At 64.1% G+C, this 55386-nt stretch carries 60 protein-coding genes and 1 other RNA gene (1 of these 61 only partly in view); 26 read left to right on the top strand and 35 right to left on the bottom strand.

What is annotated here, in order from left to right; all coding sequences use genetic code 11:
- Positions 1–214, bottom strand: the 5' portion of a protein-coding gene (locus tag Q0C17_RS12185; RefSeq protein WP_291206567.1) for a metalloregulator ArsR/SmtB family transcription factor. The gene continues 101 nt to the left of window position 1, outside the view; 214 of the gene's 315 nt are visible here — the first part of the coding sequence; the start codon lies at positions 212–214; its stop codon lies off the left edge, out of view.
- Between the two features lie 76 nt (positions 215–290).
- Between Q0C17_RS12185 and Q0C17_RS12180 the strand changes: the two genes are divergently transcribed.
- The 3 genes from Q0C17_RS12180 to Q0C17_RS12170 all read left to right on the top strand — a co-directional run bounded on the left by Q0C17_RS12180 (position 291) and on the right by Q0C17_RS12170 (position 2848).
- Complete coding sequence (locus tag Q0C17_RS12180; RefSeq protein ID WP_291206565.1) at positions 291–1157, top strand: MBL fold metallo-hydrolase; 867 nt, start codon at positions 291–293, stop codon at positions 1155–1157.
- A 66-nt stretch (positions 1158–1223) separates the two neighbouring features.
- Positions 1224–2126, top strand: a complete 903-nt coding sequence (locus tag Q0C17_RS12175; RefSeq protein ID WP_291206562.1) for a DMT family transporter — start codon at positions 1224–1226, stop codon at positions 2124–2126.
- Positions 2126–2848: an N-acetylmuramoyl-L-alanine amidase gene (locus Q0C17_RS12170; RefSeq protein ID WP_291206559.1), complete on the top strand. Its 723-nt coding sequence runs from the start codon at positions 2126–2128 to the stop codon at positions 2846–2848. Before Q0C17_RS12175 ends, Q0C17_RS12170 begins: the two co-directional genes overlap by 1 nt.
- Here Q0C17_RS12170 and Q0C17_RS12165 read toward each other — a convergent pair.
- Positions 2818–3681 carry a YhjD/YihY/BrkB family envelope integrity protein gene (locus Q0C17_RS12165; RefSeq protein WP_291206556.1) on the bottom strand — a complete coding sequence of 288 codons (864 nt, stop codon included), beginning with the start codon at positions 3679–3681 and terminating at the stop codon, positions 2818–2820. The genes Q0C17_RS12170 and Q0C17_RS12165 overlap by 31 nt on opposite strands.
- 393 nt (positions 3682–4074) lie before the next feature.
- Here Q0C17_RS12165 and rnpB point away from each other — a divergent pair.
- An RNA gene (gene rnpB, locus Q0C17_RS12160) (RNase P RNA component class A) lies at positions 4075–4449 on the top strand.
- A 127-nt stretch (positions 4450–4576) separates the two neighbouring features.
- On the opposite strand, the gene Q0C17_RS12155 is transcribed toward rnpB, so the two are convergent.
- The 11 genes from Q0C17_RS12155 to hflK all read right to left on the bottom strand — a co-directional run bounded on the left by Q0C17_RS12155 (position 4577) and on the right by hflK (position 13820).
- Positions 4577–5611, bottom strand: coding sequence for a beta-eliminating lyase-related protein (locus Q0C17_RS12155; protein ID WP_291206553.1), 1035 nt, complete (start codon positions 5609–5611; stop codon positions 4577–4579).
- Positions 5612–5621: 10 nt separating this feature from the next.
- Positions 5622–6374, bottom strand: coding sequence for an SDR family oxidoreductase (locus Q0C17_RS12150; RefSeq protein ID WP_291206550.1), 753 nt, complete (start codon positions 6372–6374; stop codon positions 5622–5624).
- Positions 6371–7360 (bottom strand): calcium/sodium antiporter, encoded by a 990-nt coding sequence (locus tag Q0C17_RS12145; RefSeq protein ID WP_291206547.1) that lies wholly within the window; start codon positions 7358–7360, stop codon positions 6371–6373. Before Q0C17_RS12145 ends, Q0C17_RS12150 begins: the two co-directional genes overlap by 4 nt.
- 249 nt (positions 7361–7609) lie before the next feature.
- The gene (locus Q0C17_RS12140; protein WP_291206544.1) at positions 7610–8011 is read right to left on the bottom strand and encodes an OsmC family protein; all 402 of its coding nucleotides are present in this window, start codon (positions 8009–8011) and stop codon (positions 7610–7612) included.
- 2 nt (positions 8012–8013) lie between these two features.
- A complete protein-coding gene (locus Q0C17_RS12135; RefSeq protein ID WP_291206542.1) occupies positions 8014–8439 on the bottom strand; it encodes an arsenate reductase ArsC in 426 nt (141 codons plus the stop codon).
- Positions 8436–9473 carry an ACR3 family arsenite efflux transporter gene (gene arsB / locus Q0C17_RS12130; protein ID WP_291206539.1) on the bottom strand — a complete coding sequence of 346 codons (1038 nt, stop codon included), beginning with the start codon at positions 9471–9473 and terminating at the stop codon, positions 8436–8438. The genes Q0C17_RS12135 and arsB overlap by 4 nt, the downstream gene beginning before the upstream one ends.
- Positions 9470–9847, bottom strand: a complete 378-nt coding sequence (locus tag Q0C17_RS12125; RefSeq protein ID WP_291206537.1) for a helix-turn-helix domain-containing protein — start codon at positions 9845–9847, stop codon at positions 9470–9472. The genes arsB and Q0C17_RS12125 overlap by 4 nt, the downstream gene beginning before the upstream one ends.
- A 64-nt stretch (positions 9848–9911) precedes the next feature.
- Complete coding sequence (locus Q0C17_RS12120) at positions 9912–11363, bottom strand: Do family serine endopeptidase (RefSeq protein ID WP_291206534.1); 1452 nt, start codon at positions 11361–11363, stop codon at positions 9912–9914.
- An 88-nt stretch (positions 11364–11451) separates the two neighbouring features.
- Complete coding sequence (locus tag Q0C17_RS12115) at positions 11452–11652, bottom strand: DUF2065 domain-containing protein (protein ID WP_291206531.1); 201 nt, start codon at positions 11650–11652, stop codon at positions 11452–11454.
- A 93-nt stretch (positions 11653–11745) separates the two neighbouring features.
- A complete protein-coding gene (locus Q0C17_RS12110; protein ID WP_291206528.1) occupies positions 11746–12642 on the bottom strand; it encodes a protease modulator HflC in 897 nt (298 codons plus the stop codon).
- The gene (hflK, locus tag Q0C17_RS12105) at positions 12642–13820 is read right to left on the bottom strand and encodes an FtsH protease activity modulator HflK (RefSeq protein ID WP_291206525.1); all 1179 of its coding nucleotides are present in this window, start codon (positions 13818–13820) and stop codon (positions 12642–12644) included. The genes Q0C17_RS12110 and hflK overlap by 1 nt, the downstream gene beginning before the upstream one ends.
- Positions 13821–13998: 178 nt before the next feature.
- On the opposite strand from hflK, the gene Q0C17_RS12100 reads away from it, so the two are divergent.
- The 3 genes from Q0C17_RS12100 to Q0C17_RS12090 all read left to right on the top strand — a co-directional run bounded on the left by Q0C17_RS12100 (position 13999) and on the right by Q0C17_RS12090 (position 16337).
- Positions 13999–15213, top strand: coding sequence for an Mrp/NBP35 family ATP-binding protein (locus Q0C17_RS12100; RefSeq protein ID WP_291206522.1), 1215 nt, complete (start codon positions 13999–14001; stop codon positions 15211–15213).
- Between the two features lie 133 nt (positions 15214–15346).
- A complete protein-coding gene (locus Q0C17_RS12095; RefSeq protein ID WP_291206519.1) occupies positions 15347–15556 on the top strand; it encodes a hypothetical protein in 210 nt (69 codons plus the stop codon).
- A gap of 67 nt (positions 15557–15623) precedes the next feature.
- Entirely contained in the window at positions 15624–16337 is a 714-nt protein-coding gene (locus Q0C17_RS12090; RefSeq protein WP_291206517.1) for a hypothetical protein, read from the top strand.
- Between the two features lie 76 nt (positions 16338–16413).
- Here Q0C17_RS12090 and Q0C17_RS12085 read toward each other — a convergent pair whose 3' ends face one another.
- Both Q0C17_RS12085 and Q0C17_RS12080 read right to left on the bottom strand, forming a co-directional pair.
- Positions 16414–17334: an SMP-30/gluconolactonase/LRE family protein gene (locus Q0C17_RS12085; RefSeq protein WP_291206514.1), complete on the bottom strand. Its 921-nt coding sequence runs from the start codon at positions 17332–17334 to the stop codon at positions 16414–16416.
- 81 nt (positions 17335–17415) lie between these two features.
- Complete coding sequence (locus Q0C17_RS12080) at positions 17416–17946, bottom strand: dihydrofolate reductase (protein ID WP_291206511.1); 531 nt, start codon at positions 17944–17946, stop codon at positions 17416–17418.
- A gap of 161 nt (positions 17947–18107) precedes the next feature.
- On the opposite strand from Q0C17_RS12080, the gene Q0C17_RS12075 reads away from it, so the two are divergent.
- The gene (locus Q0C17_RS12075) at positions 18108–18779 is read left to right on the top strand and encodes a VUT family protein (RefSeq protein ID WP_291206508.1); all 672 of its coding nucleotides are present in this window, start codon (positions 18108–18110) and stop codon (positions 18777–18779) included.
- Positions 18780–18924: 145 nt separating this feature from the next.
- Here Q0C17_RS12075 and aqpZ read toward each other — a convergent pair whose 3' ends face one another.
- Positions 18925–19605 (bottom strand): aquaporin Z, encoded by a 681-nt coding sequence (gene aqpZ, locus Q0C17_RS12070; protein WP_291206505.1) that lies wholly within the window; start codon positions 19603–19605, stop codon positions 18925–18927.
- A gap of 172 nt (positions 19606–19777) precedes the next feature.
- Here aqpZ and Q0C17_RS12065 point away from each other — a divergent pair, with 172 nt between their 5' ends.
- The gene (locus Q0C17_RS12065) at positions 19778–20341 is read left to right on the top strand and encodes a hypothetical protein (protein WP_291206502.1); all 564 of its coding nucleotides are present in this window, start codon (positions 19778–19780) and stop codon (positions 20339–20341) included.
- Between the two features lie 9 nt (positions 20342–20350).
- On the opposite strand, the gene Q0C17_RS12060 is transcribed toward Q0C17_RS12065, so the two are convergent.
- Positions 20351–21145, bottom strand: a complete 795-nt coding sequence (locus Q0C17_RS12060; protein WP_291206499.1) for a thymidylate synthase — start codon at positions 21143–21145, stop codon at positions 20351–20353.
- A 163-nt stretch (positions 21146–21308) separates the two neighbouring features.
- Between Q0C17_RS12060 and Q0C17_RS12055 the strand changes: the two genes are divergently transcribed.
- The 4 genes from Q0C17_RS12055 to Q0C17_RS12040 all read left to right on the top strand — a co-directional run bounded on the left by Q0C17_RS12055 (position 21309) and on the right by Q0C17_RS12040 (position 26227).
- Positions 21309–23123 (top strand): ubiquitin-activating E1 FCCH domain-containing protein, encoded by a 1815-nt coding sequence (locus Q0C17_RS12055; protein ID WP_291206496.1) that lies wholly within the window; start codon positions 21309–21311, stop codon positions 23121–23123.
- A 33-nt stretch (positions 23124–23156) separates the two neighbouring features.
- The gene (locus Q0C17_RS12050; protein WP_291206494.1) at positions 23157–24692 is read left to right on the top strand and encodes a pilus assembly protein TadG-related protein; all 1536 of its coding nucleotides are present in this window, start codon (positions 23157–23159) and stop codon (positions 24690–24692) included.
- A gap of 48 nt (positions 24693–24740) precedes the next feature.
- The gene (locus tag Q0C17_RS12045) at positions 24741–25379 is read left to right on the top strand and encodes a CDP-alcohol phosphatidyltransferase family protein (protein ID WP_291206492.1); all 639 of its coding nucleotides are present in this window, start codon (positions 24741–24743) and stop codon (positions 25377–25379) included.
- 89 nt (positions 25380–25468) lie between these two features.
- Positions 25469–26227 (top strand): L,D-transpeptidase family protein, encoded by a 759-nt coding sequence (locus Q0C17_RS12040; protein ID WP_291206490.1) that lies wholly within the window; start codon positions 25469–25471, stop codon positions 26225–26227.
- On the opposite strand, the gene Q0C17_RS12035 is transcribed toward Q0C17_RS12040, so the two are convergent.
- Entirely contained in the window at positions 26206–26676 is a 471-nt protein-coding gene (locus tag Q0C17_RS12035; RefSeq protein WP_291206488.1) for an NUDIX domain-containing protein, read from the bottom strand. The two genes, Q0C17_RS12040 and Q0C17_RS12035, sit on opposite strands and share 22 nt — an antisense overlap.
- A gap of 5 nt (positions 26677–26681) precedes the next feature.
- Positions 26682–27590, bottom strand: a complete 909-nt coding sequence (serB, locus tag Q0C17_RS12030; RefSeq protein ID WP_291206486.1) for a phosphoserine phosphatase SerB — start codon at positions 27588–27590, stop codon at positions 26682–26684.
- 75 nt (positions 27591–27665) lie between these two features.
- On the opposite strand from serB, the gene miaA reads away from it, so the two are divergent.
- The 7 genes from miaA (at position 27666) to Q0C17_RS11995 (ending at position 34162) form a co-directional block, all read left to right on the top strand.
- On the top strand, positions 27666–28616 hold the full coding sequence (gene miaA / locus Q0C17_RS12025) for a tRNA (adenosine(37)-N6)-dimethylallyltransferase MiaA (protein WP_291206484.1): 951 nt from the start codon (positions 27666–27668) through the stop codon (positions 28614–28616).
- A 249-nt stretch (positions 28617–28865) separates the two neighbouring features.
- Positions 28866–30602 (top strand): acetolactate synthase 3 large subunit, encoded by a 1737-nt coding sequence (locus Q0C17_RS12020; RefSeq protein WP_366914821.1) that lies wholly within the window; start codon positions 28866–28868, stop codon positions 30600–30602.
- Between the two features lie 38 nt (positions 30603–30640).
- A complete protein-coding gene (locus Q0C17_RS12015; RefSeq protein WP_291206472.1) occupies positions 30641–31330 on the top strand; it encodes a hypothetical protein in 690 nt (229 codons plus the stop codon).
- The gene (ilvN, locus tag Q0C17_RS12010; protein WP_291206469.1) at positions 31327–31896 is read left to right on the top strand and encodes an acetolactate synthase small subunit; all 570 of its coding nucleotides are present in this window, start codon (positions 31327–31329) and stop codon (positions 31894–31896) included. The genes Q0C17_RS12015 and ilvN overlap by 4 nt, the downstream gene beginning before the upstream one ends.
- Positions 31893–32528, top strand: coding sequence for a hypothetical protein (locus tag Q0C17_RS12005; RefSeq protein WP_291206466.1), 636 nt, complete (start codon positions 31893–31895; stop codon positions 32526–32528). The genes ilvN and Q0C17_RS12005 overlap by 4 nt, the downstream gene beginning before the upstream one ends.
- Before the next feature lie 54 nt (positions 32529–32582).
- Positions 32583–33602 (top strand): ketol-acid reductoisomerase, encoded by a 1020-nt coding sequence (gene ilvC / locus Q0C17_RS12000; RefSeq protein WP_291206463.1) that lies wholly within the window; start codon positions 32583–32585, stop codon positions 33600–33602.
- A gap of 2 nt (positions 33603–33604) precedes the next feature.
- Positions 33605–34162: a GNAT family N-acetyltransferase gene (locus Q0C17_RS11995; protein WP_291206460.1), complete on the top strand. Its 558-nt coding sequence runs from the start codon at positions 33605–33607 to the stop codon at positions 34160–34162.
- 42 nt (positions 34163–34204) lie between these two features.
- On the opposite strand, the gene Q0C17_RS11990 is transcribed toward Q0C17_RS11995, so the two are convergent.
- Complete coding sequence (locus Q0C17_RS11990; RefSeq protein WP_291206457.1) at positions 34205–34885, bottom strand: GH25 family lysozyme; 681 nt, start codon at positions 34883–34885, stop codon at positions 34205–34207.
- A gap of 74 nt (positions 34886–34959) precedes the next feature.
- On the opposite strand from Q0C17_RS11990, the gene Q0C17_RS11985 reads away from it, so the two are divergent.
- A complete protein-coding gene (locus Q0C17_RS11985) occupies positions 34960–35451 on the top strand; it encodes a polymer-forming cytoskeletal protein (protein ID WP_291206454.1) in 492 nt (163 codons plus the stop codon).
- On the opposite strand, the gene Q0C17_RS11980 is transcribed toward Q0C17_RS11985, so the two are convergent.
- Positions 35452–36048 carry a hypothetical protein gene (locus Q0C17_RS11980; RefSeq protein ID WP_291206451.1) on the bottom strand — a complete coding sequence of 199 codons (597 nt, stop codon included), beginning with the start codon at positions 36046–36048 and terminating at the stop codon, positions 35452–35454.
- Between the two features lie 141 nt (positions 36049–36189).
- On the opposite strand from Q0C17_RS11980, the gene Q0C17_RS11975 reads away from it, so the two are divergent.
- The 3 genes from Q0C17_RS11975 to Q0C17_RS11965 all read left to right on the top strand — a co-directional run bounded on the left by Q0C17_RS11975 (position 36190) and on the right by Q0C17_RS11965 (position 39674).
- Complete coding sequence (locus Q0C17_RS11975; protein ID WP_291206448.1) at positions 36190–37161, top strand: oxidoreductase; 972 nt, start codon at positions 36190–36192, stop codon at positions 37159–37161.
- Positions 37162–37219: 58 nt separating this feature from the next.
- Positions 37220–37963, top strand: coding sequence for a VTT domain-containing protein (locus tag Q0C17_RS11970; RefSeq protein ID WP_291206445.1), 744 nt, complete (start codon positions 37220–37222; stop codon positions 37961–37963).
- Positions 37964–38117: 154 nt separating this feature from the next.
- Positions 38118–39674, top strand: coding sequence for a 2-isopropylmalate synthase (locus tag Q0C17_RS11965; protein WP_291206442.1), 1557 nt, complete (start codon positions 38118–38120; stop codon positions 39672–39674).
- Between the two features lie 75 nt (positions 39675–39749).
- Here Q0C17_RS11965 and Q0C17_RS11960 read toward each other — a convergent pair whose 3' ends face one another.
- From Q0C17_RS11960 to infC, 12 genes are all read right to left on the bottom strand, one after another.
- Complete coding sequence (locus tag Q0C17_RS11960; protein WP_291206439.1) at positions 39750–40037, bottom strand: HPr family phosphocarrier protein; 288 nt, start codon at positions 40035–40037, stop codon at positions 39750–39752.
- Positions 40037–40471, bottom strand: coding sequence for a PTS fructose transporter subunit IIA (locus tag Q0C17_RS11955; protein ID WP_291206436.1), 435 nt, complete (start codon positions 40469–40471; stop codon positions 40037–40039). Before Q0C17_RS11955 ends, Q0C17_RS11960 begins: the two co-directional genes overlap by 1 nt.
- A gap of 73 nt (positions 40472–40544) precedes the next feature.
- A complete protein-coding gene (dapB, locus tag Q0C17_RS11950; protein WP_291206433.1) occupies positions 40545–41375 on the bottom strand; it encodes a 4-hydroxy-tetrahydrodipicolinate reductase in 831 nt (276 codons plus the stop codon).
- Positions 41359–42138: an ion transporter gene (locus Q0C17_RS11945; RefSeq protein WP_291206430.1), complete on the bottom strand. Its 780-nt coding sequence runs from the start codon at positions 42136–42138 to the stop codon at positions 41359–41361. The genes dapB and Q0C17_RS11945 overlap by 17 nt, the downstream gene beginning before the upstream one ends.
- Positions 42139–42166: 28 nt before the next feature.
- Positions 42167–44560: a phenylalanine--tRNA ligase subunit beta gene (gene pheT, locus Q0C17_RS11940; RefSeq protein ID WP_291206428.1), complete on the bottom strand. Its 2394-nt coding sequence runs from the start codon at positions 44558–44560 to the stop codon at positions 42167–42169.
- Positions 44557–45036: an ASCH domain-containing protein gene (locus tag Q0C17_RS11935; protein ID WP_291206425.1), complete on the bottom strand. Its 480-nt coding sequence runs from the start codon at positions 45034–45036 to the stop codon at positions 44557–44559. Before Q0C17_RS11935 ends, pheT begins: the two co-directional genes overlap by 4 nt.
- A complete protein-coding gene (gene pheS / locus Q0C17_RS11930; protein ID WP_291206422.1) occupies positions 45033–46109 on the bottom strand; it encodes a phenylalanine--tRNA ligase subunit alpha in 1077 nt (358 codons plus the stop codon). The genes Q0C17_RS11935 and pheS overlap by 4 nt, the downstream gene beginning before the upstream one ends.
- Before the next feature lie 76 nt (positions 46110–46185).
- Complete coding sequence (locus Q0C17_RS11925) at positions 46186–47241, bottom strand: SMI1/KNR4 family protein (RefSeq protein ID WP_291206419.1); 1056 nt, start codon at positions 47239–47241, stop codon at positions 46186–46188.
- A gap of 79 nt (positions 47242–47320) precedes the next feature.
- Positions 47321–47482, bottom strand: a complete 162-nt coding sequence (locus Q0C17_RS11920; RefSeq protein WP_291070686.1) for a hypothetical protein — start codon at positions 47480–47482, stop codon at positions 47321–47323.
- A 12-nt stretch (positions 47483–47494) separates the two neighbouring features.
- Positions 47495–47857: a 50S ribosomal protein L20 gene (gene rplT / locus Q0C17_RS11915; protein ID WP_291206417.1), complete on the bottom strand. Its 363-nt coding sequence runs from the start codon at positions 47855–47857 to the stop codon at positions 47495–47497.
- A gap of 45 nt (positions 47858–47902) precedes the next feature.
- Positions 47903–48103, bottom strand: coding sequence for a 50S ribosomal protein L35 (gene rpmI, locus Q0C17_RS11910; RefSeq protein WP_291206414.1), 201 nt, complete (start codon positions 48101–48103; stop codon positions 47903–47905).
- A 1107-nt stretch (positions 48104–49210) separates the two neighbouring features.
- Positions 49211–49753, bottom strand: coding sequence for a translation initiation factor IF-3 (gene infC, locus Q0C17_RS11905; protein WP_366914820.1), 543 nt, complete (start codon positions 49751–49753; stop codon positions 49211–49213).
- A 187-nt stretch (positions 49754–49940) separates the two neighbouring features.
- Between infC and Q0C17_RS11900 the strand changes: the two genes are divergently transcribed.
- Positions 49941–52442 carry a zinc-dependent metalloprotease gene (locus Q0C17_RS11900; protein ID WP_291206411.1) on the top strand — a complete coding sequence of 834 codons (2502 nt, stop codon included), beginning with the start codon at positions 49941–49943 and terminating at the stop codon, positions 52440–52442.
- Here Q0C17_RS11900 and Q0C17_RS11895 read toward each other — a convergent pair.
- A complete protein-coding gene (locus Q0C17_RS11895) occupies positions 52439–53476 on the bottom strand; it encodes a glycosyltransferase family 9 protein (protein ID WP_291206408.1) in 1038 nt (345 codons plus the stop codon). The two genes, Q0C17_RS11900 and Q0C17_RS11895, sit on opposite strands and share 4 nt — an antisense overlap.
- Before the next feature lie 14 nt (positions 53477–53490).
- Entirely contained in the window at positions 53491–54651 is a 1161-nt protein-coding gene (locus Q0C17_RS11890) for a glycosyltransferase family 4 protein (protein ID WP_291206405.1), read from the bottom strand.
- Between the two features lie 56 nt (positions 54652–54707).
- On the opposite strand from Q0C17_RS11890, the gene Q0C17_RS11885 reads away from it, so the two are divergent.
- The coding region (locus Q0C17_RS11885) for an alpha/beta hydrolase (RefSeq protein WP_291206402.1) at positions 54708–55386 on the top strand (679 nt) is incomplete at its 3' end.

Here is a 55386-nt window from a genome sequence, read left to right as displayed (position 1 = left end):
CGACGAGGCCGTCTTCCCGCAGCACGGCAAGGTGCTGCGACAGGGCCGATTGCGACAACGTGGTTCCGGCCAGCAGGTCACCGGCTGACAGTTCCCCGTTGCCGAGGCGGCAGAGGATCATCAGGCGGTGCTCGCTGGACATGGTCCGAAGCAGCCTGGCAGCATCTCCGGCACGATCGCGGAACAAGGCGGGATCAAGGTTCATCTGTTTCATGGCTTCAATATATTAGGTATTGCTAATTTAGCAAGCCATTATATATAACAGCCACAACATTGAAAGGAGACGCCCCTTGGCGAACCTCAAGGCTTTCTTCGACGTTGCCACAAATACGGTAACGTATCTGGTCTGGGACCCAGCCACTCGGGCCGCGGCGATCATCGATCCGGTGCTGGATTTTGAGCCCAATACCGGCCGCCTCAGCACTGCCTCGGCAGACGCCGTTACGGATGCGGCGGTAGAGGAGGGTCTGAGGATCGACTGGATCCTCGACACGCATGCGCATGCAGACCACCTTTCCGGCGCCGATTACCTGCGCCGCAAAACCGGCGCGAAACTCGGCATCGGGGCTCACATCACCCAGGTGCAGAAAGCCTTCCTGCCCTTGTTCGGCGCAAGCGCCGACTCCCCGGACGGGCATGTGTTCGACGTGTTGTTGAACGACGGCGACACACTCCCGCTCGGCGATCTCGAGATTGGCGTCCTGCATACGCCCGGCCATACGCCGGCCTGCGTGACTTACCTGATCGATGGCATGGCCTTCGTCGGCGACACGCTGTTCATGCCGGACTATGGCACCGCTCGCGCCGATTTTCCGGGCGGGGACGCTGCGACGCTCTACAGGTCCATCCGCAAGATCCTGACCCTGCCGCCGGAGACGCGGATTTTTGTCGGTCATGATTACCTGCCGCAGTCCCGCGACACCTTTTCTTGGGAGACGACAGTGGCCGAGGAGCGCGCCCGGAACGTCCACGTGCGCGACGGCGTGAGCGAAGACGACTTCGTGGAAATGCGGGAAGCGCGGGACAAAACGCTGGCTGCGCCGCGCCTCATCCTGCCGTCGTTGCAGGTCAATATCCGCGCGGGGGCGCTGCCTCCGGCGGAGGCAGACGGGCAGGTGTACCTCAAGGTTCCCGTGAACCGGCTCGGAGCTGCATAGCTCCCCTGCCCGCTTCTCGCGGCGTACCCCCTGCCCGGGCCGGGAAAAGACTGATAGGGCCGAAGCATGTCTTTGCGTGACTTCGGCCTTCTGTTTCTTATCTGCTTCGTGTGGGGCGTGAACCTCGTGTTGACACGCTGGGTCGTGTCCGATTTCAGCGTGCCGCCGCTGTTCTTTGCGGCGATCCGTTTTCTCGGCGTGGCAGTGTTCCTGATTCCGTTCCTTCGGCCTGTGCCGAAGAATCTCGGCACGCTGTTCCTGATCGCCATGCTGATCGGCTGCCTGAACTTTGGCCTGTTGTTCGTGGGCCTCGCAAACGCGGATGTCTCGGCGGCGGCCGTGACCGGGCAACTCGGCGTGCCGATGTCGACGATCATGAGCATGGTCTTCCTCGGCGAGAAGATTGGCTGGCGCCGCGCCCTTGGCATTTCGCTCGCCTTCGCAGGCGTCGTCGTCATAGCGTTCGACCCGACTTCCTTCAGCCTCTCCTTCGGCCTGCTGCTGATCTTCTTCGCCGCCGTGCTCGGTTCGGCCGGCGGGATCGTGATGAAACGCATGCCGGAGATGAACCCGCTGAACCTATCTGCCTGGGTAGGTCTGTTCAGCTTCGCGCCCCTGTTCGCGATCTCTGCCATTCTCGAGACAGGACAGGTTGAAGCCTATATGGCAGGCGGCTGGCAGGTTTGGCTGGCCAGCCTGTTCGCGATTGTCGGCGTGTCGATCTTTGCGCACTCGGCCTTCTATACCCTGCTTAAGCGTCACGATGTTTCGCTCCTCTCGCCCCTGACCCTGATGACGCCGCTCTGGGGCGTCCTCTTCGGCGTAACCCTGCTAAACGAGCCTTTCACCTGGAAACTGGTCATCGGCGGGGCGGTTTCGCTCGCCGGGGTCTTCCTCATTGCAGTCAGGCCGAATACCGTGTTGCCGGAAGCGGCCCTCGGGAAGAAGTTCGCTTCGGGAGATTCCTGATGCGCCTCGACGAGACGCCGAGCCCCAATCACGATGAGCGCCGGTTCAAGGTGGACCTTCTGGTGCTCCATTATACCGGCATGGAATCTGGCCAGGCGGCGCTTGATCGGATGCGGGACCCGGAAGCGAAGGTTTCGGCGCACTATATGGTGTGGGAAGACGGCCGGGTGTCCCGGCTGGTCAGCGAGGACCGGCGAGCCTGGCATGCGGGTGTTTCGAGCTGGAACGGCGATGATGACCTCAACTCTCGGTCGGTCGGCATCGAGATCGTCAATGGCGGCCATGATTGCCCCCTTCCCGGCGGCGGCCTGCCACCCTATCCGGCAGACCAGATTTCGGCGGTGATCGACCTGTCGAAACAGATCGTGCAGCGCCATGGGATTCCTCCGGTTCGCATTGTCGGCCATTCCGACATCGCACCCCTGCGCAAAATTGATCCGGGCGAGCATTTTCCCTGGGAACAGCTCGCAGAAGCCGGCCTCGGCCTCTGGCCGTCGGAAGCGACCGGCGCGGGATGCGTCTGGATGGGCGGCGATCCAGGCGGACTGAACCGGCAACTGGCCTCCATCGGCTACGCGATCGGCGATGTGCCGGCGGCCCTTCGCGCCTTTCAGCGCCGGTTCATGCCAGACGCCGTGACCGGCATGGCGGACGCGAGAACGCTGAGGCGCCTCGCCCAGGTGGCCGACGCCTATTCGGCGGCGTCCTCGCCCCAGGCCTGAGACCATTCGGCGGCGAGCGCCGCGCCGAGCAGCAGCGACATCACCGATGCCGAGAGCCAGATGAAGCCGAGGATCAGCGACGCGAGCGCGCCGTAGAGCGTTCCGAGCACGGAATAATTCAGGTAAAGCTGGAACAGGAAGGTGACGAAGATGAAGGCGACCGCACCGGCTGCCGCGCCAGCCGCGATGGCACGGGTTCCTTTGTTGACATGGCCGCGCAAGCTGAGCGTCAGGATCAGGTAAAAGATAGCAAAGCCCGCGACCGCCTTGGAGATCCAGAGCGTGTCGGCGAGCGTCGCGATTTCACCGGCGAAGCGTGCGATCTGGTAGCCGCCTTCGGCATTCACCACCGTGACCAAGAGCTGCAGTGCGCCGAGCAGCCAGACCAGCAAAACCAGCGATCCCGTGAGAAGCAGCGAAATCCCTTGAAACTTCGCGAAGCGTGTGCGTCCGGTCGTGCCTGCGATCATCTGGATTCCGGTGATCGCAGCCTTGGCGCCGGACGTGGCGGTAATCAGCACAAGGATGACCGCTACGAAGGCGCGCAGGCTGAGACCCGCAGGAGTCAGGCTCCGTATGAGACCAACTTCGTCGGGCGAGAGGGATTCGACACTGTCACTGAAGAAATTGCTGATCGGCGTGGAGAGCTGTGCGGCGAGGTCCGGCGGCAGGAAGATCGTCAGCAGGGTCAGCGTCAGATAGATCAGCGGGAAGATCGAGAACAGCGCATAGAAGGCAATACCGCCCGTGACGATACGCACATCCGGCCGGAAGAGGCGGATGACGGCCCGCCGCGCGGGTTCGAGAATGTCGGTACGCCATTCAATCTGCATGCGGAGACCTTTCTGGCATGCGCGCGCGTTGCCCGCAAAGGACGCAGGGCGGGTTTACCGAATTGTTAGCCGGATCCCACCTGTGGCGCGCAGCTCTAGGACCTATCGGGCGCAGCGAGATGGTCAATCATATCAGTGAGCCCGCGAGGTGTGCGATTGTGGAAGCAGCGCGGCAGCGGCGGCGGGCCCGGCCCCGCGCGGGCCGACCGGCACGGCAGGGCGCAGGAAAAAAGTTGCGGTGGCGGGCGGTAAAGACCTCCGGAGCCAGGCCTTCGTGCGCTTCCCTGCACCGGTTTCCGGCGCCCGGATGGATCGCCGGGACAAGCGCGCGAACGCAGCGCGGGGCAGGCACCCTTCCCCCGCGGGTTGGGAGGGGATATAGTCATCGACGGACCAGAAAGCCGGGCGGCCGCTGGTACGCGGGTAACTGCGTGCTGGAGGAAAGTCCGGGCTCCAACAAGACAGGGCGACGGCTAACGGCCGCCCGGCGCAAGCCGAGGGAAAGTGCCACAGAAAGCAAACCACCTTGCGGCTTCAGCCAAAAGGAAAGGGTGAAAGGGTGGGGTAAGAGCCCACCGCAGGCCTGGCAACAGGGCTGGCAAGGCAAACCCCGCCCGGAGCAAGACCAAGTAGGGGGCACATATGGGCTGTCTTATGCCCGTGTCCCGGGTGTGTCGCGCGAGGCGTTCAGCAATGAACGTCCCAGAGGAATGGCTGCCAGACCCCGCAAGGGGCGAACAGAACCCGGCTTACAGGCTTTCTGGTCCACAATACGCCGCGGCGGCGCCATTGCTGATGTTCGGCGTGCATCCGGAGTTACTCACCGGACGCACGGATCCGCCAATCGACAGGCCAAAGATCGCCGCCTAGCTCGAAGACTGGATAATCGGAGCCTTCACCGGCGCTTAAGCTGGCTCAGCGCGGCGCGCAGCGCGGCGATATCGGCGTCGGTTGTGGCCCATGAGCAGACGAAGCGGCTTGAGCCGCCGGGCCAGGCATAGAAGCGGGCGCCGTCTTCCTTCAGGATGTTCTCGTCATACTCCGGAAGGAAAACAAAGACCTCATTGCCTTCGACCGGCCAGGCGAGTTCAAGACCCCTGTCCGCGAAGACGACGGCGAGTTCGCCGGCCTTTCGGTTGGCGTGGGCGGCGAGTTCCAGCCAGATACCCCCGTCGAGCATGGCTTCGGCCTGGGCGGAGAGGTAACGCATCTTGGCAGGCATGTGGCCAGCGCGCTTTGCACGTATACGGAGTTCCTGGAACCGTTCACGGGCCTTGCCGAACAGCACGATGATCTCGCAGCCCATGGCACCGGTCTTGGTGAGGCCGAGGGAGAGGACATCGACGCCGGCTTTCCAGGTCATCTCGGCGGGGCTGGCGCCGGTGCGGACAAGGGCGTTGCCGAGGCGGGCGCCGTCGAGGTGCACGGCCAGGCTTGCGGCGCGGGCGCGCTGCGCGAAGCGGGCGATCTCGTCCGGCGTGTAGGACATGCCGCATTCGGTGAGATTGGTCAGCGAGACGGCGGCGGGAGGTGTCGCGTGGACGAATTGCGGATCGAAATAGTCGAGATAGTCCTTGAACGCCTTGAAGTCGATCTTTGCGCCTTCGCCTGGCAACAGGTGGAGGCGGCCGCCGCCTGTAAAGAATTCCGGGGCGCCGCGCTCGTCCATCTGGATGTGCGCTTCATGGTGGCAGAGAATTGACGCGTGTGGCGGGCAGAAACAGGACAGCGCCAACGCATTTGCCGCAGTGCCGGAAGCGACGAGCCAGAAATCGAAGTCATCTGTCTCGAAGGTCCGTGCAAGGAGGGCGCGTACCCGGACCGCACCGGAATCGTCGCCATAGCTCGGCTCGGCGCCGCTGTTCACACGGGCAAGGGCTTCGAGAACCAGTGGGTGCGCGGGCGCGGTGGTGTCGGAACCAAAGTTCACGGGAGGCCTTTCAGACGGCAGTGTCGGGGGTTTGCCACATCAGGTGCTGGCCGCCGTCGCAGGCGATCATCTGGCCGGTTACGCTAGTGGCGGCGACGAGATAGCGAAGGGCGCGGGCGATTTCGGCGGGGCTGGCGCCTTCGCCAGTGAGGGTGGCCGCCTGCTCGGCGGCGAAGGCTTCCGGCGACTGGTGGACGTTCGCGAGCGTTGGACCGGGGCCGATGGCGTTGACGCGGATGTTGGGCGCGAGTGCCTGGGCGAGGGTTTGCGTGGCCGACCAGAGCGCGGCCTTGGACAGGGTATAGGTGAAGAATTGCGGGGTGAGTTTCCAGACGCGCTGGTCGATCAGGTTGACGATGAGGCCCTTCTCGCCGGGCGGCAGCTGCCCGGCGAATTGCTGAGCGAGGTGGACGGGCGCGCGCAGGTTCGGCTCGATATGGTGGTCCCAGTCTGCGCGGGAATGCTCCGTGGCGGTATCATCTGCGAACGTGGCGGCGGAGTTGACGAGAAGCGTGACGGGACGGCCAAGGCGGCGGGCGGCTTCGGCGAGGAGGCCGTCGCGGGAGGCTTCGTCGGCGAGGTCGGCGCTGAGGATTTCGGCGCGCCCGCCGGACCGACGGATGGCAGCGGCGGTGGCTTCGGCCTCGGCTTTCGACCCACGATAGTGGACGCACACGGCCCAGCCATCGGCACCCAGGGCCTCGGCCATCGCTCGGCCAAGGCGCGCGCCGGCGCCGGTGACAAGCGCGGCTCCAGGTGTCATCCGGCGATCACTTCGTACAGGCCGAGCAGGCTGACGCCGCCCACGAGGCCGTAGATGTACATCGCGTAGAGGAGGAGCAGAAGCAGCCCGAGAAGTCGGCCGATCTTCGCTTTGGTGAGGATCAGTAGCGCGAGCACGATCGCAGCGAAACCCATGACCCAGTGGTCATAAGCGTGGAACAGCGGCGCGAGTTCGACCGTGCCGCTCATGGCGACGATGCCGCCGGCGCCGAGGATGTTGATGATGTTGGAGCCAAGGATATTGCCGACGAGGACATCGCCGCGCTTGCGGGCAGCGGCGGCGACAGAGGCGCCAATCTCGGGCAACGAGGTGCCGACAGCGAGCAGCGTGAGGCCGATATACTCCTGCGGAACGCCGATTGCGCGGGCGAGACCGTCGGCGCCGCTGACGATCAGCGTGGAGGCATAGACGAGGCCGGCAATGCCGACCGGCACATAGATCAGCGCGCGCCAGAGGGGCGGGCCTTCGGGTTCATGTTCGCGAACACCGGTGGGCTTGCCGGCGACCTCATCGCGGCGGGCGGCAAAGAGGCTGAGGCCGGTATAGCCGATGAGCACCATCAGGAAGCAGATGCCCATCAGCGGGGTCAGCGGCATGATCGTGGTCATGCCAATCCAGAGGGCGGTGGCGAGCAAAGTAGCGAAGAGGGCGCGCACCTGCCCCGGGCCTCCGGCGAAGACCGGAAAGATCAGTGCAGGGATGGCCAGCACAAGGAAGACGTTGGCAATGCTGGAGCCGACGATGTTGCCTAAGGCGAGACCCGGGCTGCCGGAGAAGGCCGCATTGACCGAGACGACGATTTCCGGGAGCGACGTGCCGAAGCCGACGATGAAGATGCCGGCGATGAGGGGCGAGGCGCCGAGGGCGCGGGCGACGCGGACGGCGCCGCGGACGAGAAGGTCGCCGCCCAGGGCCAGAAGCAGGAGCCCGCCGACAAGGGTGGCAAGCAGGAACGGATCGGGCATGGCAGCTGCCCTCGCAGGATCAGTCGATGCGTTTGAACTCGATGAGGTTCAGGATGCCGAACACGATGACAATGGCGGCGATGGCGATGAGCGAAGGATGGATCATGACGTGTCTCTCAGCCCGAAAAGAGTGCGATTTTGCCCCCTCCTAGCGTGCGTTGACCGGCTTGGCGAGCCCAATCGGCACTCCGGGGCACATTTCCGGATCTGTTTGATCAATACACTGCCGTTGGGGAAGGCCCCATTTTCCTATCGGCGCCGGATCGTACCCGTGAGATTTACCGCGTCGGCCACCGTGTTCGAGATGGTGCCATATTTGCGGATGTTCTTGTGCAGCAGGTCGAGACGCGGGCCGGTCTCGTCCGTGTCGATGATGATCTCGTAGGAGACGGAGACCATTTTCGGCGGCGCGTCCTGGCGCTGGCCGCGCAGGCGAACTTCCGCATCGGTCAGGCTGAACCCGAGCAAGGGCGTGACACGCTCAATACCTTTCAGAATGCAGGCTGCGATGGCGGCGAGGAAGAGTTCCGCCGGGTTGAAGGCATCCGGCCGGCCGGCAAGGTCGGTATCCAGCACCAGGGTTGCCTCACCGGCGCGGGCTTCGCTGCCGTGGGCGTCAATCCTGCGGGCGGTGACCGAATATTCCAGCATGGTCAGGAGACCCTAGACCCCGCCTGCTCGCGGCGAAAGGCTTCAATGCGGGCCTCGATCTCGTCGCGGGCCCTGGCAAAACGGGCGCGGAAGTCTTCCGGCGTCAGGGCGGGATCGCTGCTGGCGGGGTCATCGATAGGCCAGTGGAGGCGCTGGGTCTTGCCGGGGAGCCAGGGGCAGATCTCCTCGGCGCAGAGCGTGATCACGTAGTCGAAGGCGGCGGCGTCCAGCGAGGTGAAGGATTTCGACGTGTGGGTGGTGATGTCGATACCCCGGTTGGCCATCGCTTCGATGGCATAGGGATTGGGCTTGGTCGGGGCGGAGCCCGCGGACAGGACTTCGTGGCCGGGGCCGAGCAGATGGCGGGCGAGGCCCTCGGCCATCTGGCTGCGGGCGGAATTGGCGACACAGAGGAAGAGGAGTTTCATGCAGGCTCCGTCTCGAAGGCGGCGAACTTGGCGCGGGTGCGATTGGCGAAGGCGACGAGGGACAGCATCACCGGGACCTCGACGAGGACGCCAACGACCGTGGCGAGGGCGGCGCCGGAGTTTAGGCCGAAGAGGCTGATCGCTACGGCGACGGCGAGTTCGAAGAAGTTCGACGTGCCGATCAAGGCGCACGGCGCGGCGATTCGGTGCGGCACCTTCCAGGCGAAAGCGGCAGCGTAAGCCAGGGCGAAGATGCCGTAGGACTGGATGAGGATGGGCACCGCGATGAGGGCAATGACGAGCGGATTGGCGAGGATGACGCCGCCCTGGAAGCCGAAGAGGAGGATGACCGTGGCAATGAGGCCGATGACGGAGACAGGTTTGATCCGTGCCATGAAGGTATCGACGGCGCCCTGCCCGCCCCGCGCCATCAGCCAGCGGCGCGCGAGGATCCCGGCGATCAGCGGGATGATGACATAGAGGCCAACTGACAGGAGCAGTGTTTGCCAGGGCACTGCGATTTCGGCGACGCCGAGCAGCAATGCGACGATGGGCGCGAAGGCGAAGACCATGACGGCATCGTTCACGCCGACCTGCGCGAGCGTGTAGGCGGGGTCGCCTTTGGTCAGCTGCGACCAGACGAAGACCATGGCGGTGCAAGGCGCAGCGCCGAGGAGAATGAGGCCGGCGATGTAGGATTTTGCGTCACCCGCAGGGATCAGGCCTGCAAAGACATGCTCGAAGAAAAGCACGCCGAGCAGAGCCATCGTAAAGGGCTTCACCAGCCAGTTGATGACGAGCGTGATGACGAGGCCTTTCGGCTTTGCGAAGGCGCCGCGGATACCCGCGAACTCGATGCCGATCATCATGGGCCAGACCATGGCCCAGATGAGCAGGGCAACGGCGAAGTTGACGTTGGCGTACTCGAAAGCGGCGAGCGCGCCGAAGGCGGCCGGAAACAGCTGACCGAGCGCGAGGCCCGCGAGAAGGGCAAGGCCGACCCAGACGGAGAGGTATTTTTCAAAGAGGCTCATGCGCGAACGGGGCGGCGGGCTTTGGGCTTGGCCGGCGGGCAGCAGTCGGCGCGGGCAGCGGCGGCCTGGACGGGTGCGCAGACTTCCGGGCGGCCGCCGCAGCAGTCTTCCATCAGGTAGACGATCAGTTCACTGAGCGCTTGCGGTTGCGCAGCATAGCGGATGGAGCGGCCGTCGCGCGTGCCGAGGATGAGGCCGGCGGCGGAAAGCACGTTCAGCTGGGCCGACAGTGTATTGGGGGCCTGGCCTAACTCTGCGGCAATCTCACCGGCGGCAATGCCGTGCGGGCCGGCGCGAACGAGCAATCGGAAGACGTCCAGCCGCGCGGGCAGGGCAAGGGCAGAGAGGCGATCGATAGCGGCTTTTGATTCCATATTTCAACGAATGTCGAAATATTTAGCCCGCGTCAAGGGCGCGCGCGGCCTTTTGCGGCGATTATCAGGACTTGATCTCGATGGATACGAACTGGTCGAACCAGCCTCCGGTTTCGCCGCGTCGTTTGACGCGGAGGAGGATCGGCGTGTTCGGCGTGGCGAGGCCGGCCTTGACCTTGGCCAGTGTGTCGGTGACCGAAGCGACGCTCTTGAAGTTCACCTCGACGATGACATCGCCGCGGCGCAGCTTGTTGTAGGCGCGCCCCCGGGCGCTGACCGACGTGACGACGACGCCGCTGATATCCTTCGAAATCCCGTAGCGGCGGCGCATGTCATCATCGACAGGAGCAAGCTCCGCTCCCAGATCATTGGAGCTGGCGGCGGTGTCCGGGGCGGCGGCGGCAGGCGTATCGCCATCTTCCTTCAGCTCTGTGAGTGTGACAGCCACCTCACGCGAGCGGCCGTCACGCACGATAGAGAGGTTCACCGGCTTGCCGATGGGCTTTTCAGACAGGGTACGCGTCATCTCACGCACGCCGATGACTGACTTGCCGTCGATGGTGAGGATCAGATCGCCAACCTCCAGCTTTGCCTTGGCGGCTGGACTGTCCTCGCTGACGCGGGTGATGATGACGCCGCTGAGACCCTTGGCGCGGTAGGCCTTGATGAGGTTTGCGTCGGCATCCTGCACGTTCACGCCAAGCCAGGGACGGCGCACGCGGCCTTCTTTGATGAGCGCCTGCGAGATGCGCTTCACCGTGTTGGACGGCACCGAGAAGCCGAGGCCGATGGAGCCGCCTGACTGGGAGATGATGGCAGTGTTCACGCCGACGACCTGACCGGCAAGGTTGAACAGCGGGCCGCCGGAGTTGCCCTGGTTGATGGCGGCGTCAGTCTGGATGAAGTTGTCCGACCGCCCCGTGTTGAGGTCGCGGCCGGTGGCCGAGATAATGCCGGCAGAAACCGAGCCGCCGAAGCCGAGCGGGTTGCCGATGGCGATGACCCAGTCACCGACCACGGCTTTGTCACTGTCGGCCAGTTCGACGAAAGGCAGCGGCGTTCTCGAGGAGACCTTGAGGACGGCGATGTCGGTGTCGCGGTCGCGCCCGACGAGTTTGGCCTGAAGTTCGCGCCCGTCCGAGAAGGTGATGGTGATTGTGTCGGCTTTCTCGATCACATGATTGTTGGTCACGATGTAGCCATCGGCGGAAATGACGAATCCGGAGCCGAGCGATCCCTGGCGCTGGAATCCGTCTCCGTCACGGCCGAAATATTCATTGAAACGTTCGGCTGGCGAGCCTTCCGGGAAAGTGGGCATGCCGGAGGCTATGACCGTCTCGGTGGAAATGTTGACCACCGCCGGCATAAGGCGCTTCGACAGGGCGGAGAAACTCGACGGCGCGGACTTCATGTCGACGCCGGTAGCGGGCTTGGACAGGCTGCCCTGCGCGGCGGCCTCAAGGCCCATGGCGGGCAAGGCAAGCAGGGTGAGCGCCAGGAGTGCGGCGTGGTTCATGGCGGCGTTCGCTCCGGTCAGGTTCGGAACTTTTCTGAGGTCCGATTGGTGCTTGACTATGGCGCTTTGGGGGCCGAGCGCAACCGGTTCAGGCGGTGCGGACTGCCAAGGAAAGGAGGCCGGCCCCGACGACGCAAACGGCGAGACCGGCCACGATCAGGTCACGCGAAGGCAGGTTGGAAATGCGGGAAGCAAGATCGCGCATGAAATCCGGTGCAAGGGCGCACAAGGCGCCCTCGACCAGCAGCCAGACCCCGAAGCCGGCAAGGAGGATGGAAATGAGGCTCACCAGGAGGCGGCAGGAGCATCCTTGCGATGCTCCTGCCCCTGAGGGGATAGGGCAGATTGGCGAGGACCGGTTCCCAGGTTCGCCGCCATTGGCCTAGCGCGGCGCGCCGGCGGACCGGGCACTGTCGAAGAACTGGTCACAGATGCCGAGCGAATTCGGGCCGACGATGACCTGCGTGCCTTCCTGGATCGCCGCTTCACAGGCGATTAGGGCGCGCTGGAAACGGAAGAATTCCGGGTCTTTGTTGTAGGCCAGGGCATAGGTTTCCGAGGCTTTCGCATCGCCTTCACCGCGTATCTTGGAGGACTGTTCGCGGGCCTGGGCCTCGATAACGGTCTTCTCGCGCTCAGCGGTGGCGCGGATCAGGCGGGCCTTCTCCTCCCCTTCCGAGCGGATGCGTTGGGCTTCCTGCAGACGGGCTGTGCGCATGCGCTCGTAGACACCTTCGGCGACTTCGTTCGGAAGGTCGGCCTGACGGACGCGCACGTCGATGATGTCGATACCGTCGGCGGCGAGGCCGGCATTCACGCCCTGACGGATGCGGCCCATCAGCTGGGCGCGCTGGCCAGAGACGATTTCCGGGACCGGCACATCGCCCAGCACTTCGCGGATGGCGGAGGTGGTGATGCGGTCAAGCTGTGAGCGAGCCGCTTCTTCGGTGCGAAAACGCTGATAGTAGCGCAGCGGATCGTTGATCCGCCAACGGACGAAGGCATCAACGCGCAAGCGGCGCTGGTCAGCAGCAAGAACCTGGATGCCTTCAATGTCGAGGCCGAGGTTGCGTTTGTCGATGATCTCGACCTGCTGGATGATCGGTATTTTCATGTGAAGGCCGGCTTCGTCCTTACCGGGCTCGTTAATCAGGGCAACCGGGCGTCCGACCTGGAGCACGATGGCCTGTTGCGACTGGCGCACGATAAAGAAAACGTTCGAGGCGATGATCAGTCCAAGGAAGGACACGACCAGAATGAGCCATCCAAAAGCGCGCATTATTGGTCTCCCGTGTTCGGTGGGGTTGCTTGGCGGCGGGTGCGCTCAAGCGGGAGGTAGGGAACGGCGCCGGAATCCTGGTCAAGGATCATCTTGTCCGTGCGGCCAAGGACGCGTTCCATGGTTTCGAGGTACATGCGCTCGCGGGTCACGCGGGGCGCTTTGCGGTATTCCTCGTAGATCTGGTCGAAGCGGGAGGCTTCACCGCCCGCGTCCGCAATCACGCGGTCGCGGTAGGCTTCGGCTTCCTGTAGCAGTCGCTGCGCAGTACCACGCGCCTGAGGCACGATCTCGTTGGCGAACTGGGTGGCCTGGTTGGTCTTAGTCTCGGCGTCCTGTTCAGCGACGTTCACATCGTTGAACGCCTCGATCACCTGTTGCGGTGGATCGGACTTGTCGATCTGTACCGAAAGGATCTCGACACCGGTGCGATACTCGTTGAGCAGCGCCTGGGTCTGCGCGGCAACCGCCTGCTGGACGGTGTCACGCTCGGTGGTGATGATGTTCTGGAGGCGGGTCTTGCCGACGACTTCGCGCATCACCGACTCGGCGACCTGTTCGACCGTCAGCGTGGGATCGCGCACGTTGAGCAGGAAGTTTTCCGGATTGGCCGTGTCGACCTTCCAAAAGACCGAGAACTGGATGTCGACGATGTTTTCGTCCTGCGTCAGCATCAGGCTCTCTTCCGCCGTGCCCCCGAGCCGCGTCTCGATCCGGCGCTCGACCGGGATCAGCGTGTGGCTCTCGATCGGCGCGGGAAGATGGAAATGAAGGCCGGGGCCAAAATTCGTCTGCCATTTGCCGAACCGGAAGACGGCCGCCTGCTGGGTCGGGTCAACGATGACGATGCTAGTGGAGAGCCAGGAAAGCACCACGACGCCGCCGATGACGAGCAGGCCGAGCGGGCCGAGGTTCGGCATCTGCGCGCCGCCGCCCTTGCGCCGGCCGCCGCCGCCCCCGCCCCCGCGTCGCTGGCGAAACCGGTCCTGCATCCGGCGCATCTGTTCTTCGAGGTCGGGCGACTCGTCCTTTTTGCCGCCACCACCGCCGGAACCGCCTCCGGAGCCGCCGCTGCCGGGACGGTTCCAGGGCGAACCGCCCTCACCGCCGCCCGAGCCCTTCCCGCCGCCGCCGCCGCCCCATGGGCCGGAACCTTTATTGTTTTCTTCCCAGGGCAATAACGCCTCCTGAATTCTTCGATTGGGGCCTATATAGGGCGTCTTCAGACGTCTGCACGTCGATTCGACCTGTCTAACAGGGGAAAATGAAGCAACTTCTTAACTGGATGCTTGCGGTTTCGCCCTCAGCGCGAGTAGGCCGCAGCTAAGATCGTTTACAGGCCGAGGTCCGGGATCAATGTTTGGCTCGAAGCAAAAGACGCGTGAAAAGCTGGCCGGGGCCATCCGGGAGGCACTGGGCGGGGCAGATTGGCTGGAATCGGTGACCGTCGACGATGACGGCAAGGCGCTGCTGGTGATCCGCGCCGACGGGGGCGACGCCGGCACGGCAGAGGCGCGGCGAATTGAAGCTGAAAATTATGCAGGCCGCATCCCGGGGATCACCGTGGTGCGCAGCGTGCTGACGGCAGAGCGCGCGCCGGGCCGAGGCTCAAGTCAGGTGCCCGCCCATTCTCATGGACCCGGGCAACCGCACAATCACGCCCCCGCCCCGCCCGCACCAGGCCTGAGACGGGTTACCAAGGGCGCGCGCCTCTCAGACGAGGCAATCAGCCAGGGCGTCCCTGCCCCGGCGCAGGCGCTCAAACCCGTGCCGGGCATCGACCGCATCCTGGTGGTGGCGAGCGCCAAGGGCGGCGTCGGCAAATCCACCGTGGCGGTGAACCTTGCCGCCGCGATGGCGAAGGCGGGCATGCGCGTGGGCTTGTTGGACGCCGACATCTACGGCCCGTCGATCCCCACGATGCTGGGTACCGTGGCGTCGGAGCCGGCAACCTCGGCGGCAAAGAAACTGGTGCCGGTGGACGCGCACGGCATGAAAACACTCTCGATCGGCTATCTCTCCGACCCTGACGCGCCGATGATCTGGCGCGGACCAATCGTGATGTCGGCGATCACGCAGCTGCTGAACGATGCCGAATGGGGCACGCGGGAAGACCCGCTGGACATCCTGATCATCGACACACCGCCGGGCACAGGCGACGCGCAGCTGGCCATTGCACAGAAGGTACCGGTGACAGCCGCGATCATTGTGACGACGCCGCAGGAAGTGGCGCTCGCCGATGTGCGGCGCGGGGCGGCAATGTTTGCCAAGACGCATGTGCCCGTGATCGGTCTCGTCGAGACGATGAGCTGGTTCGAGGATTCAACCGGTGCAAAGCAGTACCTGATGGGGGAAGGCGGCGCGCGCAAGACGGGCTCGGCGCTAGGCCTGCCGGTTCTGGCAGAGATCCCGATGCTGCAGGCGATCCGCGAGGGCGGAGACGCGGGCCTGCCGGCGGCCCTGGGGAATGGTCCGGCGGCAGGAATATTCATGAACCTGGCACGGAATGTGGCGATTGCGCTGGATCAGCTGGTGACCAAACCGGCGCCTGAGATCGTGTTCGAGGATTAGGCCGCCCTGATTCGACAGGGAATATTGCTTGCAAAAAATATAAATGTAATCAAAGACTTGCGTGTTTCGAACAAACGCCGCATAGGGAGCGCTACCGACGCTTGCGTCCGCCCGCCGGAAAGGCCGTGCCCCCATGTCACTCGAAAAATCTGAGACCTTCGACGCGATCGACGAAGTCGCCCACGCTGATGCTGCGCCGATGATACAAACCGTGGCCGTTTCGCTTATTCCCGAACCGCGTGAGCCGCCGCGCAAGCGCTATGCCGCGCCGTCGGCCCCGCGGGTGCTGAAATGCATGCTGCCGGAAGGCTCTGCGGGCCGCACGCCCCGGGTGAAGGCCTGAGACCATCCGCATCCGGACAGACTCGGCAGACCTGCAGCATCCTCAATCGCTGGGGCGTCCTGAAGACATGATAAAGCACGCCGCCCACCTGTTGTGCTGGCTACGGCGTATACCGGCCCTTCTGATCAGCGCCGTATACCTGATCGCATCCGCCGGACTTGTCGCAGTGCCCGCATCTGCGCAGGCCGGACCGTCCGTTTCCGGATCGCCCGCCAATTCGGTGGCCAAACCCTATGGTAACGGCTGGACCTGTGACAAGGGTTTCCGCGAAACGGGCGGTGCCTGCGCGAAGGTGACCGTGCCCGCCAATGCCCACTTGACCGGCGGCAACTATGGCGCGGGCTGGGAATGCAATTACGGGTTTGATCGCACGGGTGACGTCTGCGCGGCGGTGAAGATACCGGCGAACGGATTCCTCGATGGCTCAGGCACACGCTGGGACTGCGAACGCGGCTTCGTGCGTGAGGGCCAGCAGTGCGCGGCGATCAAGGTGCCGGCGAACGGTTATCTCACCAACTCAAGCTATGGCACCGGGTGGGCCTGTGAGCGCGGTTTCCGAGCCGAAGGCAAGACCTGCCTGAAGATCGTGTTGCCGGCGAATGCCTACCTGACCGACAGCGCCAGCGGAACAGGCTGGGCCTGCGTGCGCGGCTTTGCGGCCAAGGGCGCGGCGTGCGCCAAGATCAGCGTGCCAAAATCTGCCCACCTCACGACGTCCGGTGACGGATGGCAGTGCAACCGGCCCTACCGCCAAGTGGGCGGAGCGTGCGTAGCGCCCTAGGCGCTGCCGGCTCATTTTGCAGCAAGCCCATCAGCCCCGGCCCCTCTCCCATAGGATGGGAACGGGACGAAGAGGGTCACGCGTTATAGTTCAGCTTCAGACCGGCTTCGGGCCATCTTGTCTTGAGCAACTGACCTGTGCCGGAAGCGCAGATCCAAGCGTCGTGCATGTCCTTGCCGCCGAAGGCGATGTTGGTGACGAAGGGGTCTGCTATTTCGGTGAAGCTGGAGGCCCCGTCCGGCGAGATGGTCGTAATGCCGCCCATGCCGCCATTCTTGAGGATTGTCGCTACACAGACGTTTCCGGAGGCGGCGACGGCGAGGGAGTCGAAATAGCAAAGCTCCGTCTGCCCCGCAATCACGCGCCCGCGCAGAAAGGGCGGCTTGTGAGGCGTGTATTCGCCAGGGCCGGTGAGCGCGAAGGCCCAGAGGCGGGCGGTCATCGTGTCGGCGAAGTAGAGCGTTTTGCCGTCCGGCGAGAGGCCGCAACCGTTCGGCGAGATGTGGTGGTAGTCGACTTCCTTGATCAGGCTGCCATCGGGCCTGGCGTAATAGACACCGCCATGGTCGCGGTTGCGCGAAAAACCCTTGCCGAGATCGGTGAAATAGAAGCCGCCGTCCTTGTCGAACACGATGTCGTTCGGCCCGCGCAGCAGATTGCCGTCCACCGCGTCATAGAGGCGTTCGACTTTACCGGTGGAGAGGTCGATCCGCTCAATGCGGCCACCAGAATAGTCGGGCGGACAGTTGCCGGGAACGGTGAGGCCGGCGACCTCGTGATACTCGAAACCGCCATTGTTGCAGCAATAGAGCGCGCCGTCCGGGCCGATGGCAAGCCCGTTCGGGCCGCCGCCGGGCGCAGCGATGACTTCGCGCTTGCCGTTCCAGAGGCGCGTAATGCAGCCGAGCTTGATCTCGACCAGGATGATCGATCCATCCTGCATGACCACAGGGCCTTCTGGAAAGCCGAGGCCTGAGCCAACCACTTCGAATTTCATGTCTTCCTCCCGGATACGCTGGCCGGAAGGCTACGCCTGTGGTGCAGGAGCGTCCACCGCTCCCGCCGGGTCAGGCCAAGCTCATGCGGGCGCGGTGACGTGGTCGAGGATGCGCAGCGTGAAGGCATGGTCGTTGCCCTCCCCTGCCGCAAAACGCACGACCGAGGATTCAGACCAGCGGGCGGTATCGATCGCGGGGAAGAAGGCGTCGCCTTCGGGCTCGGCGTCGACTTCGGTGAGGTAGATCCGGTCGGCCAACGGCAGGGCGAGGTCGTAGATCGCCGCGCCGCCGATGATGAAGACTTCCGGCTGTCCGGCGCGCAGGGCCATCGCCTTGGCAGCGTTGATGGCTGGCGAGACGCTGGAGTAGACGCGCGCCTCTGCGGCGTCATAGTTCCAGTCACGGCTGATCACGATGTTTGGACGGCCAGGCAACGGGCGCTTCGGCAGACTTTCCCAAGTCTTGCGGCCCATGATAACGGGCGCGCCCATCGTGGTGCGCTTGAAATGAGCAAGGTCGTCCTTCAGACGCCAGGGCAATTGCCCTTCGCTGCCGATCACTCTATTTCGGCCTTGGGCGACAATGAGGCTGAGCCGGATGGGTTCTATCATGGAGGTGGTTCCGGGCGGCCTCGGGATGGGAGCAGCATGCGCCATCCCTGGCGCCGTTAACTATAGGGGTAAGAAGTGGGGCGTCATGCGCCCGGCCACCACCCCGGTGCAACCGGCAATCGCAGCATTGGCTGCATTTGCCGCACACGGAGGGGCGCCTTGTGAGCTTTGATATTACCTCCGTACTGACGAACGGACAGCCCGCTCTGCTGGGCCCGGCGCTGGGTGCGCTCGGGCTGACAGTTGCGGCCATCTGGTTCCTGCAGGGGCGCGCGTGGGCGCTGCTGTATGTGGTCTTGATCCCGTTCCTGAACTGGAGCTTCGGCATCATCCCGGAATTCGGCGTGCTGGCGCCCGGCGAGAATGCCGTATTCCCGCAAGGCGTCGCGCTGCATCCGATGACGATGGTGACCGGCATGGTGTTCGTAATCCGCGATTTCGTACAGCGTGAGATGGGCCACCGTGTGCTGATCCTGATGGCGATCGCAGTGGCTTGGTCGTTCTTCTATGCCTGGCCGGTGATTGCGCTGGCGAGCGGCATCGCGTTCGCCATTTCCGAAGGCGTGGACTGGCTGATCTTTACGTTCACCAAGTACCGCCTGTCGACGCGGATCCTGATTTCTAGCGCGGTGGCGGCGCCGGTGGACACGACCGTGTTCCTTTACGGCGCCGATCTCGCCAAGCAGATGGAGCTCGGGATGGAGCCCGGCAATTCGCTGCATCCCTGGAACTGGGTTGTGTTCGTCGTCGGCAAAATGGTGGGCGCGCTGATTGTATCGGCGGTTATCCGGCGGCGCGAGGATGCCGGGCTGATTTCGCCGCGCGAAGCTTAGGTGAACATGTTCGGCGCGGGTCGCGGCACAAAAGCCGGGGCGCCTGCGCTTGGCACGTTGAGCCACCCCTGCGTTGAGGTGAAGAAGTCACGTGACCCTCGATCCCTGAAGCTTGTCGAGGGTCACGCCGAAAGTAGCGAGAGGATTATGCCGTCTCGAGAACCTTTTGCTTGAACAACAGACCTGCCAGCGCCGCGCCGATCAGCGGAGCGATCAGGAATAGCCAGAGCTGCGAAATGGCTGCGCCGCCAACGATGATCGCCGGGCCGAAGCTGCGTGCCGGGTTCACCGAGACGCCGGTGACCTGGATGCCGACGATGTGGATCACGGTTAGCGTTAGGCCGATGGCTAGACCGGCGAGCATGCCGGGGGCGGACTTCTGCGTGCTGCCGAGGATGACCACCAGGAAAAGGAAAGTGGCGACGATCTCGAAGGCGAGCGCGGAGACAAGATTGTATTCGCCGAGGTAGCCCGCGCCCCATCCGTTCTGGCCGAGGCCGTTTGCAGCGAGGTCATAGCCGGCCTTGCCGGTGGCAATGAGGTAGAGGACGCCGGCGCCGAGTAGGGCTCCGGTGAACTGGGCGGCCCAGTATTGCAGCATGGCATTCAGCGGCAGGCGCCCGGCAACAAAGGCGCCGAAGCTGACCGCGGGGTTCACATGGCAGCCCGAGATGGGCCCGATGCCATAGGCCATCGCGATGATCGCCAGGCCGAAGGCGAAAGCGATGCCGAGCTGGCCGACTTCGCCGCCGGCGAGCACGGCCGAGCCGCAGCCCAGAAGGACAAGGGTAAAGGTGCCGAGAAGCTCGGCGACGAAGACTTTCATTTGGTGCCTCCAAAAAAATCCGTACGGGGCGGATCTTGCGTGTCCCCCTCGGCACGGATCACAACCATGGCGGGCTTTGCGGGCCGCCGCAAGCAGCGCCGGCGGACTTGCCTTAAGCAACCGATGCGGCAAGACATAACGCCCGAGCACCCCGCAACCGGAGAGGATGGCCATGATACACTTGCGCACCCTGGCCCTGGCCGCATTGACCGCCGCGCTGATCACCGGCTGCGGGTCAAAGGACAAGGATACGGCGCCCAAGACCGGAGCACCGGCCGCTGCCGTGTCGCCGGCACGGGGCACGGCGCCTGCCATATCCGGCGCGCCCGCCGGCGAGTCGAAGATCGTATCCCTGCCCTTCAGGGTGGACGTGTCGCTGTCGGAAGACGCCCGCAAGCGTCTCGCCGAGACAAATGCCGATCTCGGCGTGTCGGCAGACTATTACGGCGCGCCGAAGGATACCGGGATGGCGGGGCTCGACCCAGATCTCGGTGTCTGGCTGGGAGGCGAGATGGTGACCATCGACCCGGGCCAACGGTCCGTGACGTTCAAAGGCCAGGTCGATGCGGCCCGCGTGGCCCGGGAGGTGATCGGCGATGCGCGCGTCAGGGTATTGGTGTTCCCGGTGCGCGCCTTTTCGGCCGAAGCCGCGATCACCTGCACCGAATTTGACGAATACATGTCGATCGCGGTGGAAACCGGCGGCACGTCACACTGCACGCTGAAGGGCGAGTAGGCCGTAGACTCAGACCGCCACGGCGGCCTTGATGTGCGGGTGCGGATTGTAGTTCTCGATCCGGAAATCCTCATAGGTCCAGCCGAAAAGATCGGTCTTGTCCGGGTTCATCCAGAGGGTCGGAAGCGGGCGCGGTTCGCGCGTCAGCTGCAGCTGGGCCTGTTCGAGATGGTTCAGGTAAAGGTGCGTATCCCCGAACGTGTGTACGAAGTCGCCCGGGCGCAGTCCGGTCGCGCGGGCCATCATGTGCGTCAGCAGCGCATAGGAGGCGATGTTGAACGGAACCCCAAGGAAAACGTCCGCCGAGCGCTGGTAGAGCTGGCAGTTGAGGCGCCCGTCGATGACGTTGAACTGGAACAGGCAATGGCAGGGCGGCAGGGCCATGTCGTTAACATCTGCCGGGTTCCAGGCCGAGACGATCAGACGGCGGGAGTTCGGATTGGTGCGGATCTCGTCGAGCACCCACTGGATCTGATCGATGGTGCGCCCGTCCGGCGCGGCCCAGCTGCGCCACTGCTTGCCGTAGACCGGGCCGAGATCGCCGTTTTCGTCGGCCCATTCATCCCAGATGGAGACACCATTCTCTTTCAGCCAGGCAACATTTGTCTCGCCCCGCAGGAACCAAAGCAGCTCCACGATAATAGAGCGCACGTGCAGTCGTTTCGTCGTCAGAAGCGGAAAACCCTTTTCCAGGTCAAACCGCATCTGGCGGCCGAATACACCGCGCGTGCCGACACCTGTCCGATCGCCCCGTTCATGGCCGTTCTGCAGTATGTCCTGCAGGAGCGCGTGGTATTCCAGCATGTCAGACTCCTCTCGCGGGCGGGCGAATCGGGCGAATAATAGGTTAACCGGACCCTACCCGGCGAGTCACAATTTGCCGGTTCCCGGAAACCGTCTTTCAAGCCCGATCTGTCATAAGCCTCAGCAGGTATTGCGCGGAAATCCGCCAAGAGGACGCTGGGCTATGACGACCAAGTTTGCATTTTTGCACCGGTTCGCCGGGAATGACCGCGGCAACGTGGCGATGCTGTTCGCCCTGTCCTGTCTGGCGATCTTCCCGCTGGTCGGCTTTGCCATCGACCTCTCGCGGGTCATGGTGGAGAAGCACAAGCTGCAACAGGCGACCGACGCTGCGGCGCTGGCCGCCGCCCATGATGCGTTCATGTCGGTGGATCAGCGCGTCTCTGTGGTCGAAGCTCACCTCAACCATCTCGAACAAGACCTCGGCCGCGAGATCACCTACGAACTGACCCAGGACGCCGAAGGCCGCATTTCGCTGGTCACCCACATCGTCGTCAATACGACGATCGCCAAGATCATGGGCCGCGATGACGTTGCTGTCAGTGTACGGTCAGACGCGCTGGAAGGCGGCGCCGATATCGAAGTCGCGATGATCCTCGACATCACCGGCTCGATGTCCGGCAACCGCATCATCGCCCTGAAGGAAGCGTCCGAAGACCTCGTCAACATCGTCGTCAAAGACGAGCAGGACCCCTACTATTCCAAAGTTTCCATGGTTCCCTATTCGGTGGCTGTGAATGTCGGTGGCTATGCTGAAGAAGTCCGCGGGCCGATAACCGGCGGACGCCCGATCAGCGGCGCGGCCTGGCAGGTCGGCGCTCAGCGGAATATCACCGGCATCACCCGGGCGAACCCCGCCGTCGTGACATCCAACGGACACGGCTTTGCCAACGGTGACCGCGTCTGGATCAGCGGCGTGAGCGGCATGACGCAGGTCAACAACCGGGTGTTTACTGTCTCGAACGCGGCCACCAACACCTTCCGTCTGGAGAGCACCAACAGCTCCGGCTTTTCGAACTATTCGAGCGGCGGCATCATCCGGCGGTGCATCAATACCAATTGCGAAGTGACTGTCACGGCCAACAGCCACGGCCTGGACAATGGCGATCACGTCTGGATTACCGGTGTGAACGGCATGACACAGATCAACCGGACGACCCACCAGACCTGGCAGGTTTCAGGCGTAACCGCCAACACCTATGTGCTCAACACCACGGTCGGTCCGAACTACACCGCCTACACCAACAACGGCACGTCCTTCTGCACCGAAGCAGGTTGTGAGTACTTCCGCTTCAACAACGCCAGCAACGGCGCCCAGCGGCTCCACCGGATCAGCACCTGTGCAACGGAACGGACAGGTGATGAGGCCTATACGGATGTCGCTGCCGAGGAGAGCTACGTTGGACGCGGCTATCTGTCGACCGCCAACCCCTGCCCGACCAACCAGATCATTCCGCTGACGGCTGACAAGGATCTGCTTATCGACGCCATCGACGACCTGACCATCGGCGGCTCCACCGCCGGCCAGATCGGCGCGGCTTGGGGTTTCTATACGCTTTCTCCGGACTTCGGTGACATTTTCCCCACCGAAAGCAAGCCGGCGACTTTCGGCCGCCCGAAACTCTACAAGTTTGCCGTCTTTATGACCGACGGCGATTTCAACTCGGCTTTCTGCCAGGGCGTCCTGTCGCGGACCTCGACATCCGGCTCAGGCTCTACGGCGGATCAGATCAACTGCGATGCGGAAAACGGAAATGCGTTCGTGCAAGTGCAGGAATACTGCACGGCCATGAAACAGGCCGGCGTCAAGGTCTACACGGTCGGCTTTGAAGTCGGCAACTCTTCTAACCTGCGCACCGCGCTGACGAACTGCGCGACCAGTTCGCAATTTGCGTACTTCGCATCTGGCTCGGCCGAGCTTGTCTCGGTGTTCAACCAGATTGGCCGCGACATCAACGAAGTCCGTCTCGTCAAATAAAGCCGGTTCGAATACGGCGTCAGAAGGCCCGTCATGAACACGCGACTGAAACTGGAACTGAAGCGCTTCGGCGCAGCCAATGGCGCCAACATCGCCATGCTGACGGCGCTGCTTATCCCCGCGATCCTGGCGCTGGTGGGCATTGCCATCGACACACAGAATACCGTGCGCCAGAAATCCAAGGTGCAGGCTTCGCTCGACTCGGCTGTCCTTGCCGGCGCCCTTCAGCGCCAGCGCGGCATGACCGAGGAAGCGGTGCGCGCCGATGTTCAGCGCTATGCAGAAGCGATGTTCATCGAACAGGGCGGCGGCCTGGACTGTGCCCCCGTGACGGTGACCTTTGATACCGAAAGCCAGGACATTGCCGGCAGCGTGCGCTGCGCGCAGCCGACCTACCTGACCCATATGATCGGGCATGACGAACTGGTGTTCACGGTCGATGCGACCTCAACCTATGGCATCGGCGTGGTGGATGTCTCTTTCATCTTCGACGTTTCCGGATCGATGAACAGCTTCAACCGCCTGCCCCAACTGAAAGAAGCTGCGGTGGCAGCGCTTGACGAGCTGCTGCCGGATGACCGCCCGCGTGACGGTTCGGTGCGTATAGCTATCGCCAGCTACAATCATTCGCTGAATGCAGGCCCTTATGCGGACGCCGTGACTGACGACCAGACGCTGAGCGCGGACGGATCGAACAGCACGGCCCTGTCCAACTATAATGCGTACAATGACGAACGCATGATCGACTCGGCGACCGGCAAACGCTTCTTCTACTACCAGCGCGGCACCTGCACGAGCGGTGGCAGCTGCGGCCGCAGTTCCAGCTATACCTGGAACACGCGCCGCTATTTCTTCGAGGATACCGGGCTGTCCGACTCCTGCGTCTACGAACGCACCGGCGCACATGCAGCGACAGATGCAGCGCCAACCTCCGGACGCTGGATCGGGGCGGGAAATCCGCGTTGGAACTTCTCTGCCAGCTCGGGCAACAAGTTTGACGGCTGGCGCAATGTGGAAAACAGCAATGCGACCGGCTACGGCGTGGGCGCCTATGAAGGTCGCCATGGCACCTGCCAACCTTCGGGCCCGGTGCCATTGACCGATGACAAGGAAGCGCTGGAGGCGCACGTCAACGGCCTGGTCGCCGAGGGCGGCACGGCCGGTCACCTCGGCATCGCTTGGGGCTGGTATCTCCTGTCACCGAACTGGACCGGCATCTGGCCGGAACAGTCCGCACCCCGCCTCTATGGCGCGCCGCGGACGAGCAAGTTCCTGATCCTGATGACGGACGGCGATTTCAACATTCAGCATCCGACCGCAGGGCGCTCCTCGTTCCAGCAATCAATGGACCTGTGCGACCAGATGAAGACGCTGCCGAGCAACGTCCAGATCTTCACTGTGGGCTTCCAGGTGCCGACGACCGTACAGAAGACAGGCGACGGGCGCACGATCCTGCAATACTGCGCCTCATCCCCCGGCCATGCCTTCAGCGCCGATAGCGGCGCAGAGCTGGTCGAGGTTTATCGCACGATTGCCCGCTCGATTTCGGACCTCAGGCTGAAACACTGATCCGCAGCGCTTGCCGGGGATAGGCCGGGATCGCTATGGCTGTGGTCGATGTTTACCTGGATCCCGAATGCCCTGACGATTTCGCGCTGCGTGTTCGCGGTGCTGGTGCTCTACGGCACGCTGAATGCAGCGGCCGAGGCCGAGGCGATGCGGGCCGCGACCGGCGACGACGTCCTGCGCCATGCAACGCTTGAACAGCTTTGGCACCAGTTCGCTCTGCTCGGCTTCATCTCTGGCGCGTTGACGGATTTCCTCGACGGCTGGGCAGCGCGCCAGTTCAAGGCCGAGAGCCGGTTCGGCGTCTGGCTGGATCCGATTGCCGATAAGCTGCTGGTCGGCTTCGCCCTCCTCGGTGTCGCCCTGACGCTGAAGAGCTGGCTGATCTATCTGCCCGCCGCGCTGATCATTGCCCGTGATGTCTTCATGACCTGGCTGCGCACACGGCCGGAGGCCGCCGGGGTCGTCGCGCCCTCCGGCCTCGCCAAGTTCAAGACGGGCATCGAGATGGCCGCGATTGCCGGCCTGATGATCCCTTTTGCGCTGGCACCTGCAAGCGTCGAGGCGATGGAGAAATCCGATCCCGCCGCGCTGATCGGCGCCGTTGCGCTGGTAGGTCTGCTTTGGGTGGCGGCGGCGCTGTCGCTGATCACGGCAGCGCAATATGTGCGCGTCATCCGGAGGGGGTGACCGTCGGCCTGCGGAAATTTCTGGTCCCGCCGCAGACGCGGCGCAGTGCTGCCCGACTGATGCCATGATTGGCTTCAAGGTTGAGCACCATGAGACAGCCGGTGGGACCAAAACCAAATCTCATTGTACTGCTGCTGGCAGCGCTTTCCTTCCTGTGCCTGCCTGCGTTCTTGGCATTTGCCGAGGCGGAGACGGTGCCGTCCACCCGCCGCTCTGAGGCGGCCTTTGCCGCGCAAAAGCCGAAACTGGAACAGGCTCTGGAGGCAAATGGCCTGAAGCTTGGCAGCCCGGTCTACCTGCGCCTCACCAAGCAACCGGCCGAACTCACCGCCTATGTCCGCGGCGCGGACGGCGCCTTCAAGGCCTTCCGCACCTGGCCAGTCTGCTCCGTGTCCGGATCACTTGGCCCGAAGATACGCGAAGGCGACGGACAGGCGCCGGAGGGCTTCTACAAGGTGAAGCCGGCGCAGATGAACCCGGCTTCGAGCTATCATCTCGCCTTCAACCTCGGATACCCCAATGCCTTCGACCGGGCCAATGGCCGCACGGGGAGTTTCCTTATGGTGCATGGCAGCTGCGTCTCGATCGGCTGCTTTGCGATGACCGATCCCGCCATCGAGGAAATCTGGACGTTGATGCAGGCCGCATATGAAGGCGGCCAAAGTTCTGTGGACGTGCATGTCTTCCCGTTTGCAATGACCGAAGACAATCTCGACGCCCAGTGGGGAAACGAGCATCTTGCTTTCTGGACGAGCCTGGCGCCGGCCTGGATCCAGTTCGAGGAGACCGCCCGCGTGCCGCGGGTGAAAGTGTCTGGCAAGACCTATCAGGTTCTCGGTGCCCAGTAGGGCGAGATCGGCGCGCCGCGATAGAGTTCTTCCAGGCGGCGCATGTTGCCGGCAGTGATACCTTGCGGGGGATGCAGCGGATCGACCCAAGTCGTCTCGGCGATCTCGCCGGCGCTGGTGGCGCCGATCTGTTGCCAGCTGCCCCAGGGCACGTGGTAGAGCAGCACGTGATCGTTCCGGAAGTTGTTATGGTTGGAGTAGAAGCCGAAGACTTTGGGATCAGCGGTAAGGCGGATGCCGCCTTCCTCCACGAGTTCGCGGCGCAGCGCGTCCAGCGCCGGCTCGCCGTGCTCAACGCCGCCGCCGGGCATGAACCAGCCGGGCATGTAGGTGTGCCGCACCATGAAGACGCGGCCGTCTGCATCCTCCACCGCCGCGCGCACGCCGAGCGTCATCGGGCGACTGATCCGGAACCAGGCCTGGAAGGCGAGCGTGCGCAGCGTGGGCATGCGGCCTAGCCTTTCACGATTTCGGAAGCGCGGTAGCCCTGGAAGAACAGCGCCGCCGTAAGGTCCGTATACTGAATGGAGGCGTTCGCCTCCGCCGCCACCAGAGGTTTGGCCTTGTAAGCGACGCCGATGCCCGCCGCCCGGATCATGTCGAGATCGTTTGCGCCGTCGCCCATGGCGATGGCGTCTTCGGGCGTGGCGCCCAATTGCTCAACCGCTTCGATCAACGCTTCGCGCTTCGCTTCGCGCCCGAGGATCGGGCGGCCGACCTCGCCGGTGAGGGCGACGCCGTCATCGCGCAGCGTGTTGCCAAGATCAGCGTGGAAGCCTGCCATCTGCGCCACGCGGGAGGTGAAGAAGGTGAACCCGCCGGAGACGAGCAGCGTGGCGGCACCGTGCGCCTTCATCGTCGCGATCAACGTGCGCGCGCCGGTGTTGAGCGTGATGCGCTCGCGCAGGGTGCGGTCAAGTTCGCCGAGGGAGAGGCCGCGCAGCATGGCGACGCGGGAGGTGAGCGCGGCTTCAAAGTCCAGTTCGCCGCGCATGGCACGTTCGGTGATCTCGGAAATCTGCGGCTTGAGGCCGACAGCATCGGCAAGCTCGTCGATGCACTCCTGACCAATAATGGTGGAGTCCATGTCCGAAATCAGCAGGCGCTTGCGACCGAAGCGGGCGCGCGGGATCACAGCGGCGTCGATCGGTAGGTTGTGCTCGGCGATCGCGGCACGCAGTCGCGCCGCCTTCTCTGCCGTGCCCTCGAACGGCATCGCCCCGGCGATGAACGGGGCGCCCGATGCCAGCTCGATCCAGCCGCCCGGGACCGCGCGGGCGAGGCCGACAAGGTTCGCCAGCATGTCCTGCAGGTCGCAGGCACCTTCCCGGCAGACCCCGGAAACAATCCACTGTTCGTTCACGGCTGGCGGCTCCCCGGATGACGGCCTGTCTCTATGAGTCTTTCCTCAGGGCGGGCAAGCCCTTAGGTGTGGTGGATGCATCCTGCCATCTTGATCCACGGTCCTACGGCCAGCGGCAAGTCCGCCCTTGCCATCGAAGTCGCCCGGCGGCTCGGCGGAGAGGTCATCAATGCCGATTCAATGCAGGTTTATGATGAGATCCAGGTCATTTCTGCCCGTCCGAGTGAAGAAGAGATGGCCGGCGTGCCTCATCACCTGTTCGGCTATGTTGATCCCGGCACCCGCTATTCGACCGGCGAATGGTTGGAAGCGGCACGCGCGGTCATCAAAAAGCTGCAGCGCCAGAACAAACGTGCCGTCTTTGTGGGCGGCACGGGGCTCTACCTGCTGGCGCTCACGCAGGGCCTGTCCGACATTCCGCCCGTACCCGAGGAAATCCGGGCCGAGGTGCGCGCACTCAGCGAGGCGGAGGGAGCCGATGGCCTGCGCGCCCGTCTGATGCCGCATGATCCGGAGCTGGCCGAGCGGCTGGGCACCGGCGACCGCCAGCGCCTCGCCCGGGCTTACGAAGTGTGGCTCGCCACCGGCCGCTCGCTCAGCGACTTCCAGACCGAGCGCCAGCCGCCTGTGCTGCAGCCGGGCGAATGGACGGGCTTTGCCCTGACCCCGCCGCGCGGCGCGCTCTACAAAAAGATCGACCGGCGCTTCGAGGGCATGCTGATGCAGGGCGCTATGAACGAGGCCCGCGCGCTGGTGGCCCGGGGCCTCGACCCCGAGCTCCCGGTGATGAAGGCCTGCGGCATGCCCTGGCTGACAGCCTTTGCCCGGGGCGAGTTGAGCCCCGAGGAAGCCGCCGAAAATGCGAAGCGGGACACGCGGCGCTATGCAAAACGGCAGTTCACCTGGATCGGACGCCAGTTTCCGTTCTGGACCCGCATACCCTCCCCCGAGATGAGTGACCGACTCAGGGTGATTTTTGCCCTTTACAGGGAGATTGACACCGCTCAAGCGGAAGATTATGCCTGAGCACACTAATTCGAGGAAACGCCACTTGCGCAAAATGACCGTAGTACAGCTTCGGCGCCCGTAGCTGCCTGTCCTTACAGGCGGTTGCGGGTGCGCACAGAAAAGGGCTTCCTCTCGGAGGCCCTTTTTTGTTTGGCCGATACCCTCTCCCACGCCCCTCCTGAACCCCAGAAGACCCCGAGCCCTCAAATGACGACAAAGACCAAGGCAAAGCCCGCTGCCGCGACTGCCGGAACAGCCGCCCCCCGCATGATGACGGGCGCGCAAATCGTCGTGGAGGCGCTGCGCGAGCAGGGTGTCACTGTGATGTTCGGCTATCCGGGCGGCGCGGTGCTACCGATCTATGATGCGCTCTACGGGCAGGACACGATCCGCCACGTCCTCGTGCGCCACGAGCAGGGCGCCGGCCATGCAGCGGAAGGCTATGCCCGCTCCACCGGTACGTGCGGCGTGGCCCTGGTGACGTCCGGTCCCGGCGCCACCAACATGGTGACGCCGATCACCGACGCGCTGATGGACTCGATTCCGATGGTCGTGATCACCGGCCAGGTGCCAACGCACCTGATCGGCACCGATGCCTTCCAGGAATGCGACACGACCGGCATCACACGCAGCTGCGCCAAGCACAATTACCTCGTCACCGACGTGAACCAGCTCGCCCGCGTCATGCATGAAGCATTCTATGTGGCGACCTCCGGCCGCCCCGGCCCGGTGGTCATCGATATCCCGAAGGACATCCAGTTCGCGACCGGGCCCTATATCGGCAAGGAAGGCATTACCAAGCCGACCTATGTGCCCCAGCGCATCCCGAACCGCGAGGCGATCAAAGCGGCCGCCGAGTTGATGACCAAGGCCTGGCGCCCGATATTCTATACAGGCGGCGGCGTCATCAATTCCGGCCCGCGCGCGTCCGAAAAGCTTCGTGAGCTGCAGGAACTGACGGGTTTTCCGGTCACCTCTACGCTGATGGGCCTCGGCGCCTTCCCCGCTTCGCATCCGGACTGGCTGGGCATGCTCGGCATGCACGGCAGCTACGAAGCCAACAACGCGATGCATGACTGCGACCTGATGATCTGTGTCGGTGCCCGCTTCGATGACCGCGTGACAGGGCGAATCGATGCGTTCTCGCCGAAGTCGAAGAAGATCCACATCGATATCGATGCCTCCTCGATTAACAAGATCGTGCGCGTCGACGTGCCCGTGGTGGCAGACTGCGCCGAGGCGCTCGACGCGCTGATCACCGAGATCAAGGCGCTTAAGCGCAAGATGCCGGACCTGTCAGCCTGGCGCGACCAGATCGATGCCTGGCGGGCGCGCAAGTGCTTCGCCTACAAGAACTCGGACGAAGTGATCAAACCGCAATACGCGGTGGAGCGGCTCTACGCCCTGACCAAGGACCGCAAAACCTACATCACCACCGAAGTCGGCCAGCACCAGATGTGGGCAGCGCAGTTCTATCATTTCGAGGAGCCGAACCGGTGGATGACCTCCGGCGGTCTCGGCACGATGGGCTACGGGCTGCCCGCGGCAGTCGGCGTGCAGGCGGCTCATCCGGACGCCCTCGTCATCGATATTGCCGGCGAAGCCTCGATCCAGATGATGATGCAGGAGCTGTCCACCGCCGTGCAGCACAAGCTGCCCGTGAAGGTGTTCATCCTCAACAACGAGTGGATGGGCATGGTGCGCCAGTGGCAGGAATTGCTGCACGGGGAGCGCTACTCACACTCTTATTCGGAAAGCCTGCCAGATTTTGTGATGCTGGCCAAAGCCCTCGGTGGGCACGGCATCCGCTGCGACAAGCCGGAAGAGCTGGACACCAAGATCCTTGAAATGATTGACTATCCGGGTCCGGTCCTCTTCGACTGCCGGGTCGAGCGGGCGGAAAACTGCCTGCCGATGATCCCATCAGGCTCTGCGCACAACCAGATGATTCTCGGCGTGATTACGGGTAACGAAATCGGCGAGGCTGGGCGAAAGCTGGTTTGAGATAACACGGCGGAACGCCGGTTGACGTGGGGACGGTGATGGATCTGACACAATTGCTCTCGTTCGGGCAAAGTTATGGCGATGCAATCATCGCCATCCTGTCCGCAGGTGTCGCGGTAATCAGCGCCCTGATCGCGCGGGGCGAAACCCGCCGCCAGCGCAAGCTGCAAACCGAGCGTCTGCGCCAGAGCATCGACGCCGCGAGCCTCGACTGGGGCAATGGCGCGATCGACACGCTGGCGCGCGCCGCAATGTTTGCCCGCACACGCCACCTGCAGACCAATGACGGCGCGTTCCTGGCGAACAAGGCCAATCTGATGGTGGCGCTCTCGACGCTGGTCGACCGGGGCCGGATGTTCTTCCCGAACCTCAATCCGGACAAGAAAGGCGCCGAGAAGGAAGGCGCCTATCGCGGTCACCGTCCGCCGGTGCTGGACGCGCTGATGTGGACCTATCACGAGCTCGAAGCGATGACCCGCGAAGGCGGCCCCTCCGGAGAGGACAGCGCGGCTTTTGTCGACGAGTGCCGCCGCCTGCTCGTCTCCGAGCTGCAGTCCTATCTCGATCCGCGCCGAAAGGACGAAGTGGTCGAGCGTTATGATGATCAGGAGGATGGAGATCGCAAGGACGCCATTTCCAAGTCGCAGGGGCTGAAAGCCAAACTTGAGACCCGCCGCCCCGGGCTTGCCTTCGGCGCCTCGGCGACCCCTAACCAGAGGCTGCAATGAACGACCGGACCACACCCACAGGCGGCAACGGGCCGAAATCGGCCTATTTCATTTCTCATTCTGACGAAGCGGTGGAGCGGCGCACGCTGGCCGTGCTGGTCGACAACGAGCCCGGCGTCCTGGCGCGGGTCGTCGGCCTCTTCTCGGGGCGCGGCTACAACATCGACTCCCTGACCGTCGCCGAAGTCGATGCCAGCCAGCACCGCTCGCGCATTACCATCGTCACGCAAGGCACGCCCCACATTCTCGAGCAGATCGAGGCGCAGCTCCTGCGCATCGTGCCGGTCGCGGAAGTCATCGACATCACCAATTCCAAGAGCGGCATCGAGCGCGAGTTGGCGCTCGTGAAGGTCGCCGGTATCGGCGAAAAGCGCGTCGAAGCCCTCCGCATCGCTGAGATTTTCCGGGCACATGTGATAGATACGACAAACGAGAGCTTCATTTTCGAGGTCACAGGCGCCTCCGAAAAGCTGACCCAGTTCGTCGACCTGATGCGCCCTCTGGGCCTGGTCGAAGTCAGCCGAACCGGCGTCCTGTCGATCAAACGCGGGAAGGAGAAAGGATGATCACCTCTCTCTGGCGCGCCGGTCTGGTGGGCCTTGGCATTATCGCCTCGCCGCTCGCGGCGGGGGCGGAAACGCAAGGCTGCAGCGCGAACCTTTCAACTGCAACCCTATCGACATCGCCGGACGCCGCGCAGATGAGCTGCGATCTTGAGCGGGCTGCGAAGATCAGCGACCGCGCCCGAAAGATCTATGGCGTGCAGCCTGATGCCCAGATCGAGATCATCGACACCGCCTCGCCGAGCGGCGCGGCGTACATCTACAAAGTGCTGAATGACGGGATGCACCTTCGCCTCGATGCGCGCTCAGTGCCCGACGGACGCGGCCCGCGCTGCCGCCTGCAGGCGACGATCGCGGACGATACCGCCAATGCGCTCGCCTCACTGCTCGTGAAGGCCGCCGACGCCGCCGTGCCGGACTATGGCGCGCGCGAGGACGTGAAAATCAACGCCGATGGCTCGCGCAGCGTGCGCCTCGCCATCGAGAGCCATGACATCATCACCCGCGCCCAGACCGCGTCCGGCGAGCGGAAGTTTTCGCGGCATGCCGGATCGGATGATCCGGTGAGCCAACTCAACAATCTCGTCATCGGCGTCGCCAATGTCAGCCCCGATTGGGTCTGCAGCGCCTCCTGACGGATCCCTCCAGCGCCATTTCCCCCTACCCCTTAGCGGAGCCTACGAACGCACATGAAAATCTATTACGAACAAGACGCCGATATCTCGCTGATCCAGAAGAAGAAGGTCGCGGTCGTCGGGTATGGCAGCCAGGGCCACGCCCACGCACTGAACCTCAAGGATTCCGGCGTGAAGAACATCAAGGTCGCGCTGCAGGAAGGCTCCGCCTCACGCAAGAAGGCCGAAGCCGCCGGCCTTGAGGTGACCTCCGTTACCGAAGCAGCGAAATGGGCCGACGTACTGATGATCCTCGTGCCGGACGAGAAACAAGCCGTTCTGTTCGCCAACGAGATCGAGCCGCATCTGCGCGCCGGCCAGCACATCATGTTCGGCCACGGCTTCAACATCCATTACAATCTCATCCGCCCCCGGAAGGATGTGGACGTTTCGCTCTCCGCGCCGAAGGGCCCGGGCCACACGCTACGCAACCAGTTCCAGATGGGCTTCGGCCTGCCGGGCCTGATCGCCATCCACCAGGACGCCACCGGCACCGCCCAGTCCGTCGCCCTGTCCTACTCGAAGGCGATCGGCAACACGCGCGCCGGCGTTATTGAAACCTCGTTCCGGGAAGAGACCGAGACCGATCTCTTCGGCGAACAGGCCGTGCTCTGCGGCGGTATCGTCGAGTTGATCAAGGCCGGTTACGAAACGCTGGTCGAAGCCGGCTACGCGCCCGAGATGGCCTATTTCGAATGCCTCCACGAGACCAAGCTGATCGTCGACCTGATCTATGAAGGCGGCATCGCCAACATGAACTATTCTATCTCGAACACAGCCGAGTACGGCGAATACGTCACTGGCCCGCGTATCGTGAACAGCGAGACGAAGAAGGAAATGAAGAAGGTTCTGGAAGATATCCAGAACGGCACCTTCGCCCGTAACTGGGTGCTGGAGAACCAGGCCGGCGCGCCGGGCTTTCACGCCATGCGCCAACGAATGGCGTCACACAGCATCGAGGAAGTCGGCGAGAAGCTGCGGGGCATGATGCACTGGGCAAAGAACGACCGCCTCGTGGACAAAAGCCGCAATTAGGAATGGGCCAGCCCTTCCTCGAGGGCTTTGCCCACCGCCTCGCAACCGTGGCGGATCAGGAAGAAATCGCCGCGCTGATGGACGCCGCAATCGGTGAACTTCAGCGCGGTTTTCTTTCGCCCGAACAGATCGAGGTCGCCCGTTCCATTATGGGTCTCGACCGCCAGCTGATCGCGGACGGTACATATTTCACCGTGCATGACGCGGCCTCCGGGCGGCTCGCCGCCTGCGGCGGCTGGAGCCACCGCGCGACGCTCTATGGCGGCGACCATTCCACCGCGCAGCGCAACGCCGCACTGCTGCGGATCGGCACCGACGCCGCCCGCATCCGCGCGATGTATACCCATCCGGATTTCGTTCGCCGGGGTCTCGGCAGGTATGTATTGTCCGTATGCGAACAGGCGGCACGCAGCGCCGGATTCAAGCGCGCCGAACTCATGGCGACGCTGGCGGGCGAGCCGCTTTACCGCGCCTGCGGCTACGGAGAGATCGAGCGCATCATCAGCGCGTCGGTGGACGGTATCGATGTGCCGGGCCTGCGGATGGGCAAGGCGATCTGACGGCGCGGGTGCGGCCGCACCTGCGGTGATGTGTCCGCAGGCTCACTCGGCCGCACGATTAAGATCCACCCGGCCGGTCACGCCGGCGACCTGTCCCTTCATAGAATACTGCCAAATCGCATACGGCCTCTGCGGAGGGCCATCGAGCGAGCGGATCCACAGGGGGTGCGCGTCAAAGCCCTCCCCTTCCAGCCATTCGTCGTAGAAGGCCGCCGTCGTATAGATCACTGGCACGACGCCATATTCCGCCTCGAGCGCCGCAAGGAACGTTTGCAGTTCCGCGAGAGTCTCTGTCCGGCTGCCACGCGCCCTGCAATTATGGGCGTGCTCAAGGTCAACGGCGGGGGGCAGCGTTCCGGCACGCACTTCGACCTGGCGCATGAAGTTCTCTGCCTGCGAGACGCCGTCCCGGCAGAGCAAGTAGAAGTGGTACGCACCGGTCTGCCAGCCGAGCCGCGTGGCGGCCCGCCAGTTCTCCTGGAAGCGACCATCGACATGGTCGTCGCCTTCGGTGGCCTTAAGGTAAACGAAATCCAGAGGCTCGGTGCCGAGACGCCCCCAGTCGATCGGACCGTTATGGTGCGACAGGTCGATCCCCTCAGCGCCAGGCGGCAAGAGGGGGGCAGTGGCGGAAATGGCAGAGGCACGGCTTGGCGCCCCGCAGGCGGCCAATAATACAAGCCCTGCCGCCACCAGCTCCATCCGCACAATTCTTGCAAGCATCCGGCAGGAACCCTTCTTCTTTCGTTAACAATAGGTTAACCTGTGGAAAAGGGCGCAAAAAAGGAAACCGCGTCATGCCTGCACCCACGATCAAGGGCGAACTTCCCGCGAAACCGGCCCGTTCCGGTCTCGGCAATGCGATTGCGGCGGGCGGGAAACTTGAAGGCAAGTTTCAGTTTGTCGGTCCGGTCATCATCGGTGCGCACATTCGCGGCGACGTCGAATCCGATGACCTGATCCTCGTCGAAGCCAGCGGCCGAATTGAAGGCCGCATCCGCGCGGCAACCCTCGTCATCCACGGCGCCGTCAGCGGCGACATTGAAGCGAGCAAGAGCCTGGAAGTCTGCACCGGCGGACGCCTCGAGGGCGTTGCCTTTTCCCCGTCGATGAAAGTCGAAGAGCGCACCGTCGTCAGCGCTGATCTGCTGATCGCCCCGGAGCGCTCCGTCGCGCATATCAACAAGGCCGCAGCCGTGCCGGACCTGTCGAACGTCGCGCCGCTCTCGACGCCGCGTGCTGAAGTGCCTGTTGCCGATACCGGCGCGGCAAAAGCCGCCGCAGTCTGATCAGTTGCCGCGCAGGTCGCGCAAGCGGTCGAACGGGTTCTCCGTCGGATCATAAACGCCAAGTTCGCGCATCCGGTTGCACGCCCACTCATACTCTCGGTTGCAGGCCTTGGTTAGCGCATCCGTGCCGGCCAGCACATCCTTGCGCCCGCCAGTCCCCGTGTAAGCCATGTTGCCATACGCCGCGCAGCCACTGACGTCACCGTAGTCGCAAGCCTTCTGGTAGAGCGCGCGGCCTTCAGTCTTGTTCTCGGCCACGCCGCGGCCCTGCACGGTCAGGTAAGCGAGGCCCGAACAGCCCCGGCCATCCTTGCCATCACACATCTTCTTGTAGGAGGCCGCAGCCCCCTTCAGGTCCTGCGCCCCGCCGATACCGGTGCGCTGCATTTCAGCCAGTTTGAAACAACCTTCGAGATCACCTGCCGAACAGGCCGCGGTCGCCGCGTCACGGTCAATCTTCTGCTTGGCCATCCGAGTCTCGGCTTGCTCGAGTGCAATCTCGGCCTGCGTCCGCTCGACCTGCCCAAACTGGGCAGCGGCGGGAAAGGCAACAGCGCCGCACAGAAGGACAGCGCCCAGCATCATTCGGATCTTCATGATCGGCTCTCCATTCGGATTGTGAAGACTAGCGGCGAATTTAGGCATCGCGGGGGCAAGCTTCCAGAGATTACAGTAGCCCCTCCACCGCCGCAGCGCTAACCTTGTCAGCAGCAAGACCAGCAGAGGGACGCGAATATCATGGCTGCAACAGACCAGGTGCCGGTGGATTCCGGTTTCCACGCCAAGAGCACCGCCCGCGAAGTGGTCGCCGGCATCGATCTCACCGGCAAGAACGTCATCGTCACCGGTGGATATTCCGGCATCGGTTTGGAAACCGTCCGTGCCCTCGCCGGCGCCGGCGCCCGCGTCACCGTTCCAGCCCGGCGCGCGGACGCCGCCTCCGCCGCCCTCGCGGACGTCGCCGGCGAGATCGAGATCGCCGCGATGGACCTCGGCGATGTCGCCAGCGTCCGCAGCTTTGCCGACCAGTATCTCGAAACCGGCCGGGCCCTGAACATTCTGATCAACAATGCCGGCGTGATGGCGACGCCCTTCGGCCGGGTCGGCAAGGGCTGGGAAACCCAGTTCGGCACCAATCATCTCGGCCACATGGCGCTTGCCCTGAAACTCGCCCCAGCCCTGCAGGCCGCCGAAGGCGCGCGCGTCGTCGCGCTTTCCTCCACCGGCCATGTCCGTTCGGACGTGATCTGGGACGATCCCCACTACACCACCCGCACCTATGACAAGTGGGAAGCCTATGGGCAGGCGAAGTCTGCCAACGCCCTCTTTGCGCTCGGTGTGGACATGCTCGGCCGCGATGTCGGCGTGCGCGCCTTCTCCATCCACCCCGGCGGCATCTTCACGCCGCTGCAGCGCCACCTGACTGACGAGGAGATGGCCGCGCTCGGCTGGAAAAACCCCGATGGCACCATTCCCGCCGCCGTGGAGGCGATGTTCAAGACCCCTGAACAGGGCGCCTCAACCACCGTCTGGGCGGCCACCTCGCCTGGTCTTGCCGGCAAGGGCGGTGTTTATTGCGAGGACTGCAACATCGCGAAGTCCGCGACGCCCGAAAGCCAGCGCTGGGAACACGCGCGCGAATGGATCACCGATGATGCCCGAGCCGAGCGACTCTGGGCGATGAGCGAGAAGATGCTGGCCGAAGCGTGACCGCCTGCCTGCCGCGCTCGATTGACGGCGCGCCCCGCCTGTCGCACCTGATCCAGCCATGACGCAAGAGACGCCCGCTGCCGCACCGGCCAACCGGAATGCCCTGTTTGTCGGCCTAGGTTTACTGGTGCTGGTGCTGTGTGTGTTCGCGCTCGGCAAGCTCGGCCTGCTGCCGGGGCTGGGTGAAACCGAGGCTTGGCTTAGAAGTCTTGCCGGCAGCCCCTGGGGCCTTCCAGCGGTCATTGCCGTCTTCTGTGTCGCCGCCTTCCTGGGCGTGCCGCAGTTCGCCCTGCTGGCCGCTTCCGTGGCCGTTTTCGGTCCGGTGCTGGGCGCAGCCTATGGCTGGGTTGCCAACATGGTGTCCGGCGCGTTGACATTCGGGGTCGGCCGGGCCGGAGGCGAGGCCGCCGTGCGCCGCTATGCCGGGCCCCGCGCTCAGAAACTGTCCACCCTGATTGGTCGCAACGCCCTGATCGCCAGCGCGATCGTCCGCAGCGTGCCGGCGGGGCCCTTCCTGATCGTCAACATGGTGTTCGGCGCCAGCGCCGCGAAGTTCCGGGACTACTGGATCGGCATGGGCCTCGGCATCCTGCCGAAGATCCTGCTGGTTTCGGTGGGCTGGCAGACCATTGTGTCGGCCTATGAAGGCAACCCCCTGACGGCCATTCTGTTCGGGGGCGCGGCCCTCGCCCTGTACCTGGGTGTGGCATTTTTCGTCGTCCGGCGGGCCCGGCGCGCCTGGCAAGATATTCCCGCGACTACCCCGCAGGAGATTGACACCGGGCAGAACAAGGGCGATTAAAGCCGCTATGCGCAAACTCTTGCCCCTTCTTCTGCTGCTTACCGGCCCCTGGCCGGAGCCGGTCGCCTCCAACTGAGGGGCGCACGCGCGGCCAGGGGATGCTGAACCATCTGACACCCCTTCCCTCAGAACCCATCGCAAAGCCGCAAACCCCATGACCTCGAAATCCACCGCGAAAGCCGCGAAGAAACCCCGCGTCGTCATTTTTGACACCACCATGCGCGACGGCGAACAGTCGCCCGGCGCTTCGATGACGCACAATGAAAAACTGGAACTCGGCAACCTGCTCGAAGAGATGGGCGTCGATGTCATTGAGGCCGGCTTCCCCGCCGCCTCGGAGGGCGACTTCTTGTCCGTCAGCGCCATTGCCGCCCAGTCCAAGCGCGCAATCATCTGCGGCCTCGCCCGCTCCACGCCCGCGGACATCGACCGCTGCGGCGAAGCCGTCCGCAAGGCCGCGCGCCCGCGCATCCACACGTTCATCTCCACCAGCCCCGTGCACATGAAGCACAAGCTGAAGATGGGTCCGAACGCTGTGCTGGAAGCCGTCGGGCGCTCGGTCGCGCAGGCCCGCAACCTGGTCGATGATGTCGAGTGGAGCGCCGAAGACGCCACCCGCACCGAGTTCGACTTTCTCTGCAAGTGTATCGACGCGGCTATCACCTCGGGGGCGACCACGATCAACGTGCCGGACACGGTCGGCTATTCGCACCCGGACGAGTACGGCGCCCTGATCCGCCGGCTGATCGAAAACATTCCGAACTCGGACAAGGTGATCTGGTCCACGCACTGCCACAACGACCTCGGCCTCGCGGTCGCGAACTCCTTGGCCGGAATGTCGAATGGCGCTCGCCAGATTGAGTGCACGATCAACGGCCTCGGCGAACGCGCAGGAAACGCCGCGTTGGAAGAAATCGTGATGGCCATGAAAGTGCGCGGCGACACGCTGCCCTACGAGACCGGCATTGACACGAGCTATCTCGCCCGCGCTTCGGCCATGGTCAGCCGCATCACCGGTTTCCCGGTGCAGTACAACAAGGCGATCGTCGGCAAGAACGCCTTCGCGCATGAAAGCGGAATCCACCAGGATGGCATGCTGAAGAATTCCGAGACTTACGAGATCATGAAGCCGGAAGATGTCGGCGTCGCGAAAACCTCGCTGGTCATGGGCAAGCTGTCTGGCCGCAACGCCTTCCGCGACAAGCTGGAATCGATGGGCTACTTCATCGAGGGCGAGGCGCTGAACGACGCGTTCAAGCGCTTCAAGGACCTCGCCGACCGCAAGAAACACGTGTTCGACGATGACATCGTCGCCCTGGTCGACGAACAGCTGGCCACCGAAGGCGAGCGCATTGCATTCAAGCGCCTGCGCGTCGTTGCCGGCACCGATGGTCCGCAGACGGCCGAAATCGACCTCGTCGTGGACGGCGAAGAGAAGTTCGCCATTGCGCGCGGCAATGGCCCGGTCGATGCCGTGTTCAACGCTATCCGCCAGATCGTGCCGCACCAGGCCGTGCTGGAACTCTACCAGGTGCATGCCGTGACTGGGGGCACGGATGCGCAGGCCACCGTCTCGGTGCGTCTCAATGGCGACGGCATCATGGCGACGGGACGCTCATCGGATCCCGACACGCTGGTCGCCAGCGCCAAGGCCTACCTGCACGCGCTCAACAAGTTCGAAGTGCGCAAGGCGAAGCGGAAAGCGGCCTAAAGCGGCGTTCCGAAAAGTGGGAACCGGCTTTCGGGAAAACGCCGCGACGAGCAAGTGGCTGGAGCCCAGGGGGCTCTAGCTATCGGTCTCGCCGAAGCCGTCCTCAATTAGGCGGGCGATGGCGTTCACTGCTTCGTCCGCCTGCGCGCCCCTGCCCTTGATCTCGACGACGCAGCCTGTGTGCGCAACCAGCATCAGAAGGTCCATGATCGAACGGGCATCGGCCGTCTCGCTTTCGTGGCTGACGAACACCTGCGCATCGAACTCGGCGGCGAGCTTGGCGAGTTTGGCCGAAGCCCGGGCGTGCAGCCCCTTGCGATTGATTATGGTGGCGCGCCGCGTGGCGGGGAACGCGTCGGACATCAGTAGGACGGCAACTTTGCGAGGATGTCGGAAGCGATCGTGATGTACTTACGGCCCCCTTCGGCCGCATCCTGCGCGCTTTCTTCCAAGGTGAGGTTGTCGCGCGTCTGGGCCAGCTTTATCAGCATGGGGAGGTTGGCGCCGGAGACGATTTCCATCCGCGCGCGGCTGCGCAGCGAGAGAACAAGGTTCGACGGCGTGCCGCCGAACATATCGGTGAGAACGATCACGCCGCGGCCGGCGTCGCAGGCTTTCACCGCCTCGAGGATCGCTTCGCGCTTCAGATCAAGGTCTTCGTCGGCTTCGATCGACACTGCACGCGTTCGCCAAAGCCGTCCAACCACGTGTTCCGCGGCCGCCACGAGCTCGTGCGCAAGTTTGCCATGGCTGACGACAACGATGCCGATCATGTGTTTCGGAACGCTCGGTTTCACTTAACAGAACCGTCACGTTGGCACGATGCTGCGGCGCGTCAAGGCGCATTCAGCCGACGTGCAAGCGCTTTCCTCAGGCGGTGTGGCCGAGACCCAACACATCATTCATGTCGTAAAGACCCGCCGGCTGGGCCGCGGCCCACTCGGCAGCCGCTACCGCTCCTTCAGCAAAAACCGTCCGGTCCAGCGCCATGTGCGACAGGCGCAGCACCTCCCGCGTCGCCCCGAACATAACTTCGTGTTCACCATAAATACCCCCGCCGCGGCGCACCGCCATCCCGATCTCGCCTTCCTTGCGGGCGGCGTCCGGGCCCAGATACGGCTTCGCCAGAAGGTCCCCCAATGAGCGCCCGCGCCCTGCGGCCGCGGCCTCGCCCAGCATCAGCGCCGTGCCCGACGGGGCGTCCACTTTTAGCCGATGATGGCTCTCCAGCACCTCGATGTCCCAGCCGGACCCGAGACGCGATGCCGCAAGTCGCGTCAGGGCCTGCAGCAGGTTAATGCCGACCGAGAAGTTGCCGGCCTTGACGATGGCGAAGCGGGCGGATGCCGCCTGGATCACAATTTCCTGATCAGGCGCAAAGCCTGTCGTGCCGATCACCACCGCACGCACCGACGTCGTGCGCAGCGCGCCCAGCGCGGCCAGCGTCGCCTCCGGCCGGGTAAAATCGATCCACACATCGGCGCCGTCGGCGGCTTCCTGCACGTCTGGCGAAGGCCAAACGCCCACCGCGCGCCGCCCGGCCAGAACCCCCGCATCCTCATCGAACACACCCGACGCGGCAACCTCGCTGGCCCCTGCGAGCACCAGCCCACGGTCGATCACCATCGCGGCCAGCTGGCGTCCCATACGCCCCGCCACACCCGCCACAGCCACTTTCAGCGCATCACTGGATTTCGTCATTGCGGCTTTCCTTTTCGCGCCGTTCTTTCAGTTCATCCGAGAAGGCGCTGGCAAACACACCTGCCGGCAGGGCCACAACCCCGATACCCGCAATTGCGATGATCGCCGAGAAAAAACGCCCGAGCGGCGTGACCGGATAGACATCCCCATAGCCCACTGTCGTCAGGGTGGCGACCGCCCACCAGAGGGCACGCGGGATCGAGGCGAACTCCTCCTGACGCTGCCCGCCGATCCCTTCCACAAAATACAGCAGCACCGCCGACACGTAGACCAGTGTCAGCGCCACTGCGAGGCTCGTCATCAATTGCGAGCTCGACCGCCGCAGCGCCGCGCCCAGCGCGTCAAAGGCCGGGATGAAGCGCGCGATCTTCACGAGCCGCGCCAGCCGCAGCACGCGCAGCACCAGCAGCGCGCCTCCACCGCCGACCAGCATCAGGATCAGCTCGGGAAGGAAGGCCAGAAGATCCGCAATCGGATAAAACTGCGTCGCGTATTTGAGCCGCCCGCCCAAACCCCGGAACTGCGGATCAACCCCCGCCACCCAGATGCGGGCGGCGTATTCGACCGCAAAGATGCTGACAACGGTGATGTTGAACACGGCAAACAGCTTCGCCCAGGCCGGCTGCTGGTTCAGCACAGGCTCTGTCTCCAGCGCCAGGAACAGGAAGGATAACAGCACAAGGCCGACGATGAAGAGGTTGAGCGGCGAAATGCCGGACTTGCGCGCCTCCGGCACAAGCTGCCGATAAAGCCAGGCCTGCATGATCCGTCCGCTCCCTGCCTCTCGCGGCCTAGCCGCGCAACACGCCGCCCGTTCCTTTTGCCACGGAAGCAATGATCCGGTCCATGATCGCCTGGATCTGGTCATCCTTCAGGGCTTCGCGCGGCTGGATTGTCACTTCGAACGCGACCGACTTCTTGCCCTCCGGCACGCCCTGGCCCTGGTAGACGTCGAACACGTCCACCTTCAAGACGAGTTGCTTCTCGGCGCCCTGCGCATGCTTCACGAGTTCACCGGCCGCAACCCCTGCGTCCACGACGAAGGCCAGGTCGCGCCGGATCGGCGTGAGGTCCGCCTTCTCCAGTACCGGCTTAGTCTTGGTCGCCCTCGCCTTCATCACCGGGAGCGCGTTGAGGTTCAGCTCGAACGCATAGACCGGACCGTCCACATCCAGCGCCTTCAGTACGCCAGGATGCAGCGCGCCGAAATTGGCAACTGTCATCTTCGGGCCAAGCTTGAGGCTCGCCGACTGGCCGGGATGCCAGTGGGGCTGCGTCGCTGCGCCGATCTGGAACTTATCCGTAGACTGACCAAGCGCACAGAGCAGCGCAAAGAGATCGGCTTTGGCCGCAAAGGCGTCATAAGGCTGTACGCTGCCCTGCCAGTGGCGCTGCGCCGAAGGTTGCACCAATGCGGCAATGACCGTGCGCTGATCCTTTGGGCCATCACCGAGATAGATCGGCCCAGCTTCGAACAGGCGGATGCTTCGCTCGCCGCGGTTGGCGGAGCGCTGCGCGGCTTGCGCAAGGTTGGAGAGCGCCGTGGAGCGCATGTAATTCAGCTCGCTCGCGACAGGGTTTGCCACCGTCAGCGCCTCGTCGATCTTGCCGAAGAGGCTCGCATGCTCCTTTGCCATGAAGCTCCAGGTCACGGCCTCGAGGAAACCGCGTGCGGCCATCGCCCGGCGCGCGATCGCGACGCGCGTCTGCCGCGTCGAGGCAACACCCTGCTTCATCCCCTCGATCATCGGCAGCGAGCGTGTCGGGAGCTGGTCATAGCCAACCAGGCGCGCGATCTCTTCCACAATGTCCGCAGACCGATCAATGTCGAAACGGTGCGAGGGCGGGAGCAGATACCAGGCATCGCCCGCGTCCTCGATGTCGATCTCGAGATCCTTCAGGATGCGCTTCATTTCCGCGGGCTTCACGAGGAGGCCTGTGAGGCGCTCCACATCGCTGTGATAGAAGGTCACTTTCTGGATGCGCGCGGAAATGCTGCCCGCAACGCGCGCCTTGGTGGCGGTGCCGCCGCCATATTCCAGGATCAGCGCGAGGGCAAGGTTCAGCCCATCCAGGCAGCTTTGCGGATCGACGCCGCGCTCGAAGCGGTAACGCGCATCGGAATGGATACCGGTAACGCGTCCGGTGCGCGCGGTGCGCAGCGGATCGAACCAGGCGCTCTCGATGAACACGTCAGTCGTCTCGGCGGAGACGCCGGTGGACATGCCGCCCATCACGCCGCCAAGACCGATCACGCCGGAGGCATCCGCGATCACGCACATGTCTTCCGTGACTGAATAGTTTTTCCCGTCGAGCGCCTCAAGGCTTTCGCCCTTGCGGCCAAGCCGGGCGACGACGGCGCCGGACAGCTTCGCCGCGTCATAGACGTGCAGCGGACGCGCGCGGTCCAGCGAGATATAGTTCGTCACGTCCACCAGAAGGGAACGCGGCTGCAGGCCGGCCGCCTTGAGGCGCGCCTGCATCCAGTCCGGGGACGGTCCATTGGTGACGCCGCGCACGAGCGCGCCCGCGAAGATCGGGCAGGCTTCCGGCGCTTCCAGCTTGATCTCTACCGGGCAATCGCCGCTGCCTGGCACCTTCCTGGCGTCGTTGCGCAGGAAGCGGCCAGCGCCTGCGGCAGCAAGGTCGCGCGCAATGCCCTGCACGCCCAGCCAGTCCGGCCGGTTCGGCGTCACTTCGAAATCGATTACCGCATCGGTTGCGCCCAGCGCCTCGGCGGCCGGCATTCCGACCGTATAATCGCCGTTCAGGTCGATGATGCCATCATGGTCATCGCCAATCTCAAGTTCGCGGGAGGAGCACATCATGCCGTGGCTTTCGACGCCGCGAATGGCGCGGGGCTTCTTGTCGAGCGCCATGCTGAGCCCCGGAATCCAGGTACCGAGCGGCGCATAGATCGCTGTCATTCCGGCACGCGCGTTTGGCGCGCCGCAGACGATCTGCTTGACGCCGTCGATCGTCTCGACCTTGCAGACGCGCAGCTTATCCGCCTGCGGATGAGGCTCGGCTTCCAGCACCTTACATGCCGTGAACGGCGCCAGTGCCTTCTTCGGGTCGGTGACGTGCTCGACCTCAAGCCCCGCCTTGCCCATATAGCCGAGGATATCATCCAGCGACGCTTTGGTGACGAGATGATCGTTCAGCCAGGATAGGGTGAATTTCATGCATTTGCTCCGAGAGCGGTATATCTGGCGGCCAGCGCTTCTGCGCGCTCGGCCTTCAAGTGTTCATTCGCGCGGGCGGCAAACACGCCGTCCAGTACAGCGACAAGGCGAAACGTTTCGAAGATCACCTTCATGCCGGGCGCGTACGTGCCCTCGCGCTGGAAATAGGCCTTGTGCACATCAAGCCAGTAAGCGTGGCTGAGATCACCCTCGCCTTCCTGCGCCGCTTGCGCAGGCGTGACCGTCTCGAGCGCAATGACATCCAGTGACAGGGTCTCGATCACCGCGACAGGTCTGCCCTCGCCGGACAACACAACCTGTTGCTCGCCGATTTCAGCTTCAAATCCATGCACCGCCGCCGAACAGGTCGCGGTCTTCACACCTGCTACGACCAGCGCGGCCAGGCGGTCCGCCAGTTCAGGACTGTCCCCGAAACGAAAGTGTTTGAGGCCCGCCCAATCCGGATGCGAGGTCACGACAACCCTCCGCTGACGGACGGTGTAAGCCAGGGCGAGAAGCCGTAATGACGGGTCCATTGCGGATCTGCTTCGAAATAGGGGCGCAGGTCCGGCATGCCGTATTTCAGCATGGCGAGACGGTCGACGCCCATGCCGAAGGCGAAGCCCTGGTGGACCGCCGGGTCCAGCCCGCAATTGCGCAGCACGTTCGGATGCACCATCCCGCAGCCAAGCACCTCCAGCCAGTCTGTACCTTTGCCGACTTCGACCACGCCGCCGGAACGCTGGCATTGCACGTCCATCTCGGCCGAAGGCTCCGTGAACGGAAAGAAGTGCGGACGGAAACGCGCGGTCACATTCTCCACTTCGAAAAACGCTTTCACGAAGTCGACAAGGCAGCCCTTGAGGTGACCCATGTGGATGCCTTCCTCGATGACGAGGCCTTCCACCTGGTGGAACATCGGCGTGTGGGTCGCGTCCCAGTCATTGCGGAACACGCGGCCTGGCACCAGAATCCGGATCGGCGGCTTCTCGGTCATCATGGTGCGCACCTGCACCGGGCTCGTATGTGTACGGAGCACTTTTGGCAGCGCGCTGTCGCCCTGCTTCAGGAAGAAGGTGTCATGCGTCTCGCGCGCCGGGTGACCTTCGGGGAAGTTCAGTGCCGTGAAGTTGTGCCAATCGTCTTCAATGTCCGGGCCTTCCGCCACGCGGAAACCCATGTCGCCGAAGATGGCCGCGATCTCCTCGAACACCTGCATGACCGGATGCAGCGCCCCTTCCCCGGCCGACGGGGCGGCCGGCAACGTGAGGTCCACAGTTTCGCGCTTCAGCTGGGCTTCCAGCGCCACCGCCTCAAGCGCGCCCTTGCGCGCGCGCACGGCGTCCTCAATGCGAACCTTGAGCGCATTCAGCGCCGGGCCCTTTTCCTTGCGTTCTTCCGGAGCCATCGTCCCCAGCGTTCCCATCAGGCCGGAAACCCGGCCCTTCTTGCCAAGTTCGGCTACGCGCACGGCGTCCAGCGCATCAAGGCTGGCCGCGCCCTTGATGGCGGCCAGCGCTTCCTGCTCGATGGATGTAATGTCGGACAAGTGACAACCCTTCCGGAAAACCAAGCGCGCTGTTTAGCGGCCTCTTGGGCCCGCGCCAACCCGCTAGAATCGCGCTTCAGACCGGCTCGTAATGGCGCAAGGCAGCAAAGAAAGTCTCAAAATCCTTCCACCAGACGATCTGGTCCCGGCTGCCATCGGCATTGAACCGGTCGAAATCGGTATAACCGACCCGCGGAGCCCCCGGCTGGTTATAGTCCAGAAACAGGGTTTCCCGGTACCACTGGGCCAGCACGATCATCCCTTTCGCTCCCGGCGGGAACTGGTTTGCCTCGTCCGGAGCATCCGGGTCGGCATAGTCAGTGACTGAATCCCAGACCGTGCGCAGGCTTTCGGCCGGCACGAGGTCATTGTAGCCGCCGAACGGCATGATCACGTGGTTGTAGCGGCTGGGCTCGGGATGTTCCGGCAACGGAATGCACAGACCCGCGACCGAACCGCCATTCTGGTGGCGGTAGAGCGCGATCAGCTGGTCCGGCAAAGCCCGTCCAAGGCGCGCCTCAGCGCGGGTGATGTCATCCTCGCTGAGGCCCTCGGTCAGCGCCGAATAAGCATCCGCCCAGGCGGCGGCCTCATGTTCGGTGGCTGACACCGTGTCGGCAGGGGCGGAGAAAAAGGATTGCAGCGTTACGGGCTCCGGCAGCAGCCGCAGATCCGCAGCCGGCGTCTCGTCTGCAACACCCATATCCCTGGCCCAGTCCGGGAAATAGCTCGACGGCCGGCCCTCAAGCCGGTCGATATACAGGCCGAGGATCGACCCAATCGCACCGATCGCCAGCGGCCAGATCGCGTCACCCGGCGAAAACGGCGCGACAGCCACCCCGCCGCTGACCAGCGCGCTGAAGCCGAAGCCGACCAGGTAGAGCACCGAAACCAGCACTAGCTGCACGCCAAAATCGGCCGGCACCTGCAGCCAGTATGGCTTCAGTTTCCCGGTATTGCGCGCATGGCGCCAGGTGCGCATCTGGCCGAAGAGGTAGGCCGCGGTGAAGCCGATGCCGAGGAAAGGCAGGATCCAGGCCGACCGCTGCACGAAGCCCATGGCGAGCACGAACACGACCAGACTGACGCCCAGTGTGATCCGCAGTGCTGCGCTCAGCTTCGACACGCCCATGAAAAAAAGCCTCCCGCGACATGAGGTCAGCGGGAGGCTTAATTCAGGCGCGGGCGATGTGCCAGCGGGCGCGATCAGATTACGCGCGGGCAGCTTTCTTGCGGGCGTTGCGGGCCTTCTTGGTGTTGCCAAAAATGCCGATGTTGGCGCGCTTTGAAAGGTTGGCGGTCCATTTCGAGTTCCGGCGCTTGACGCGCGGCTTCTTGCTCGGGTGGAGGACGCTGTTCGGGGACTTGCTCATGGGTCGGGATCCTTAGGCGAGGGCAGCTTTGGCCTGGGAGACGAGGGCGCCGAAAGCCTCCGGTTCCCGGACAGCGAGATCGGCCATGACCTTCCGGTCAACTTCAATGCCGGCCTTCGTCAAGCCGTTGATAAAGCTGGAATATGTCAGCTCTTCGTCATGGATACGGACGGCAGCGTTGATGCGTTGGATCCAGAGGGAGCGGAACTGGCGTTTTTTGACCTTGCGGCCAACGTAGGCGTACTCGCCGGCTTTCCAGACAGCAGCGGAGGCGTTGCTGAAGGTATTCTTGCGGCGGCCGCGGAAGCCCTTGGCTTGCTTCAGGATCTTCTTGTGGCGGGCGTGGGCGGGCACTTTGGCGCGTGAACGGGGCATACTGGCCTCCTGTCAATTCGTGTTCAAGATCAATGGGATAGGAAGTTACAGGCCGTACGGCAGGTACTTCTTGACGCGGGACTCGTCTGCCTTGGCGCCGACGGACGTGCCGCGGTTCTGGCGGATATATTTCGAGTTATGGCTGATCAGGCGGTGGCGTTTGCCGGCCACGCCATGCTTCAACTTTCCGGTCGCGGTGATCTTGAACCGCTTTGCAGCGGCCTTCTTGGTCTTCATCTTCGGCATGTTTTTCTCCTCAAACTGTAGAGCTCACACCAGATCTGGCGGCCCGGGATACACGGACAGTGGGGCAATGCCGTCGCCCCGGAGTCCGGAAGTGGCGGCTTATGAAGGAGCGGCGGCCAGGAATCAAGGGGGCGCGCTGAACCTAGGCAAAAGTTCCGCCTTGCCCCGCGAAAAGGCGAGCCCAGAAACGTCCAGACGTCGTTTGGAGACTTATGGACGGTTTTTGCTTTCGAGGCGGCATCGCGGCCTGGCGGGCGGCGCCCGTTTTTTGAAAGCCGGAGGCAGCTGGCGGGAACATCCTACCTGATTTGGGCGATCATTCACTCATTTTATAAAAAGAGGAACCTGGGTTGCCTTCGCATCAGGGTAACGGGGCCGGGCGGCGAAACAGAGAATGATCGGGGGAAGTCGCAGGATTGCATTATCTGTGGAGTGAGAAAAAAGCAGACAGCCCGAAAGGGCAGTCCGTGAGCGGTCGCAAGGTGCATTGAGCGCAGCCATAAACACCGCGGTCGCATTAGTCGCCAGCGCGAGGGCTTCGGCACCTGCGAAGCGGGCGGCGCCGACGAGGGCGTTAACCTCGCCGGCGGCATTCGTGAGGCGGCGCCTCAATGCATCAACGGGGTGTTCCTCGGCAGGGCGGCAATGTCGGGCAGTGGCGCCGGAGAAAAGCGGGCGCGTGAGCGCGGGCGACTCACCAAGGTCGAGCGAAGGGAGCGCTGGCGCGCGGAAGGTACCGTAGTCCGCCCACAGAGCATCGGCGGCATTGATACGGTTATCGATGACCTGGCCCTGGCTTTCGAACAGGTAGTGGCACAGGCGGCGAGCGCAGGGGCGTCTCCTGGCGACATCCTCCGAATACGGAGAGTGACGGGGTCGTAGCGAGCAGGGAAGACGTCTTCCCACCGCTCGGCACGGAGGCACGGTGCCCCTGCTCCGCGAAGGCGGGAAGCGACAAGAAAGCCGTCCGCAGAAGTCCCGCAATCCGGTGCCGGCCAGCAGCAAGCATGGACAGATGATGCCGCGCGCTGAGGGAACACTCATAGGGGGGGTAGCAAAAAGCCCCCGCTGGTGGCGAGGGCTTCTGGACGGTTCAATGGGGGCCGATCAACGCGGGGCGAGGACCATGGTCATCTGCTTGCCCTCGAGCTTGGGTTCGAGCTCGACCTTGGCAGTCTCCTCGAAATCCTTCTTCATCTTCTCGAGGAGTTCCATGCCGAGATGCTGGTGGGCCATCTCGCGGCCACGGAAGCGCAGGGTGATCTTCACCTTGTCACCCTCTTCAAAGAAGCGGTGGATGGCGCGGGCCTTCACTTCATAATCGTGCGTGTCGATGTTCGGCCGGATCTTGATCTCTTTGAGCTCGGAAGACTTTTGCTTCTTCCGGGCGGCAGCCTTCTTCTTGCGCTCCTCGAAGCGGACCTTGCCGTAATCGAGGATTTTGACGACAGGCACTTCCTGCTCGCCGGAAACTTCCACAAGGTCGAGAGCCGCTTCGCGCGCAGCGTCGAGCGCGGCAGCGAGGGGCATCACGCCCTGCTTCTCACCTTTTTCGTCGATCAGCAGCACGCGGGCGGCGCGGATCTCTTCGTTGATACGTGGGCCAACCTGCTTTTTGGCGGGGGCTTCGGCTTCAGGTCTGCGAGCTATGGGAGGACTCCTTCCCGGATTGTTGAAAGTGGCGTGAATATGCCCGCAATTGCAGGCATCTTCAAGGCGCGATGCTTTGGCGCGGACCGGGCCGGGACGCAACCGGCAAAGTTCGGGGGGCCAGATTGCCCTGCGGCAGGGGATCGGCTTTGGTGCGCAGCTCAACACTGCGTCCCGGGGGCCTGCCATGAGACTTTTTGCGATGATTGGTGCCTGTCTGATTCTGGTGGCGGGGCCGGCGATGGCGGAGACGAAGATAGCGCCGGCGAAGCCCCTGGAGCAGCAGGTGGCGGGGCTGACGGCCAGGCCGGGCTTTCTAGACCTCTACGCAGACCCCGCGACCGGGCGGGTTCTGGCCGCCCTGCCCGCGCCGGGCGCGGACGGCGTGAGTGTGCGGTTCATCCATGCAGTCGGCCTCACGGCGGGGCTCGGCTCGAACCCGATTGGGCTCGACCGGGGGAATGCTTCGTCCGGCGAAATCGTTCGGTTCCGGCGGATTGGCGACAAGGTGGTGGCCGAGCAGGAGAACTGGCGCTACCGGGCAACCTCGGGGCGGGCGGCGGAAGAGAAATCCGTCCAGCAGAGCTTTGCGACGTCCTTCCTCTGGTCGACCGGCATCGCGGCGACCGGGGCGGACGGCCGACTGCTGGTTGACCTGACGGGCTTTCTGACGCGCGACGCTGGCAATTTCAGTGCAGCGCTGGCGCACGGCAAGGACGCGGCAGGCTACAGTCTCGCGGCCGACCGATCGATGCCGGACACCGCGAGTGTACTTTCGTTTCCAGACAATACGGAGATCGATGCCTTCCTGACTTTCGAAACCTCCGCGCCAAACGCCGAGACGCGCGCGGCGGCGGCGGACGGACGGGCGGTGACGCTGGTAGTACACCATTCCTTTGTGCGCCTGCCGGATGACGGATATGAGCCGCGCGCGTTTGATCAGCGCACGGCCAATATCGGCATGGGTTTCTATGACTTCTCAGCACCGCTGGGCGAGCCGATCGTGACGCGCCTGTCGCGCCGGTTCCGGCTGGAGAAGACCGACCCTTTAGCGGCAATTTCGCCGGTCAAGAAGCCGATCGTGTTCTATGTCGACAATGGCGCGCCGCCGGAAATCCGTGATGCCTTGATCGAGGGCGCAAGCTGGTGGGCGGAAGGTTTCGAGGCGGCGGGCTTCAAGGATGCCTACCGCGTAGAAGTGCTGCCGGAGGACGCGCATCCGCTGGACGTGCGCTACAATGTCATCAACTGGGTGCATCGGCAGACGCGGGGCTGGTCGTATGGCGGCAGCGTGTCCGATCCGCGCACCGGTGAAATTCTGAAGGCGAACGTGATCCTCGGCTCGCAGCGCATCCGGCAGGACCGCATGATCTTCGAAGGTCTTGCGGGCGCTGAGAAGACGGGCACCGGCGCAGCCGACGACCCGATCACGATCTCACTGGCGCGCATCCGACAGCTTTCGGCGCACGAAGTTGGCCATACGCTCGGGATTGCCCACAATTTTGCGGCCAGCAATACGGGGCGTGCCTCGGTGATGGACTATCCGGCCCCGTGGGTGAAACCAACCGCGGAAGGCGGTCTCGATTTCTCGAACGCTTATGGCGCGGGGCTTGGCGCGTGGGACGTTTTCACGATCAAGTGGCTGTATACGGAGTTTCCAGGCGGCCGAGATGACGGCGCGGCGCTGGACGCGATGGTGGACGCCGCCTACGGATCAGGCCTGCGCTTTGTGTCCGATGACCATGCGCGCACGATGGACACCGCGCATCCTTATGCCTCCGTGTGGGACAATGGCGCAGACCCCGTTGCGGCGCTCGACGAGGTGATGACCGTGCGGCGAATCGCGCTCGATGGGTTTGGCCCGCGCGTGCTGGCGAAAGGGCGGCCGAGCTCCGATCTCAATGCCGTGCTTGTGCCAGTCTACCTCTACCATCGCTATCAGGTGGAGGCGGCGGCGAAGTTCATCGGCGGCTTGGATTTCCGCTATGCAGTGACTGGTGACGGCGACGCGGCAGCCAAACCTATGGCGCCAGAGGAACAGCGCCGCGCGCTGACCGCGCTGGTGCGCACGCTGGACCCGGCGTCGCTGGACCTGCCGGACGCCGTGCTGAACCAGCTGACGCCCGGCGAACTGGGCTATGCCGGCGTAGGCTCGATTGCTGAAGTGTTCCCGGGGCGGACGGGGCCGGTGTTTGATCTTGCGGGCGCGGCAGATATTGCGGCGGGACTAACACTCTCTGCGATTCTGGAACCCTCGCGGGCGGGGCGCGTGGCGGCCTATGAGCAGCGCGTGCCGGGCACGTTGAGCCTTCGGGCAATCCTCGACGAGATCGACGCGGCAGTGTTTGCGCCGGAGACCGACGCGCGGCTGGCGCCGCTGGCGCGCGTGGTGCAGGCCCGGTTCGTTTCGGAGATGATGGCGCTGGCACGGGCGGAAGGCGCGACGGCGGAAGTTTCGGCGGTGGTGGACGCCAAGCTGGCAGCAATGAGCCAGGGTTTCGGCAAGAAGCTCAAGGGCGAGAGCGAGACAGACCGCGCGCACCTGGCCGCGCTCAGTGCACGGATCAGCCGGCATCTCGCCCGCGAAGACGCGGCGCTGGCGCGGCCGCTGCCGGCCCTGCCGGTGCCGCCCGGCCCGCCGATTGGCGCGATGGGGCAGACGGAAGACTGCTGGTTCTGCGGAAACTAGGCTTTCAGGACGCCGAGTGCGCGGACCGATTGCCAGACATCGTCCACCGAGAGTTCCTGCAGCGTAGGCGCCGCATTGACGATGACCGGCCTGGGGCCGCGCGGGGCCGAATGGTCCGGATCGCTCTCGGTGGTGGCGAAGAGGGCGATGCCCGGCGCGCCAGCGAGCGTGGCCATGTGCATCGGGCCGGTATCGTTGCCGACCACGAAGACGGCGGTTTCGGCAAGCGTCACGATCTGGAAAAGATCCGTACGCGTCACAAGGCTTTTTACACGCGGCTCGCGCTTCACGATCTCCTGCGCGATCTGGCCTTCCGCCTTGCCGCCGATGATGGCGGGCTGGATGCCGGCATCGGCGATACGTTTGGCAAGGGCGGCATAGTTCTCGACCGGCCAGCGCTTGGCCTCACGGTGCTCGGACGCGCCAGGGATCAACAGCATGTAGGGCGGCGTGAGGCCGAAATAAGCGGGGTTCAGGCGCGGCGTGTTGCCGAGCTTCGGACGCACCCAGCCAAGATCCGGGAACGGCGCACTGCGCCCAAGCCAGCGGCCCTGCGGCGCGACACCCGCGACTTCCAGCTGTTCGGCGAGCCGGTCGATGGAGTGCATCGAGCCGCGGGCCGGGTTGTCGTGGAAGAAGGCGGCCTTCTCGTGATGGCCGGACCAGAGCGGCGTCTTGCCGCCGCGGTTGAGCGCGGTGAAGTAGTTCTTGGTGCGGCCGCTGGTCTGGAAGTCATAAATGACGTCGTACTTCGCTTTCTTGATGCGCTGGATCAGGGCGGCAGTGGGCTTCAGGCCTTCCGGGCGGCCATCGGTCTCTACGGCGTCAACATAAGGCATGACCTTCGCAAATTCCTCGAAGGGCGGCGTGGTCAGCAGGGTGATGCGGGCAGAGGGGTGGAACTCGCGGACCGCACGCATGGCGCCGAGCGCGAGGACAAAGTCACCCAGCGCGCTGAGCTTGATGACCAGCACTTCCTTTGCCGTGGCGCCCGGATTGGCCGGACTGGCGGTTTTGGTCCGCGCGGTGTTCAAGTCCTCGATTTCCCCTACTCCAGCAGGCGCTTATAGACCCTCAGTGTCGCCGCCTGAAGCCCTCTTTTCGAGAAGTGGCGGCTGATATGGGCACGGCCCTCCCGGCCCATCGAGGCGCGGGATGCCGGACCGAGGGAGAGCATGGCACGGATGGCACCGGCCAGCGCGGGCGCGCTGCCCGGTTCGGCGCGGGTGCCGGTCTCGTATTCGACAACAGTTTCGCGGGCGCCGCCATGGTCGGCGACGATCACGGGCCGGGCCATGGCGGAGGCCTCGGCCGCGACCCTGCCGAAGGCTTCCGGCCGGGTGGAGGGGGCAAGGACGAGGCCGGCGGCGAGGTAGGCGGCAGGCATGTCGGTGATGTGGGGCACGATGCGGGCATGGCTGGTCAGGCCAAGGCGGGTGATCTGGTGCTCGAGGTCGGAGACGTAGCCGTCGCGGCCCTGCGCGTCACCGGCAAGGATGAGAATGAGGCCGTCTCGCTCCTCGGGCGAGAGCAGACCGAGGGCTTCCAGCGCCAGGCCCTGGCCTTTCCAGCTGGTGAGGCGGCCAGGAAGCAGCAACACGAGACGCGTGTCGCCTTCGAGGCCCCAGGCCTGGCGCAGCGCGTCCACGCGGGCCTGGGCAACGGCGGCGGGATCGAAGGCGTCAAGGTCCACACCGCGCGGTATGGTGACGATACGGGCGGGATCGATTCCGTGGACCTCGGCGATGTGCGCGGCGATCCACTCGGAATTGGCGATGACGAGATCGCCTTTGGCCATGACTGAATTGTAGGCCTTCTTCAGACCGGTCGTGCCGGAATAAGCGCCGTGATAGGTGGTAACGAAGGGTACACCTTCAGCTTTCGCAGCCGCCCAAGCGCTCCACGCAGGCGCGCGGGAACGGGCATGAACGAGGTCGATCTTCTCCTCTCGGATGATCTGGCGCAGCTTGCCTTCGTTAAGTTTGAGAGTGAGGGGGTTGCGGCTTTTGGCGTCCATGCGGATGAGTTCGCCGCCGAGGCGGGCAAACTCCGCCTCCAACCGTCCGCCCTTGCTGGCGAGAAGAGCGCGACCACCGGCCTCAACGATCGCCTCAGTGACTTCCAGCACCGTGCGCTCCACGCCGCCGGCGGAGAGCTCAGGTGCGACCTGCAGGATCGTCTTTCCCTTAAGTTCCGGTAATTCGCCCAATACGCGGCCCGCCCTACTCGCTTGACAGGCGAGAGAGATGGCGGAAGGCAACTGCCATGACAACGGAATCTTTCACTTCACCCGAGGGACGGCGCCTCGCGTTTCGCCGCACACCGGCAACTGGCGGCGTGACGTTTGTGTGGCTGTGCGGCTTCAAGTCCGACATGACCGGCGGCAAGGCGGTGGCGCTCGAGGCCTGGGCACGCGGCGCTGGGTTCGGTTCGCTGCTGTTCGACTATTCGGGGCATGGCCAGTCGGGCAGCGCGTTCGAGGAAGGCACGATCAGCGCCTGGCGTGAAGATGCGCTCGCCGTGATTGACGCGCAGACGGACGGACCACTGGTACTGGTCGGCTCCAGCATGGGCGGGTGGATGGCATTGCTGGCGGCGCTCGCCCGGCCGGAACGCGTGAAGGGCCTCGTACTGATCGCCCCTGCCCCGGACTTCACCGAGAAGCTGATGTGGCCGGAGTTCACGCCGGAGGAGCAGGCCGAAATCATGCAGGAAGGATTCACCCTGAGACCATCCGCCTACGGAGCACCTTATCCGATCACACGCGCGCTGATTGAAGACGGGCGGCAATGGTCGATCCTCGACAAGGACATTCCATTTTCAGGCCCCGTGCGTATCCTGCAGGGCATCCAGGATCCAGATGTGCCTTGGGGCCATGCGCTGGCGCTGACCCAGGCCCTGACGGCCGAAGACCTCGTGCTGCACCTGATAAAGGACGGCGACC

It is taken from the genome of Hyphomonas sp., assembly GCF_022844445.1.
Classification (GTDB): domain Bacteria; phylum Pseudomonadota; class Alphaproteobacteria; order Caulobacterales; family Hyphomonadaceae; genus Hyphomonas.
Note: the sequence above shows the minus strand (reverse complement) of the source record. Positions and strands in the feature narration are given on the sequence as shown.

Coding starts and splice junctions, on each gene's coding strand:
- Q0C17_RS12085 (WP_291206514.1), bottom strand. CDS start 17,334: ATGAAATTCGAAGTGGTTGGCTCAGGCCTCGGCTTTCCAGAAGGCCCT.
- Q0C17_RS12110 (WP_291206528.1), bottom strand. CDS start 12,642: ATGCGCGCTTTTGGATGGCTCATTCTGGTCGTGTCCTTCCTTGGACTG.
- Q0C17_RS12020 (WP_366914821.1), top strand. CDS start 28,866: ATGATGACGGGCGCGCAAATCGTCGTGGAGGCGCTGCGCGAGCAGGGT.
- Q0C17_RS12135 (WP_291206542.1), bottom strand. CDS start 8,439: ATGAAACTCCTCTTCCTCTGTGTCGCCAATTCCGCCCGCAGCCAGATG.
- Q0C17_RS12120 (WP_291206534.1), bottom strand. CDS start 11,363: ATGAACCACGCCGCACTCCTGGCGCTCACCCTGCTTGCCTTGCCCGCC.
- Q0C17_RS12005 (WP_291206466.1), top strand. CDS start 31,893: ATGATCACCTCTCTCTGGCGCGCCGGTCTGGTGGGCCTTGGCATTATC.
- Q0C17_RS12145 (WP_291206547.1), bottom strand. CDS start 7,360: ATGCCCGATCCGTTCCTGCTTGCCACCCTTGTCGGCGGGCTCCTGCTT.
- Q0C17_RS11970 (WP_291206445.1), top strand. CDS start 37,220: ATGACGCAAGAGACGCCCGCTGCCGCACCGGCCAACCGGAATGCCCTG.
- dapB (WP_291206433.1), bottom strand. CDS start 41,375: ATGACGAAATCCAGTGATGCGCTGAAAGTGGCTGTGGCGGGTGTGGCG.
- Q0C17_RS12100 (WP_291206522.1), top strand. CDS start 13,999: ATGTTTGGCTCGAAGCAAAAGACGCGTGAAAAGCTGGCCGGGGCCATC.
- Q0C17_RS12080 (WP_291206511.1), bottom strand. CDS start 17,946: ATGATAGAACCCATCCGGCTCAGCCTCATTGTCGCCCAAGGCCGAAAT.
- miaA (WP_291206484.1), top strand. CDS start 27,666: ATGCATCCTGCCATCTTGATCCACGGTCCTACGGCCAGCGGCAAGTCC.
- Q0C17_RS12140 (WP_291206544.1), bottom strand. CDS start 8,011: ATGCTGGAATATTCGGTCACCGCCCGCAGGATTGACGCCCACGGCAGC.
- ilvN (WP_291206469.1), top strand. CDS start 31,327: ATGAACGACCGGACCACACCCACAGGCGGCAACGGGCCGAAATCGGCC.
- Q0C17_RS12060 (WP_291206499.1), bottom strand. CDS start 21,145: ATGCTGGAATACCACGCGCTCCTGCAGGACATACTGCAGAACGGCCAT.
- Q0C17_RS12150 (WP_291206550.1), bottom strand. CDS start 6,374: ATGACACCTGGAGCCGCGCTTGTCACCGGCGCCGGCGCGCGCCTTGGC.
- aqpZ (WP_291206505.1), bottom strand. CDS start 19,605: ATGAAAGTCTTCGTCGCCGAGCTTCTCGGCACCTTTACCCTTGTCCTT.
- Q0C17_RS12050 (WP_291206494.1), top strand. CDS start 23,157: ATGAACACGCGACTGAAACTGGAACTGAAGCGCTTCGGCGCAGCCAAT.
- Q0C17_RS11990 (WP_291206457.1), bottom strand. CDS start 34,885: ATGCTTGCAAGAATTGTGCGGATGGAGCTGGTGGCGGCAGGGCTTGTA.
- Q0C17_RS11960 (WP_291206439.1), bottom strand. CDS start 40,037: ATGTCCGACGCGTTCCCCGCCACGCGGCGCGCCACCATAATCAATCGC.
- Q0C17_RS12165 (WP_291206556.1), bottom strand. CDS start 3,681: ATGCAGATTGAATGGCGTACCGACATTCTCGAACCCGCGCGGCGGGCC.
- Q0C17_RS11900 (WP_291206411.1), top strand. CDS start 49,941: ATGAGACTTTTTGCGATGATTGGTGCCTGTCTGATTCTGGTGGCGGGG.
- Q0C17_RS12035 (WP_291206488.1), bottom strand. CDS start 26,676: ATGCCCACGCTGCGCACGCTCGCCTTCCAGGCCTGGTTCCGGATCAGT.
- rplT (WP_291206417.1), bottom strand. CDS start 47,857: ATGCCCCGTTCACGCGCCAAAGTGCCCGCCCACGCCCGCCACAAGAAG.
- pheT (WP_291206428.1), bottom strand. CDS start 44,560: ATGAAATTCACCCTATCCTGGCTGAACGATCATCTCGTCACCAAAGCG.
- rpmI (WP_291206414.1), bottom strand. CDS start 48,103: ATGCCGAAGATGAAGACCAAGAAGGCCGCTGCAAAGCGGTTCAAGATC.
- Q0C17_RS12055 (WP_291206496.1), top strand. CDS start 21,309: ATGACGACCAAGTTTGCATTTTTGCACCGGTTCGCCGGGAATGACCGC.
- Q0C17_RS12175 (WP_291206562.1), top strand. CDS start 1,224: ATGTCTTTGCGTGACTTCGGCCTTCTGTTTCTTATCTGCTTCGTGTGG.
- ilvC (WP_291206463.1), top strand. CDS start 32,583: ATGAAAATCTATTACGAACAAGACGCCGATATCTCGCTGATCCAGAAG.
- Q0C17_RS11920 (WP_291070686.1), bottom strand. CDS start 47,482: ATGAGCAAGTCCCCGAACAGCGTCCTCCACCCGAGCAAGAAGCCGCGC.
- Q0C17_RS12095 (WP_291206519.1), top strand. CDS start 15,347: ATGTCACTCGAAAAATCTGAGACCTTCGACGCGATCGACGAAGTCGCC.
- Q0C17_RS11985 (WP_291206454.1), top strand. CDS start 34,960: ATGCCTGCACCCACGATCAAGGGCGAACTTCCCGCGAAACCGGCCCGT.
- Q0C17_RS11975 (WP_291206448.1), top strand. CDS start 36,190: ATGGCTGCAACAGACCAGGTGCCGGTGGATTCCGGTTTCCACGCCAAG.
- Q0C17_RS12045 (WP_291206492.1), top strand. CDS start 24,741: ATGTTTACCTGGATCCCGAATGCCCTGACGATTTCGCGCTGCGTGTTC.
- Q0C17_RS12040 (WP_291206490.1), top strand. CDS start 25,469: ATGAGACAGCCGGTGGGACCAAAACCAAATCTCATTGTACTGCTGCTG.
- Q0C17_RS11945 (WP_291206430.1), bottom strand. CDS start 42,138: ATGCAGGCCTGGCTTTATCGGCAGCTTGTGCCGGAGGCGCGCAAGTCC.
- Q0C17_RS12090 (WP_291206517.1), top strand. CDS start 15,624: ATGATAAAGCACGCCGCCCACCTGTTGTGCTGGCTACGGCGTATACCG.
- Q0C17_RS12125 (WP_291206537.1), bottom strand. CDS start 9,847: ATGGAATCAAAAGCCGCTATCGATCGCCTCTCTGCCCTTGCCCTGCCC.
- Q0C17_RS11995 (WP_291206460.1), top strand. CDS start 33,605: ATGGGCCAGCCCTTCCTCGAGGGCTTTGCCCACCGCCTCGCAACCGTG.
- Q0C17_RS12170 (WP_291206559.1), top strand. CDS start 2,126: ATGCGCCTCGACGAGACGCCGAGCCCCAATCACGATGAGCGCCGGTTC.
- Q0C17_RS11965 (WP_291206442.1), top strand. CDS start 38,118: ATGACCTCGAAATCCACCGCGAAAGCCGCGAAGAAACCCCGCGTCGTC.
- Q0C17_RS11925 (WP_291206419.1), bottom strand. CDS start 47,241: ATGGGCGTGTCGAAGCTGAGCGCAGCACTGCGGATCACACTGGGCGTC.
- Q0C17_RS12015 (WP_291206472.1), top strand. CDS start 30,641: ATGGATCTGACACAATTGCTCTCGTTCGGGCAAAGTTATGGCGATGCA.
- Q0C17_RS11980 (WP_291206451.1), bottom strand. CDS start 36,048: ATGAAGATCCGAATGATGCTGGGCGCTGTCCTTCTGTGCGGCGCTGTT.
- arsB (WP_291206539.1), bottom strand. CDS start 9,473: ATGAGCCTCTTTGAAAAATACCTCTCCGTCTGGGTCGGCCTTGCCCTT.
- Q0C17_RS12065 (WP_291206502.1), top strand. CDS start 19,778: ATGATACACTTGCGCACCCTGGCCCTGGCCGCATTGACCGCCGCGCTG.